General features: G+C 61.9%; 42 protein-coding genes and 1 tRNA gene. 23 read left to right on the top strand and 20 right to left on the bottom strand.

The window, feature by feature from the left end; all coding sequences use genetic code 11:
* The 3 genes from VFV96_11785 to lspA all read right to left on the bottom strand — a co-directional run.
* Positions 1 to 211 (bottom strand): GTPase (locus tag VFV96_11785; GenBank protein HEU5071075.1); only part of this gene is annotated, 211 nt, incomplete at its 3' end.
* Between the two features lie 50 nt (positions 212 to 261).
* The gene (locus VFV96_11780; protein ID HEU5071074.1) at positions 262 to 1,206 is read right to left on the bottom strand and encodes an RluA family pseudouridine synthase; all 945 of its coding nucleotides are present in this window, start codon (positions 1,204 to 1,206) and stop codon (positions 262 to 264) included.
* 92 nt (positions 1,207 to 1,298) lie between these two features.
* Complete coding sequence (lspA, locus tag VFV96_11775) at positions 1,299 to 1,838, bottom strand: signal peptidase II (protein HEU5071073.1); 540 nt, start codon at positions 1,836 to 1,838, stop codon at positions 1,299 to 1,301.
* A gap of 111 nt (positions 1,839 to 1,949) precedes the next feature.
* On the opposite strand from lspA, the gene rplM reads away from it, so the two are divergent.
* The 7 genes from rplM (at position 1,950) to VFV96_11740 (ending at position 7,409) form a co-directional block, all read left to right on the top strand.
* Entirely contained in the window at positions 1,950 to 2,384 is a 435-nt protein-coding gene (rplM, locus tag VFV96_11770) for a 50S ribosomal protein L13 (protein HEU5071072.1), read from the top strand.
* Positions 2,385 to 2,404: 20 nt separating this feature from the next.
* Positions 2,405 to 2,800 carry a 30S ribosomal protein S9 gene (gene rpsI, locus VFV96_11765; protein HEU5071071.1) on the top strand — a complete coding sequence of 132 codons (396 nt, stop codon included), beginning with the start codon at positions 2,405 to 2,407 and terminating at the stop codon, positions 2,798 to 2,800.
* A gap of 120 nt (positions 2,801 to 2,920) precedes the next feature.
* Entirely contained in the window at positions 2,921 to 3,982 is a 1,062-nt protein-coding gene (gene argC, locus VFV96_11760; GenBank protein ID HEU5071070.1) for an N-acetyl-gamma-glutamyl-phosphate reductase, read from the top strand.
* Positions 3,983 to 3,985: 3 nt separating this feature from the next.
* Positions 3,986 to 4,543 carry a hypothetical protein gene (locus tag VFV96_11755; protein ID HEU5071069.1) on the top strand — a complete coding sequence of 186 codons (558 nt, stop codon included), beginning with the start codon at positions 3,986 to 3,988 and terminating at the stop codon, positions 4,541 to 4,543.
* Between the two features lies 1 nt (position 4,544).
* Entirely contained in the window at positions 4,545 to 5,147 is a 603-nt protein-coding gene (locus VFV96_11750) for a TIGR00730 family Rossman fold protein (GenBank protein ID HEU5071068.1), read from the top strand.
* A 20-nt stretch (positions 5,148 to 5,167) separates the two neighbouring features.
* Positions 5,168 to 6,499: a bifunctional glutamate N-acetyltransferase/amino-acid acetyltransferase ArgJ gene (argJ, locus tag VFV96_11745; GenBank protein ID HEU5071067.1), complete on the top strand. Its 1,332-nt coding sequence runs from the start codon at positions 5,168 to 5,170 to the stop codon at positions 6,497 to 6,499.
* 1 nt (position 6,500) lies between these two features.
* Positions 6,501 to 7,409: an SMP-30/gluconolactonase/LRE family protein gene (locus tag VFV96_11740; protein ID HEU5071066.1), complete on the top strand. Its 909-nt coding sequence runs from the start codon at positions 6,501 to 6,503 to the stop codon at positions 7,407 to 7,409.
* Between the two features lie 45 nt (positions 7,410 to 7,454).
* Here the strand turns inward: VFV96_11740 and VFV96_11735 are convergent, their stop codons facing one another.
* The 3 genes from VFV96_11735 to VFV96_11725 are packed head-to-tail and all read right to left on the bottom strand — an operon-like array spanning position 7,455 to position 10,670.
* Complete coding sequence (locus VFV96_11735; protein ID HEU5071065.1) at positions 7,455 to 7,763, bottom strand: hypothetical protein; 309 nt, start codon at positions 7,761 to 7,763, stop codon at positions 7,455 to 7,457.
* Positions 7,764 to 7,795: 32 nt separating this feature from the next.
* Entirely contained in the window at positions 7,796 to 9,217 is a 1,422-nt protein-coding gene (locus tag VFV96_11730; protein ID HEU5071064.1) for a Gfo/Idh/MocA family oxidoreductase, read from the bottom strand.
* Between the two features lie 28 nt (positions 9,218 to 9,245).
* The gene (locus VFV96_11725; GenBank protein ID HEU5071063.1) at positions 9,246 to 10,670 is read right to left on the bottom strand and encodes a DUF1080 domain-containing protein; all 1,425 of its coding nucleotides are present in this window, start codon (positions 10,668 to 10,670) and stop codon (positions 9,246 to 9,248) included.
* A 145-nt stretch (positions 10,671 to 10,815) separates the two neighbouring features.
* Here VFV96_11725 and VFV96_11720 point away from each other — a divergent pair, with 145 nt between their 5' ends.
* Complete coding sequence (locus tag VFV96_11720; protein HEU5071062.1) at positions 10,816 to 12,525, top strand: beta-xylosidase; 1,710 nt, start codon at positions 10,816 to 10,818, stop codon at positions 12,523 to 12,525.
* Positions 12,526 to 12,576: 51 nt separating this feature from the next.
* Here VFV96_11720 and VFV96_11715 read toward each other — a convergent pair whose 3' ends face one another.
* Entirely contained in the window at positions 12,577 to 14,301 is a 1,725-nt protein-coding gene (locus VFV96_11715; GenBank protein ID HEU5071061.1) for a hypothetical protein, read from the bottom strand.
* A 226-nt stretch (positions 14,302 to 14,527) separates the two neighbouring features.
* Between VFV96_11715 and argB the strand changes: the two genes are divergently transcribed.
* The 3 genes from argB (at position 14,528) to VFV96_11700 (ending at position 17,633) form a co-directional block, all read left to right on the top strand.
* A complete protein-coding gene (argB, locus tag VFV96_11710; GenBank protein HEU5071060.1) occupies positions 14,528 to 15,409 on the top strand; it encodes an acetylglutamate kinase in 882 nt (293 codons plus the stop codon).
* 62 nt (positions 15,410 to 15,471) lie between these two features.
* Positions 15,472 to 16,002 carry a DUF192 domain-containing protein gene (locus VFV96_11705; GenBank protein ID HEU5071059.1) on the top strand — a complete coding sequence of 177 codons (531 nt, stop codon included), beginning with the start codon at positions 15,472 to 15,474 and terminating at the stop codon, positions 16,000 to 16,002.
* The gene (locus tag VFV96_11700; protein ID HEU5071058.1) at positions 15,999 to 17,633 is read left to right on the top strand and encodes an NAD+ synthase; all 1,635 of its coding nucleotides are present in this window, start codon (positions 15,999 to 16,001) and stop codon (positions 17,631 to 17,633) included. The genes VFV96_11705 and VFV96_11700 overlap by 4 nt, the downstream gene beginning before the upstream one ends.
* A gap of 12 nt (positions 17,634 to 17,645) precedes the next feature.
* Here VFV96_11700 and VFV96_11695 read toward each other — a convergent pair whose 3' ends face one another.
* Entirely contained in the window at positions 17,646 to 18,185 is a 540-nt protein-coding gene (locus VFV96_11695) for a YkgJ family cysteine cluster protein (protein HEU5071057.1), read from the bottom strand.
* Positions 18,186 to 18,317: 132 nt separating this feature from the next.
* Between VFV96_11695 and VFV96_11690 the strand changes: the two genes are divergently transcribed.
* Positions 18,318 to 18,689, top strand: a complete 372-nt coding sequence (locus tag VFV96_11690; protein ID HEU5071056.1) for a DUF5684 domain-containing protein — start codon at positions 18,318 to 18,320, stop codon at positions 18,687 to 18,689.
* A gap of 31 nt (positions 18,690 to 18,720) precedes the next feature.
* Here VFV96_11690 and tsaD read toward each other — a convergent pair whose 3' ends face one another.
* The 7 genes from tsaD to yajC form a co-directional block, all read right to left on the bottom strand.
* Positions 18,721 to 19,746 (bottom strand): tRNA (adenosine(37)-N6)-threonylcarbamoyltransferase complex transferase subunit TsaD, encoded by a 1,026-nt coding sequence (gene tsaD / locus VFV96_11685; protein HEU5071055.1) that lies wholly within the window; start codon positions 19,744 to 19,746, stop codon positions 18,721 to 18,723.
* Between the two features lie 41 nt (positions 19,747 to 19,787).
* On the bottom strand, positions 19,788 to 21,146 hold the full coding sequence (locus tag VFV96_11680; protein ID HEU5071054.1) for a S41 family peptidase: 1,359 nt from the start codon (positions 21,144 to 21,146) through the stop codon (positions 19,788 to 19,790).
* Positions 21,147 to 21,256: 110 nt separating this feature from the next.
* Positions 21,257 to 21,940: a 2-C-methyl-D-erythritol 4-phosphate cytidylyltransferase gene (gene ispD / locus VFV96_11675; protein ID HEU5071053.1), complete on the bottom strand. Its 684-nt coding sequence runs from the start codon at positions 21,938 to 21,940 to the stop codon at positions 21,257 to 21,259.
* A 57-nt stretch (positions 21,941 to 21,997) separates the two neighbouring features.
* Positions 21,998 to 23,719 carry a single-stranded-DNA-specific exonuclease RecJ gene (recJ, locus tag VFV96_11670; GenBank protein HEU5071052.1) on the bottom strand — a complete coding sequence of 574 codons (1,722 nt, stop codon included), beginning with the start codon at positions 23,717 to 23,719 and terminating at the stop codon, positions 21,998 to 22,000.
* Positions 23,716 to 24,702: a TerC family protein gene (locus VFV96_11665; GenBank protein ID HEU5071051.1), complete on the bottom strand. Its 987-nt coding sequence runs from the start codon at positions 24,700 to 24,702 to the stop codon at positions 23,716 to 23,718. The genes recJ and VFV96_11665 overlap by 4 nt, the downstream gene beginning before the upstream one ends.
* Before the next feature lie 9 nt (positions 24,703 to 24,711).
* Positions 24,712 to 27,303, bottom strand: coding sequence for a protein translocase subunit SecD (gene secD / locus VFV96_11660; GenBank protein ID HEU5071050.1), 2,592 nt, complete (start codon positions 27,301 to 27,303; stop codon positions 24,712 to 24,714).
* A 23-nt stretch (positions 27,304 to 27,326) separates the two neighbouring features.
* Positions 27,327 to 27,668, bottom strand: coding sequence for a preprotein translocase subunit YajC (yajC, locus tag VFV96_11655; protein ID HEU5071049.1), 342 nt, complete (start codon positions 27,666 to 27,668; stop codon positions 27,327 to 27,329).
* A gap of 130 nt (positions 27,669 to 27,798) precedes the next feature.
* Here yajC and VFV96_11650 point away from each other — a divergent pair, with 130 nt between their 5' ends.
* From VFV96_11650 to VFV96_11635, 4 genes are all read left to right on the top strand, one after another.
* The gene (locus tag VFV96_11650) at positions 27,799 to 28,428 is read left to right on the top strand and encodes a pit accessory protein (protein ID HEU5071048.1); all 630 of its coding nucleotides are present in this window, start codon (positions 27,799 to 27,801) and stop codon (positions 28,426 to 28,428) included.
* An 11-nt stretch (positions 28,429 to 28,439) separates the two neighbouring features.
* Positions 28,440 to 29,537 carry an inorganic phosphate transporter gene (locus VFV96_11645; protein ID HEU5071047.1) on the top strand — a complete coding sequence of 366 codons (1,098 nt, stop codon included), beginning with the start codon at positions 28,440 to 28,442 and terminating at the stop codon, positions 29,535 to 29,537.
* A 34-nt stretch (positions 29,538 to 29,571) separates the two neighbouring features.
* Positions 29,572 to 30,171, top strand: a complete 600-nt coding sequence (locus VFV96_11640; GenBank protein HEU5071046.1) for an NAD(P)H-dependent oxidoreductase — start codon at positions 29,572 to 29,574, stop codon at positions 30,169 to 30,171.
* A 67-nt stretch (positions 30,172 to 30,238) separates the two neighbouring features.
* Positions 30,239 to 32,224: an OPT family oligopeptide transporter gene (locus VFV96_11635; GenBank protein HEU5071045.1), complete on the top strand. Its 1,986-nt coding sequence runs from the start codon at positions 30,239 to 30,241 to the stop codon at positions 32,222 to 32,224.
* 14 nt (positions 32,225 to 32,238) lie between these two features.
* On the opposite strand, the gene pgm is transcribed toward VFV96_11635, so the two are convergent.
* The 3 genes from pgm to VFV96_11620 all read right to left on the bottom strand — a co-directional run bounded on the left by pgm (position 32,239) and on the right by VFV96_11620 (position 36,845).
* On the bottom strand, positions 32,239 to 33,879 hold the full coding sequence (gene pgm / locus VFV96_11630) for a phosphoglucomutase (alpha-D-glucose-1,6-bisphosphate-dependent) (GenBank protein ID HEU5071044.1): 1,641 nt from the start codon (positions 33,877 to 33,879) through the stop codon (positions 32,239 to 32,241).
* 123 nt (positions 33,880 to 34,002) lie between these two features.
* Complete coding sequence (locus VFV96_11625) at positions 34,003 to 34,455, bottom strand: response regulator (GenBank protein HEU5071043.1); 453 nt, start codon at positions 34,453 to 34,455, stop codon at positions 34,003 to 34,005.
* Positions 34,452 to 36,845, bottom strand: a complete 2,394-nt coding sequence (locus VFV96_11620; protein ID HEU5071042.1) for a PAS domain S-box protein — start codon at positions 36,843 to 36,845, stop codon at positions 34,452 to 34,454. Before VFV96_11620 ends, VFV96_11625 begins: the two co-directional genes overlap by 4 nt.
* Positions 36,846 to 37,365: 520 nt before the next feature.
* Between VFV96_11620 and VFV96_11615 the strand changes: the two genes are divergently transcribed.
* The 4 genes from VFV96_11615 to VFV96_11600 all read left to right on the top strand — a co-directional run bounded on the left by VFV96_11615 (position 37,366) and on the right by VFV96_11600 (position 42,607).
* Positions 37,366 to 38,073 carry a PrsW family glutamic-type intramembrane protease gene (locus VFV96_11615; protein HEU5071041.1) on the top strand — a complete coding sequence of 236 codons (708 nt, stop codon included), beginning with the start codon at positions 37,366 to 37,368 and terminating at the stop codon, positions 38,071 to 38,073.
* A 145-nt stretch (positions 38,074 to 38,218) separates the two neighbouring features.
* Entirely contained in the window at positions 38,219 to 41,386 is a 3,168-nt protein-coding gene (alaS, locus tag VFV96_11610) for an alanine--tRNA ligase (protein HEU5071040.1), read from the top strand.
* A gap of 8 nt (positions 41,387 to 41,394) precedes the next feature.
* Complete coding sequence (locus tag VFV96_11605) at positions 41,395 to 42,213, top strand: hypothetical protein (protein ID HEU5071039.1); 819 nt, start codon at positions 41,395 to 41,397, stop codon at positions 42,211 to 42,213.
* 10 nt (positions 42,214 to 42,223) lie between these two features.
* Entirely contained in the window at positions 42,224 to 42,607 is a 384-nt protein-coding gene (locus VFV96_11600; GenBank protein HEU5071038.1) for a group III truncated hemoglobin, read from the top strand.
* Positions 42,608 to 42,619: 12 nt separating this feature from the next.
* Here the strand turns inward: VFV96_11600 and VFV96_11595 are convergent, their stop codons facing one another.
* The gene (locus VFV96_11595) at positions 42,620 to 43,717 is read right to left on the bottom strand and encodes a hypothetical protein (GenBank protein ID HEU5071037.1); all 1,098 of its coding nucleotides are present in this window, start codon (positions 43,715 to 43,717) and stop codon (positions 42,620 to 42,622) included.
* A gap of 116 nt (positions 43,718 to 43,833) precedes the next feature.
* Between VFV96_11595 and VFV96_11590 the strand changes: the two genes are divergently transcribed.
* Both VFV96_11590 and VFV96_11585 read left to right on the top strand, forming a co-directional pair.
* Entirely contained in the window at positions 43,834 to 44,700 is an 867-nt protein-coding gene (locus VFV96_11590) for a histone deacetylase (GenBank protein HEU5071036.1), read from the top strand.
* A gap of 845 nt (positions 44,701 to 45,545) precedes the next feature.
* Positions 45,546 to 45,620, top strand: a tRNA-Asn gene (locus tag VFV96_11585).
* A 195-nt stretch (positions 45,621 to 45,815) separates the two neighbouring features.
* Here VFV96_11585 and VFV96_11580 read toward each other — a convergent pair.
* Positions 45,816 to 45,977 carry a hypothetical protein gene (locus VFV96_11580; GenBank protein HEU5071035.1) on the bottom strand — a complete coding sequence of 54 codons (162 nt, stop codon included), beginning with the start codon at positions 45,975 to 45,977 and terminating at the stop codon, positions 45,816 to 45,818.
* A 232-nt stretch (positions 45,978 to 46,209) separates the two neighbouring features.
* Between VFV96_11580 and VFV96_11575 the strand changes: the two genes are divergently transcribed.
* Positions 46,210 to 46,509, top strand: a complete 300-nt coding sequence (locus tag VFV96_11575; protein ID HEU5071034.1) for a hypothetical protein — start codon at positions 46,210 to 46,212, stop codon at positions 46,507 to 46,509.
* The last annotated feature ends 78 nt before the right edge of the window (positions 46,510 to 46,587 follow it).

Below are 46,587 nucleotides of genomic sequence, written 5' to 3'. Positions count from 1 at the left end.
TGGCCTCACGTGTGGTTTGCGGGCGCGGTGTCACGATCGAGACTTTCGTCCCAACGAGCGCGTTCAGCAGGGTGGATTTGCCGGCATTTGTGCGACCCACCAGCACGGCCAGACCGCAACGAAAGGGTTGTTCCTGGCCGGCGGCTCCGGCTGAGGCGGGTCGGGGATTTGTTCCTGGCGGGTTCAATTGAGTTTGGTTGGCTGGCTGCATCAAGCAAAACCAGTATCGAAAATCAAACGCCCGCCGGCAATGCCATCTTCTTACGCAGCGGCCCCGCGCAAGGCGCTCAGCGCATCCTCGAAATCCTCCGGCAGCGGCGCCCGGAACATTTGGCGCGTGCCGGTGCGCGGATGCGTGAAGCCGAGTTCCGCCGCGTGCAGCATCTGGCGCGGCGCCGCGTAGCGGGTCAGTTCCGTCAAACGCCGGTTCTGCCGTTGTCCATAGGTGTCATCCCCCACCAGCGGATGGCCGAGATGCTGGAAGTGCACGCGAATCTGATGTGTGCGGCCCGTGTGCAAAATCGCCTCAACGAGCGTGGCTGAATTCAGCCGTTCCAAAACCCGATAACTGGTGTGTGCCTCGCGCCCGCGGTCGTCATCCACCGCCATGCGTTTGCGATGGGACGCATGGCGCGCAATGGCGGCGCGAATGTCGCCTTTTTCCCGGGCCACTTCGCCGCAAACAATCGCGAGATAGACTTTGTGGACGTGGCGCCCGGCGAACTGCGCCGAGAGCGCGAGGTGGGTTGCGTCATTCTTCGCCACGACGAGGCAGCCGCTCGTATCCTTGTCGAGCCGGTGGACGATGCCCGGGCGCGCCACGCCGCCGACGCCGCTGAGTCCGCCGGCACAATGATGCAGCAGCGCGTTGACGAGCGTGTGCTCTGCGTTGCCGGCGGCCGGGTGCACCACCAGCCCGGGTGGTTTGTTCAAGACCAGCAACGCCTCGTCCTCGTAAAGGATGTCGAGCGGGATGTCCTCGGGCTGCGCCGCCGCGGGCTTGGCATCGGGCCATTCCACGCGCACCACGTCTCCCGCCCGCGGCGTGTGCGTGGGCTTGGTCTGCGCGCCGTTGACGGTGATGTGGCCTTCCTCGATGAGCCGTTGAATTGCCCCCCGCGACATGGCGGGGAATTGTCGCCGCAGCCACGCATCGAGGCGCTCGCTGGGAAAGGAGCGGTCAAGAGTGACGGTTTCGCTGCGCATGGAGACGGAAGAGGGAGTTTAATCAGTGCAAGAGCCAACCAGTCATGAAACCACGGACAGGCCACCGTTTCCCAATTACCCATTTAACTCTTTTAACCATTCAACGTTTCACCCGCTTTTGCAGGCTTTGACTTCTCGCTCCGCCAAGTCACCCAAAAGACCAGGGTGACGCCAATGCAGATGCCGCTGTCTGCAACGTTGAACGCCGGAAACCCGAGTTCACGTCCGTCCGCGCGCTGAATGAAGAAGTAAAGAAAGTCGATCACCTCGTGCCGGCCCGGCAGCAGCCGGTCGGTCAGATTGCCGAGAATGCCGCCGAAGATCAGCCCAAACGCAATCTGGCCCGTGAGCGTTTTGGATTCAAAATGGTGCCGTGTGAAATACAACACGACCAGCGCCAGCAAAGCGATCGCCGCAAGCGTGGCGTTGTTGCCCCGAAACATGCTCCACGCCGCGCCCGTGTTGCCCCAGTGCACGAATTTGAAGAAGCCCTCGATGACCACGCGCTCCTGGCCCCGTGGCAGCGACGCGAGCACGAGCGCCTTGGTAAGCTGGTCCAGCCCAAAAACCACCAGACCAATGGCCGCGATGCGGCGATTGGGCGTGCGGAGCAGGTTTTTGAGAAAATCCATGAGCCGACCGGGCGCCTGTTTAATCAGCCCGAAACCAAAACACAACCCTTTTGCAACAACTGGCTTGTTGACTTGGAGGTTTCCTTTGGTAGCTTTGCCGCCCTTTGTGACATGAAAACGTATTTGCCCAAAGATAATTTGGATGCGCGCAAGTGGCATGTGATTGATGCTGACGGGGCCGTTTTGGGCCGGCTGGCGGTGCAAATCGCCGACGTCTTGCGCGGCAAGGACAAACCCACCTTCACCCCCCATCTCGACGCGGGCGACTTCGTGGTCGTCATCAACGCCGAAAAGGTGAAACTCACCGGCAACAAGGAGACGGCCAAGGAATACATGAGCTACTCCGGCTGGAAAGGCGGCGAAAAATATCGCACCGTCACCCTGGTCCGCGAGAAGCATCCCGAGCGGCTCATCGAGCACGCGGTCAAGGGCATGATCCCGAAGAACCGCCTTGGCCGCCAGTTGCTCACCAAGCTGAAGGTGTATGCCGGGCCAAACCACCCGCACGCGGCCCAGAAGCCCGACACGATCAAGGCCGGCAAATAATTTAACCCCCGCGAAGAACCATGGCTGAAAAGAATCAAATTTGGGGCACGGGCCGTCGCAAGACCTCGGTCGCCCGCGTCAAGCTCACGCCCGGCTCGGGCAAGATCATCGTCAACAAGCGCGCCTTCGACACCTACTTCCCGATGGAAGCCCAGCGGGTCACGGCCACCCAACCCCTCACCCTCACCGGCAACGCGGACAAGTTCGACATGCTCGTGCTCGTGAAGGGTGGCGGCCCGATCAGCCAGGCTGGCGCCGTCCGGCTCGGCTGCGCCCGCGCCCTGCTCAAGGTGGACGCCAACCTGCGTCCCGCCCTGAAGGCCGAAGGCTTCCTCACGCGCGACTCGCGCATGAAGGAGCGCAAGAAATACGGCCAGCCCGGCGCCCGCAAGCGCTTCCAGTTCAGCAAACGCTAAACTGCCAACCGATTTGCCAACCCCGCCGGCCACGGCGGGGTTTTTTGTTTTTTATCACGCGGTTCAATTTTCTTTTCAGTTGGCAGATTCCTGCTTTGCTGACCGCACTCGAATATGAGCATGAAAAACGTCAGAGTCGCCATCGTCGGAGCCTCGGGGTATTCCGGCGAAGAACTCGTCCGGCTGCTGCTGGGCCATCCGCACGTCGAACTCACCGCCGTCACCTCGCGCTCCAACGCCGGCCAGACGCTGGCCCAGGTTTTCCCCAAATTTGCCGGTCGTCCGCTCGCCAAGACGCTGCGTTTCACCGAGCCCAACGCGGCGCTGCTGGCCAAGCAGGCCGAGGTCGTATTTCTCGCCCTGCCCCACGGCGTGGCCGCGGAATATGCGGTGCCGCTGTTGAACTTCGGTTGCCGCGTGATTGACTTGAGCGCCGACTTCCGGCTGCGCAGCGCGGAGATTTACCGGGAGTTCTACGCCCACGAACATCCCGCACCCGAGTTGCTCGCCAGGGCCGTTTACGGCTTGCCGGAGGTTTATCGGACGCAGATCAGAGACGCCCAGCTCATCGCCTCGCCGGGCTGTTACCCGACGAGCGTTCTGCTGCCGACCCTTCCGCTGCTGCGGGCGAGGCTGATCAAACGGCAGGGCATCATTGCCGATTCCCTGAGCGGCGTGAGCGGCGCCGGGCGCAAGGCGGAACTCGATTACCTCTTCTGCGAATGCAACGAGAGCATGCGCCCTTACGGCGTGCCGAAGCACCGGCACCTGTCGGAAATCGAGGAGCAGCTCGGGTTCGCGGCCGGGACCGGGGTGACGATTCAATTCACGCCGCACCTCATTCCCGTCAACCGCGGCATTCTGACCACGCTGTATCTCGCGCCCGCAAACCATTTCGCCACCGCCGAGGAAGCCGCCGCGCTCGGCCGGCAAATCGCGGAATGCTATCAAGCAGCCTACGCCAGTGAACCCTTCGTCCGGCTGCTGGAAGGCAAGGCGCTGCCGGACACCAAGAACATTGTGGGCACGAACGTCATCGAAATCGCGTGGCGGCTGGATCCGCGCACCGGCCGGCTCATCGTCATGAGCGCCGAGGACAATGTGACCAAGGGCGCGAGCGGACAGGCGGTGCAGAGCATGAACATCGCCTGCGGCTTTCCCGAGACGGCGGGGCTGATCTGACCAATGCAAGAACCCACCGGCAGCGGCATCAAAGCGTGGGCGCCCGATTACCACGAGCCGCCGTTCTGCTTTCTCCAGCAATTTGAAACGCTGACCCGCCTCGTGGCCTGGAGCGGGGACGCCGCGCAAATCCAGCGCGCGTTCTTCGCCCTCATTGATCAATTGCCCGATCCGCTGGAAATCCTGCTCAAGGTGGCCGCCGGCCAGGCCGAGGATGGCGAACCACTGTGGACGCGTTACCAAGGCATGAAGCGGCGGGAGGCATTTATCGCAGCCGTGCGGGCGAACGAGTTTTTCGTCTTTTCCGACGGCGCCCATCAGCTCACCATCAAGGATCCCGCGCACGAACATTACCTGACGCTGGAGGAACACGGCATCTTCTTCGTGTATGCGCCAACGTCGGCGAACCTGGCGGCGTTCCGGGAAAATGGTTTTGCCGAACGCGAGGCGCCCCTGCTCTACACCGTGCCCCATTTTCAACGCGTGTCATCCGATCCCGCCTTGCAACGTCAGTTCGTTCAGGCGTTGGGCCTGCTGCGAACCACAAACTCCCCGGCCTGACATGAACGCTTCGCCGGCTCCTTTTCGTCGCCTCTGTGTGTTTTGCGGCTCGAGCAAAGGTGCGCGCGATACCTACGTGCAAGCCGCCCAGGCGCTCGGGCGCGAACTCGGCCGGTGCGGCATCGAACTCGTCTATGGCGGCGGCAACGTCGGCCTGATGGGCGTCGTCGCCGACGCCGTGCTCGCGGCGGACGGACGCGTCATCGGCGTCATTCCCGAGGCGCTGATGGCACGGGAACTCGGCCACCGGACCATTCAGGATTTGCGCGTGGTCAAAACCATGCACGAGCGCAAGGCGATGATGGCCGACCTGGCCGATGGATTCATCGCCCTGCCCGGCGGCATCGGCACCTACGAGGAATTTTTCGAAGTGCTCACCTGGACGCAATTGGGCCTGCACACCAAGCCCTGCGCGTTGTTGAACGTGGACGGCTTCTACGATCCCGTGCTGCGCCTGCTGGATCACGCCGTCGAGGAACGGTTCGTGCGCGCCGCCCACCGGGAATTGATCGTGGTGGAGACCGATCCGGCCGCCCTCTTGCAACGCATGGCCGGCCATCGCGCCCCGCGACTGCACAAGTGGATTGACAAAGACGCACTTTGACCGTTCCTAACACATCGCACATGAGCAAGAATCTGAAAACGGTTGCTGGTTCCATCGTCGCCCCGAAGGGCTTTCTCGCCAGCGGCGTCTTTTGCGACATCAAACGCCTGGGGACGGGCAAAGGCTCGAACAAGGGCAAAAAACGCGACCTTGCCCTCATCGTCTCCGAAGTGCCGGCCACCGTCGCCGGCATGTTCACGACGAACCAGATTTGCGCGGCGCCCGTTAAGGTCTGTGTGGAGCGCGTGAAGCGTGGCAAGGCACAGGCCATCGTCGTCAACTCGGGCAATGCCAACGCCTGCACCGGCCGCCAAGGCCTGGCCGACGCCAAGGCGATGACCGCATTCGCCGCCCAATTGCTGCACGTGGAACCGGCACAAGTCCTCATCGGCTCGACCGGCCGCATCGGCGTCACGATGCCGATGGACAACGTCCGGTCCGGCATCAAAGCCGCCGCACAGTTGCTCGGCAACGACGTGCAATGTGCCGGCGAAGCGGCCGAGGCCATCATGACCAGCGACACACAGCCGAAGCAGGTCGCTGTGGAATTCAAGCTCGGCGGCAAAACCGTCCGCATCGGCGGCATCTGCAAGGGCGCTGGCATGATTCAACCCGGCATGAGCGCCACCGGCGCGCGCCCGGCCGCGGTGCCGCAAGGGCTCCACGCCACCATGCTCTGCTTCATCACCACGGACGCCGCCATCGAGGCCAGGGCGCTCCAGGCCGGTTTGCAGGAGGCCGTGGCCCATAGCTTCAACCGCATCACCGTGGACGGCGACATGAGCACGAACGACACCGTGCTCGTGCTGGCCAATGGACTCGCGGAAAATGCGAAACTCGGAGCGCGGAGCACAGAATTGAAGAAGTTCCAAGCCGCCCTGAATTACGTCTGCCTCGAACTCGCGAAAATGATTGTCCGCGATGGCGAAGGGGTGACACGTTTCGTGACAGTCCGCGTTGAAGGTGCCAGGAGTTTTGCCGATGCCGATGCCGCCGCGCGCGCCGTGGCGAACAGCGCGCTGGTGAAGACGAGCTGGTTCGGCGGCGACCCGAACTGGGGCCGCATCATTGACGCCATCGGTTACAGCGCCGCGACGGTGGTCGAGGACAAGGTGGACATCGGTTACAGTAAGCCCGGCAGCCGGAAGATTCTCTGGAGCCTCAAGCGCGGCCAGCCGACGAAGGCGACTTTCAAGCAACTCTGCGCCGCCGCGGCCGCGAAGGAATTTGATCTGCACATCCGCCTGAATCTCGGCCAGGCCGGCGCCCTCATGTATGCGAGCGACTTGACCGAGGAATATGTGGATTTCAACAAGGGCGACGTCAGTGATCCGACGTCGCTGGGAGGTTAATATGAAGCTCATCCAAATCGCATCAGTTCTATTGGCCCTGTCGGTCGGCGCACCGGCTGCGGAAACCAACGCCCCCTCCCCCGTCCTCGCGCCCGGCGCAACGCTCCGGACGCTCGCGCACGAGTTCAGCTTCACCGAGGGGCCGACGTGCGACCAGGCCGGCAACGTCTTTTTCACCGACCAGCCCAACAACCGCATCATGAAGTGGAGCGTGGACGGCCAGCTCTCCACGTTTCTGCAACCCGCGGGCCGGGCCAACGGAATGTTTTTCGATGCCGCAGGCAACCTGATCGCCTGCGCAGATGAAAAGAACGAGCTTTGGTCCATCGCCACCAACGGCACGCACACCGTGCTGGCGCAGAAGTTTGACGGCCAACTGTTGAACGGGCCGAACGATGTGTGGGTGCATCCGTCCGGCGCAATGTATTTCACCGATCCGTATTATCAGCGCCCGTGGTGGGAGCACCAACAACCGCCGCAGCCGAGCCAGCAGGTTTACCGGCTGGCGCCCGACCACCAGACGCTTGCCAAACTGACCGACGACCTCACCCAGCCCAACGGCATCATCGGCACGCCCGACGGCAAACGGCTCTTCGTCGCGGACATTGGCGCCAGAAAGACCTACGTCTATGACATCGCGGCGGACGGCTCATTGACCGGCAAAAAGCTCTTTTGCAGCATGGGTTCGGACGGCATCACGCTCGACGCCGGGGGAAATCTCTTCCTCACCGGCAAAGGCGTGTTCGTGTTCGACAAAAACGGCCGGCAAGTCGAGCACATTGACGTGCCGGAGGCCTGGACCGCCAACGTCAGCTTCGGCGGGAAGGACCATCGCACGCTGTTCATCACGGCCAGCAAGGGGCTTTACGCCATGCGGATGAAATATCCCGGCGCCAACGCGGCGAAGTAGCGGGCGTCGGCGGCAGCCAGTCCGGTGGCGCGTTTCCCACACCACTCAATTCAACAGCACATTCCTCAGCCGTTGGTGCAAGCCCGGAGGAATGGTTCGGAAAAAACGCACCTCGCCCGCTGTGGAAAGCGTAATGAACCCCCTGCGGATGCCGCTCGACGCAAGCACTTCCGCAACATCTTCACGCGTAGTGGCTCGCAATTGTCCAAGAACCACCACGACTTTGCCCTCGCGAATGCGGACGACCGTCGCCCATCGCGGCGACGGCCACCACCCCCAGCTCACCCCGAGCCAGAGAACCAGCAGCGCCACACCGGCGACCAGCAGCACCACGGTGACGGCAAGGATCTCCACAAGTGTGAAGCAGTCCGCAGCCTGGTGGCGCGTTAGAGCTTGTAGAACTCCTCCCAGCCCTTGCGCGGCGGCGGACCGACCAGGAATGCGTTCGCGGTCTTGTTGTTCGTAATCTGCTTCGTCGCGCGGTCGAACTTGAGGTTCGTATTCATCCGCTGCGCCAGCACACCGAGCACGAGCACCTGGCTCAACGGGCCGGCCACGGCGAACGACGACCGGCATTTTTCCTCACCTTTGCAGGCGAGCAGGAAGTTCTTGAAGTGGTTCGACGGGCTCTTCGGCACGGGCGGCAACTTGGACGCCATTTCCTTCGCCTTGGACTCCGGAATAATCTGCAGCGTGGAACCGTGCGTGCCGCCCTTGAAGGTCAGGCCTTCGCCGTAAATCACCTTGCCCGGCGGCAGGGACTTCAGCCCGACGTTCCCGCCCGTGGGCGGCGGAATATTCGGATCGACCACGGCGCCGCCGAAGTCGGCCGGCAGCGGCGGCAGATTCTTGACGCCGTCATACCAGGTCAGTTCCAGCGGCGGCATCGAACTGCGCGCCGGGAACTTGAACGCCAGCGTGGAGGCCTGCGGGAAAATAAGCGGGCTGTAGCCGTCGAGTTTCACGGCGTCGATTTCCTCCGGCAATCCGAGATCCAGGAACTGGTGCGCCGTGTCGAAGATGTGCGCGCCCCAGTCGCCGAGCGCACCGTTGCCGAATTCATACCACGAACGCCAGTCGCCGTTGACGTAGCCCTTGTTGTAGGGATGAAACGGCGCGTGGTTCAGCCAGACGTCCCAGTCCAGCGAAGCTGGCACGGGCTGGACGGGAAGATAGCCGTCCACATGCATGCCGTGCCAGCGGCGCGCGCCGTTCATGAACGCCGTGATCTTCGTGACGTTCTTGATGATGCCCGCCTCGGTCCACGCCTTGAACTGGAAGTAATTCGCCTCCGAATGGCCCTGGTTGCCCATCTGCGCGGCCACCTTGTATTTCTTCTCGGCCTGCATCATCAGTTCCACCTCCTGGAACGTGTGCGCCATCGGCTTCTCGCAATACACGTGCTTGCCGAGCGACATCGCGAGCATCGCGATCGGGAAGTGCGCGAAGTCCGGCACGGCGACACTGACCGCCTCGATGTCCTTGCCCAGCTTGTCGAACATCTGCCGGAAATCCTGGAAGCGCGGCACATTCGGGAACATCTTGAGCACCCCGAGCGTGTGCGGCGCGCCCATGTCCGTGTCGCACAGCGCCACCACTTCGGCGAGCCCCGTGGCGTGCAGCGCCTTGACGACGTCGGCCCCGCGGTTGCCGATGCCGCAGCAGGCGAGTTTCACCTTTTCACCCGGGGCGGCCAGCAAGGCGCGGGGCGCCACCACCGAGAGCGCGCCGGTGGCCAGCACGCCTTTGAGAAAGGAACGACGCCGCATGGGCGTGGTGATGACCGAAGGAGACTGGGATGCTTTCATGAATGAATCGTGAGTGTCTGGGTGTCAATTAGCGGGTCAGCACGTGAATCTTGACGTTGCGGAATGAAACCTGGTTGCCGTGCTCCTGCAACAGGATGTGGCCGTCCGCCCATTCACCGAAGTCGGGAATATTCTTGAACTTGCTCAGGGCCACGGCGTCGCGGAACTCCGGGGAGCCGCGATCGTAGGCCAGCACCAATTGTCCGTTGAGCCAGTGCTGCACGTGGTTGCCGCGCACGACGATGCGGGCGGTGTTCCATTCGCCAATCGGGTTGGGCCGCTTGGTCGTGGCGGCCGGCATCAAATCGTAGAGCGATGCCAGCGTGCGGTCGCCGTTGCGGCCGAGTTTCGCATCCGGATGGCGGAGGTCGTCCAGCACCTGATACTCCAGGCCGATGGCGGAACCAACGCCCGTGGGCCGGCCGGTCTTCTTGTCGATCGGTGACAGGTTTGGCTGCACGAAATACTTGATGCCGCTGTTGGCGCCGGGCGTGAGCTGGAAGTCCACCTGCAATTCGAACTGCGAGTAACGCTGCCGCGTGATGATGTCGCCGCCGTCCGCCGATTCCTCGCCGCCGTTTTCATGGACTGTGAGCACGCCGTTCTTGATGGTCCAGCCCTTGGCGGGAAAGGCGTCGGTCTTGGGACTGCGCCAGCCGTCGCCCGTTTTGCCGTCCCAGAGCAATTGCCAGCCGGCGGCCTTTTCCGCATCGGTCAGGGTGTTCGCCGGGATATGATCGGCCGAGGTCAGTTCGGTGATCTTCAGATTCCGCCAGCGCACGTGCGTGCCCTCCTTGTCCTGGTCCTTGCCGATGGCGTGCACCTGCAGGGCGATGATGCCGCGCGGCGTCATCGAGTCGCGCAAATAGGCACAGGGCTCGCCATTCAACCAGGTGCGGATGGTGTCGCCAAACGCGACCACGCGCACGTGATTCCAGTCATTCGGCTTGAAGATGCGCAGGCCCTGCTCGCTGAAGGCTTTGCCTTGCGTGCCCTTTTCGCCGTCGCTCGGATACAGCCAGCCGCGGCGGGCTTCGTCGTAGATGCCGGCGCTCCACAGGCGCTTGCGTGGCACATCCGGGTCGATCTCGATCTGATAACCATGCACGCGGTCCGCGGGGATTTTGATGGTTTTGCCCTGCCACTGCACCTCGGTCGGCTGGGCAAAGCATTCGCTGCGAATCTGCACGCCGGAATTCAGCTTCGGATCCACCTTGAAATCGTATTCGAGGATGAAGTCGCCGTAGGTTTTTTCCGTGCAGAGGAAGCTGTTGGGCGTGTTCAACACGGACGTGCCGACAATTTCGCCATTTTCAACAGTGTATTTCGCCTTGCCGCCGTGCTGCATCCAGCCGGAGAGATCCCGGCCGTTGAACAGGTCCACCGTGGTTTGAGCCATGCCCACTCCGGTCAGCGCCACCGCTGCCAGAGCCAGACCAAACAGACATTTCATGCGCATAGAGAAGATTCAGACGTTTTGTTGGGAAACGAATTCCCCGTCATCATGCAAACAAACCGGCCAAGCCCAAGATATTTTTTAGTTTAGAACGCCACACTTCCCGCTTGCCCAAGGCAGGGCGAATTCCTGAACTTCCCACATGAATCCGGCAACCTGTCTGGCGCTCGCCCTCGCATTGAGCCCGAGCCTGGTCCCCGCGCAGTCGGCCCCGGCGGCCATCACCAACCCAGCGCCCGCGTCCTTTCCGGTGACCATCCAAGTGGACGCCACCCGGGCCCTGGGCGATTTGAAGCCCATCTGGCACATGTTCGGCGCCGATGAACCCAACTACGCCACGATGAAGAACGGCCGGAAACTTCTGGGCGACCTGGGCGCACTCCGGCCGGGCGACGTGTTCTTCCGCGCGCACAACCTGCTGTGCACCGGCGACGGCACGGCGGCCCTTAAATGGGGTTCCACGGACGTGTATCACGAGGACGCGGACGGCAAGCCGGTTTACGACTGGACGATTCTCGACCAGCTCTTTGACACCTACCTCACCAACGGGGTGCGGCCTTACGTCGAGATTGGGTTCATGCCCAGGGACCTCTCGGTCAAGCCGGAGCCGTATCAACATCACTGGACACCGGAGGCGAAGTATTCGGAGATTTTCACCGGCTGGGCGTATCCGCCCAAGGATTACCGCAAATGGGCCGGGCTGGTGTATCAATGGGTCACCCACTGCATCGAACGCTACGGCCGCGCGGAAGTGGAACACTGGTATTGGGAGGTCTGGAATGAACCGAACATCGGCTACTGGCATGGCACGCCGGAGGAATTTTACCGGCTTCATGATTATGCCATCGACGCCGTGCGGCGGGCCTTGCCCACGGCCCGCGTCGGCGGGGCGGATTCCGCGGGCACCGGCGGCAAGTGGACACGCGCCTTCCTGGAACATTGTTTGCGCGGGACGAATTACGCCACCGGCCAGATTGGCTCCCCGCTGGATTTTGTCTCATTCCACGCCAAAGGCGCGCCCACCTATGTCAACGGCCACGTCCGCATGGGCATCGCGGAAGAACTCCGCACCGCCGACGAAGGTTTCGCGCTCATCGCATCCTATCCCGAATTGAAGGGCAAACCGATTGTCATCGGCGAGTGCGACCCGGAAGGCTGCGCCGCATGCCAGGGCGAACAACTCGGCTACCGCAACGGCACGATGTATTCCAGCTACACGGCCGCCAGCTTCGGGCGTTTGCAGGAAATTGCCGAGCGCCGCGGCGTGAACCTCGATGCCGCACTGACGTGGGCGTTCACGTTTGAAGGCTATCCGCCGTTCGCCGGCTTCCGGCAACTGGCGAGCTGCGGCATCAATCATCCGGTGCTGAACGTTTTCAAGCTGTTCAGCCGCATGCACGGCCGGCGGCTCGCGGTGAAAAGCGATTCCGCCGTGCCGCTCGACGACATCATCCGGCACGGCGTCCGCCAGTCGCCTGACGTCAGCGCGCTGGCTGCTTTGGGCACAAACGAGCTCAGCGTGCTCGTCTGGCATTATCACGACGATGACGTGGCCGGGCCTGTGGCGGACATCGCCTTGGCCCTTGCCGGCCTGCCGGCGGACGTAAAGTCCGCCACGGTCACGCACTACCGCATCGATGCCGACCACAGCAATGCCTTCGCGGCATGGCAGCGCATGGGCTCACCGCTGCAGCCGACGGCCGAACAATTCGCGCAACTGGAAAATGCCGCGCAGCTCGCAACGCTCGGTGCATCTGAGCACCAGTCCGTCACTGACGGCAAAGCGTCGCTGCATTTTGCGCTTCCGCGACAGGCGGTGTCGCTGATGGTGTTTTCATGGCGAAAGCCGTGACGACACACCGCAAAGTTCAGCGCCTTCTTAAATTAGGCGGGCAGGAACCGATCAAGGCGAAGTCACCCGGAAGAATCGCAGCGGACGATTTGTGACCGATGCGTCGGAATAAAGGAACTGTCCGGGCAAAGGCTGACTTGGACGGGCAATCCAAGTCCAATCAACCAGATTCGTCGAGGCCCACACGCGGTAAGTCGCGTTTGATAGCCCCGCAAAACTCAAGGAGACGGCTCTATTTGAACTCGAATCTGAAATCGTGGCGAAGATCGTTGGCGACGGGACAATGTTCACCGTCACCAAGCTGGGCGCAGAATCAAACTCTCCATCACTGGCGATCACACTGAAATTCGAATAAGGCGCACCGGACTCATCCACGCCGGGAGAAAAAACGACGCGCGCCAATGCATCACTAACCAGCGCGTTGGATTCGGTGATCGCGGCCCCGCGAGCGCCGGAATCGAACTGATACAGCATGCCGGAGGCAGGCGGGGCTGCAATCCGGTAGTTCGTGAGCACATCTCCATTGGGATCCCTGAATGCCGGGGGGAGTGACAGTATCAAGTCCTGATTAAGTGGACCAGTCATCGTCTGAGCCACCGGCTGAGGCTGCGTGTTTGAAGCCAGTGCCAGGCAATACTCATCGCCGCAACAGACTCCTACAACGTCGGTCAGTCCCGTTGGTGGTTGCAGGAAGCCGCCGTAGGGATAAGTGTTGGCGACGACAATCCCCCACGGCACCACTGTGCCGTCCGAGCGCAACGCCAAGCTATGATAATCTCCTGCCGCGATGGCTACCACATTGCTGAGCCCCGGCGGCACATTGATTCCAGCACCCAACCCCCACGCCACAACTGTTCCGTCCGACTTTAGCGCAAGGATATGCCCATAACCAGCCGCGATGGCCACCACATTGCTCAGGCCAACTGGAATGCTTGTTTTGCTACTGGAGGCATTGCCCCATACCGCCACTGAGCCGGTGTTTTTTAGGGCGACACAAAAAGTGTCGCCACTCGAAATCGCTACCACATTGCTCAATCCAAAGGGAATTAGGGCCGTGGGAATGTCCCCCCAACTTGCAAGTGTTCCATTGTTCCGCAGTGCCAAGCTGTGTGCATCACCAGCCGATATGGCCACGACGTTACTGAGAGTTGCTGGCACATTTGTCTGACCACTGTAATTAAGGCCCCAAGCGACCACTTTCCCGGCCCTGTTGATGGCCAGGCTGTGACTTCGTCCCCCTGCGATGGCGACAAGATTGCTGAGACCATTTGGCGACGTGGCCGGAAGGACTGTCAGCGGGCCGTTGACACTGAGGTAATCTCCCCAAATGGCAAGCGTCCCGTCCGCCCTCAAGGCCATTCCGTGGTAGTCACCTGCCGCAATATTAACAACATTCCCAAGATCAGACGGAGGCAGAACGGATCCGGGCAACGAGTATAATGCATCGCCCCACGAAGCGACACGTCGGCCGGTTGTAAACCTGCGTTCCCACCCATAGGTGATGCCCGCACTGTTGCTGGCAACCAGACGGCACCGATAGTTCGCATTCGGAAGTAATCCCTCAATCGGCGCAGACACAAATACGACGTTCGAGCTGCTCCCCACCAAGACCGGGCTCGTCGTTTGGCTGTAGCTGCGGTCTGGCCCCCACTCAAACCAGCCAACCGTTTCAAGTCCGCGCGGCGTGACCATGCCGTTCAGGGTCGCATTGGTCGTGGCGATGGGTTGCGTGGCAAGGGTCGCGGAATAGGGCTGGCCAAAGGTGGTAAAGGTCAAAAGGAGCGTGACTATCGCCACATGCGTCAACGTGTGACCTTCAGAGAAAATGCGAAGATGCACTGGCCTTCTCGAAGTTGGGTGTTTGAAAAACTCGCTTATGTGACCCGGCAATTTATGCGCCGCTCCGCAGATTAGGGCAAGGACAATCAAGGGCATGCACCAGATAAGAAATCGATTTCAGAGCGAGCTTTCCGTTCACGTTGTGCTTTGATAGCAATTCCACGTGCAAGACCTCATTGCCAAAACCGCAACGCTCCTCGAAGCGCTGCCTTACATCCAAAAATTCAGCGGGGCCACCTTTGTCGTGAAATACGGCGGCTCCTTCATGGATTCGCCCGATCCCGCCGTGCGAAACGGCGTGGCGCGCGACATCGTTTTTCTCGAAGCCGTCGAAATCAATCCCGTGGTCGTTCACGGCGGCGGCAAGGCCATCACCCGCGCCATGGAAAAGGCCGGCCTGAAGGCAAACTTCATCCAGGGCCAGCGCGTCACGGACGAGGCCACCGTGCAGATCGTGGACGACGTGCTGTCGCGCGAGATCAATCCCGAGGTTGTGGCCACCATCAATTCCCTCGGCGGCATGGCGAAGGGCTTTGCCGGGCCGGACATCTTCCGCTGCCGCAAGCTGCTGCTCGACGACAAGGAACATCCCGGCCGCAAGATCGACGTCGGCTACGTCGGCGAGGTCACCGGGGTCAACACGGCGCCGTTGCTGGAATGCATCGCGCAGGGCATCACGCCCGTCATCAGCCCGACCGCCCGCGGTGAAGACGGCCGGATTTACAATTGCAACGCAGACGTCGCCGCCGCCCAGGCCGCCATCGCACTCGGGGCCAAACGCCTCGTCTTCATGAGCGATGTGCCCGGGCTGATGCGCGACCCCAAGGATCCCGCCACGCTCATCGCCCACCTGCAAACGGCCGAAGTGCCCGGCCTCAAGGCCGCGGGCATTGTGGACAAGGGCATGATCCCCAAGGTGGACAGCGCCGTGGCCGCCATCAAATCCGGCGTGGAAAAGGTTTCCTTCGTGGACGGCCGGGTCCCGCACGCGGTCATGCTGGAAATCTTCACCGACCAGGGCGTCGGCACGGAAGTGGTCTTGTAAAGGACCACCGGCCGGCGGCAAACGGAGTTGAAAACTGCCGCCGCTTCACCCAGCCTGAACACGTGAAGTTGATCCGCCTTTTCTTCGCGTTGAGCGCGGTGGCGCTGCTCGGCGGCGGCTGCCAAAAGCAAACGCCCGCGCCGCTCCCCGGCATCACGCCCGTTCATTGGGAGCCCACGCAGGCCCAGCCACGGCTGCCCACCATCAATCTCTGGGTCGGCCCCGCACAGATTACCGCCGAAGTCGCGTCCAAGCCGGTCGAAATCATGACCGGCATGATGTTCCGCACGAACATCGTCGAGAACGAAGGCATGTTGTTCCTGCTGGGCGAACCGCAGCGCGCCGCGTTCTGGATGAAGAACTGCCCCCAACCGCTTTCCTGCGCCTACATTGACCCGCAGGGGCTCATTCTCGAAATCCGCGAGATGGAGCCGAACGACACCAACTCCATCGTCGCGAATTCGGACAACGTCCTGTTCGTGCTGGAAACCGCCCGCGGCTGGTTCGAGCGCCACGGCGTGCGCACAAACATGCTGATCCAGACCGATCACGGACCGCTGTTCCAAAGTTTTTACGGCCGGCCCAAGCCATGAAGATCGCCCTCGCGCAACTCAACACCACCGTCGGCGACATCACGGGCAACGAGGCAAAAATCCTCGCGGCGTATCAACGCGGCGTGGCGGCGGGAGCGGAGCTGGTGCTGACGCCGGAACTGGCGTTGACCGGTTATCCACCGCGCGATCTGGTTTTGCGACGCAGTCTGGTTGAACAAAATCTCGCCGCGCTGAACCGGCTTGCGGCAGCGACGGGGGCGACCGGCTTGCTCGTGGGCTTTGTCGGCGACAACCTGAATCGCCCCGGACGCGATGTCACGAATGCGGCGGCGTTGCTGCAAAACGGCAAAATCACCGCGCTACGCACCAAGACGTTGCTGCCGACTTACGACGTCTTCGATGAAGACCGCTATTTTGAGCCCGCGGAGGCAAACGCACCCGTGGAATTCAATGGCCGCAAGATCGGCATTACCATCTGCGAAGACATCTGGAACGACGAAGATTTCTGGCCGGTGCGCCGATACGAGCACAATCCGCCGGTTGAACTGGCCGAGGCCGGCGCGGAAATCATCTTCAATATTTCCGCCTCCCCGTGGCAGCTTGGCAAAAACACCACGCGACACGCCATGCTGCAAAGCCTCGCCAAAAAGTCCGGCAAACCCGTCGTGTTCTGCAATCAAGTAGGCGGAAACGACGAGCTTGTCTTCGATGGCGGCAGCCTGGCTTTCAACGGCAAGGGGCAGCAGATCGCGCAGGGAAAGTTGTTCGATGAAGATTGGTTGATGCTCGATTTGAACCGCGCCGCAATCGCTCCGGAGCAAATTTCCGACGAGGAAATTTTGTTCAAAGCCCTCACGCTCGGGCTGCGCGATTACCTGCACAAGTGCGGCTTCAAGTCGGCGGTGCTGGGCCTGAGCGGCGGCATTGATTCGGCCCTGGTGGCCGCGCTGGCCGTCGCCGCGCTGGGCCGGGAAAACGTGCGCGGCATCTCCCTGCCCTCGCAGTTCAGTTCGCCGGGCAGCCTGGACGACGCGCGCGAGCTCGCGGCGAACCTCGGCATTCAATACGACGTCATTCCCATCCAGCCGCCGTTCCTTGCCGTCAAGGAACAGTTGCAAAGCGTCTTTGCCGGACGTCCCGAGGACACCACCGAGGAGAACATCCAGGCCCGCCTGCGGGGCGTCGTGCTCATGGCGATGTCGAACAAGTTCGGCTCGCTGCTCCTGACCACGGGCAACAAAAGCGAACTGGCGGTGGGCTACTGCACGCTTTACGGCGACATGTGCGGCGGGCTCGCCGTCATCAGCGACGTGCCGAAGATGATGGTTTATCGCCTCGCCCGCTGGATCAACCGCGAACGCGAAATCATTCCCCGCGCCTCGATCACGAAGGCACCCTCGGCCGAACTGCGCCCAAACCAGACGGATCAGGATTCGCTGCCGCCCTACGAGGTGCTGGACGCCATTCTTGATGCCTACGTGGTCAACGGCCAGTCGCCCGCGGACATCGTGAAGGCCGGTTTTGCCGAGGCCGACGTGTGCCGCGTGGTGAAGCTGATCGACGGCGCGGAATACAAACGTCGCCAGGCCGCGCCCGGCCTGAAAGTCACCAGCAAGGCCTTTGGCGTGGGCCGCCGGATTCCCATCGCGCAACGGTTTCGGGAAAGCTGAAGAAAAGTGAACTTACGCTGCTGAAAGGTCCGTTGATCGCGTTGGCTCAGGGCTCAGAAAATCCCGCTCCAGCAGGTCCACCAGCCGGCCAACGGCCACCATTAATTCGCCGCGTCGCTCCAGTTGGGATTCGTCGCCCGCGAAGTCGAGCGGTTGGGCCATAAGGTCGGCGTAACGCCGGTTCAATGGCATCTGCTCGTTCGTGTTGCCCAACGAACGAACCAGCCGCAGCACTTCATCCACTTCGCGGCGCGCCCGGCGGATGTTCGCCTGCGCCGCCTCGGCGGTGAGCCGGCCGGCTTGCACCAGTTGCAGTTGGCGACAGGCAAACGTCTGGCAACGGCGCGGTCGCGTTTGATAAATCCGGCACAAGCCGCCCGTCAGACAAGCGCACGGCTGGGCGAACGCGCGTTTGCGCCCTTTCACGAACAACGCCAGCCCCTCCGCCGCCAGCGCCGCTGCATCGTCGCCGCGCTGCAATTCCACGTCGCCAAACAGAACGCCGTTGCAGCACAGGCCGCACGACGGACAGAGTTTCAGTGGCAGATCCATGGTTACCGGTTCAACGTTGCGGCCGGGTGCCGGCCCGGCGCAAAAATCCCATTGCCAAACCGGGTCGTCCAACCTCAAATGTGACTGTCCCACGCAGAAACACGTTCAACATCAATCAGAAAGGAAACGTTCATGCAACACACGTCCTCGAATGCCGGTGATTTTGCGCTCGGCGCCGGCGCCATTTTGTTCGTCCTCGCCATTTCGCTCTGTTTTTACCTGTTCTACTGTTACTGCCTCAAACGGATTTGTGAAAAGACGGGACGCCAGCCGGGCATCTTAATCTGGCTTCCCATCGTGCAAATCATCCCGCTGCTGCAGGTTGCTGGCATGGCCTTGTGGATGATTGTTCTGTTCCTCATCCCCTTCGTGAACCTGGTGGTGATCATCATGATGTGGGCGAAGATTTGCGAGGCGCGCGGCAAAAGCCCCTGGCTGGTGATTCTGATGTTCGTGCCGATCGTCAATATCATCTTCATTCCCTACCTCGCCTTTTCGGAGTAAGGCCGTTCCGGCCCGCGCGGCGGAATCGGGTTCAGGCAAGCGACCAGTTCGGCCGAATTTCCTCGTCGAACGAAGTTGCCAGCACGCCGGCGCGCAGCTTGCGTTCGGCCAGAATGCCGACCATGGCGGCGTTGTCCGTGCAAAGCGAGGCATCGGCCAAGCGCAACGTCAGGCCCGCCCGCCGGCAGGCGGCCTCCAACTGCGCCCGCAACGCCCGATTGCACGTCACGCCGCCCGACGCCGTCACGCAGTTCACCCCGGCCTTGCGGGCAGCCCGGATGGTTTTGGTGACCAGCACGTCCACGATGGCCGCCTGCACGCTGGCGCAGAGATCGCGCAGTTGCCGGGGATCATCGGCCAATCCAGGATGGTCGCGCAAAAAATAGCGCACCGAAGTCTTCAGGCCGCTGAAGCTGAAGTCGTGATGGTCGTCATTCCGCAGGGGGCGCGGAAACTGAAATGCCTCAGGATTCCCCTGCTCTGCCAGGCGATCGATGATTGGCCCGGCGGGATACGCGAGGCCGAGCAGTTTGCCGGTCTTGTCGAAGCACTCGCCCGCCGCGTCGTCCATCGTGGCGCCCAGCACGTGGTGCTGCAACTCGGACGCGACGTGCACCAGCATCGTATGGCCGCCGCTCACAATCAGCGAAACGTTCGGCTGGAAGTTTTCAAAATCCGCCCGCGGCGGCCGGCCCACAATCCACGGCGAATACAAGTGCGCCTCGTGATGATGCACGCCCACAAAAGGCTTGCGGGCCGCAAAAGCAAACGCTTGCGCCGCCTTCAGCCCCACCATCAAGGCCATGGGCAGCCCCGGTCCCTGCGTTGCTGCCACGGCAGTGACGTCGGCGGCGGTGATGCGGGCTTCGGCCAGCGCGGTTTGGACGACGGGCTGCAGATTACGCAGGTGCTCGCGCGCGGCCAGTTCCGGCACCACGCCGCCGTATTCGGCGTGCAGACGGATTTGGGACGAGACGACGCTGGACAGCACGCCCCCGTCGCGAATCACCGCAGCGCTCGTTTCGTCGCAGGAAGTCTCAAACGCCAGCAGTGTCATGCCAGGGAAATGGGCCGGGGCCGGCGCAGACCGTGCGGCCTTCAATTTTCCGCGCCCGCGGCGGCCGGCGCAGCCAGCGCTGCCATCCGCCCGTCCGCGTCATTGGATTGCCCGGCCGGCCGCCGGTCGGTGAAGAGCAGAATCCCCTTGAGCACGTCCATGGCGCGATCCATTTGCGGATCGCGAATGGACTCGACGCGTTCGCGTTCCCGCTGGTCCAGCGTTTCCACGCCGCCGGGTGAACGGCGCATCAGCAACGCCGCCTCCTGCTCGTCGGAGTCGAGCACTTCGATGTTGGGTGAAATGCCCTTCTCGTGAATGACCTTGTGGCTGGGCGTGTAGTATTTGGCGGTGGTCAGGCGCAGGGCGGAGCCGTCGGACAATTCGATGATGCTCTGCACCGAGCCCTTGCCGAAGGAACGCTCCCCGAGGATGATGGCGCGCTTCAGGTCTTGAAGGCAGCCGGAGACAATCTCCGAGGCGCTGGCGCTGCCGGCATTGATCAGCACGACGATGGGCACGCCGGGGATTTCATCACCGCGCCCGGCGGCCTTGCGAACAGAGCTTTGCGCCGGCGAACGGCCTTCGGTCGTCACCACCAATTGACCGCGCGGCAGGAATTTTTCACAGACGCCGACGGCTTGATCGAGCAGGCCGCCCGGATTCCACCGCAGATCAATGATCAGCCCGCGCATGCCCTGCGCCTTGAGCTTGTTGAGGGCGGCTTCGAGTTCATCCGCCGTTTTCTCGCCAAATTGTGTGATGCGCACGTAGCCAATCTTGTTTTCACCGAGAGGGAACTCGCGCGCGCCGTTGATGTCCTTGACCATGTCCACTTTGATCTCGGCGCGTTTGATGGTGTAATCCTTCATCTTGCCGGTGGACGGACGGAAAATAGTAATGGTGACTTCGCTGCCGGGGTCGCCGCGCAGAATTTTTACCGCATCCTGCACGCTCATGTGTTCGGTGCTCTTGCCCTCGATGCGGTCGATGACGTCGCCGGTGCGAATCCCCGCCTTGAAGCCGGGCGTGTCCTCCATCGGCGCCACGACGGTCAGGCGCTCGTCCTTCACCGAGATGACCACGCCAATGCCGCCAAACTTGCCCTCAGTGTCATTCTGCAAATCCTGAAACTTTTCCGGATCCATGTATTCGCTGTGCGGATCCAGTTCGTTCAGCATGCCCTTGAGCGCATTGCGGACGAGCTGCTGATACGTCAGGTTGGCGCCATCCACGTATTCACGACGCACCTTTTCCATGACGAGGGAAAAGATTTCCAGGCTCGGGTAGGCGGAATCCTTCTGGCCGGATTCCGCAGCGTAAAGGTAAACGGCCGCCCCGATGAAGAGATTGACGGTCAGGGCGATCGTCAGCAGCCCGTAGAGAAAACGTCGCTTCATAACATGCACTTGCTGGGGGACAATACGGGGCGAAGCGGAGGTTGGCAAGGAAGGCGGACGACGGGGCGAAGCCCCGCCGGCGCGTGGCCGCCAGAACGGGCCGGCCGTCTTCAGGTGCCGGAACGCAGCAACAGTTCCACGTAGGGCAAATCCGCCGGCACCGTGACCTTGGGGTTGGGGGCCGTGCCGCTGACCAGCCGCACGGGCTGACCGATCAATTCACAGGCCGCCGTGTCGTCGGTCACCATCACCCCGCGTTGACGCACCTCGGCCAGCGCACGGCGGATGACGCCAACCTGGAAGGTTTGCGGCGTCTGCACCGACCAGAGGCGCGAGCGGTCCACTGTGCGTTCGGCAAACCGGCCATCGGAGGATTCCTTCATCGTGTCGGTGACCGGACGGGCGGCGACGGCGGCTCCGGTTTCCCGCGCCGCCGCGATGGTTTCCTCAATCACCGCCACGCTGGTGCAGGGCCGTGCCCCGTCCTGAATGGCCACAATTTCAGCTCCGTCCGGCAACGCCGCGAGGCCGTTCCACACCGAATCCTGCCGTTCGCTGCCGCCCGCAACGAGCCGGTGCGGTTTCCGGAGCTGGAATTGTTGGGCGAGTTCGCGGAACGCCGGCTGCATGCCGTCGCGCACGACGAGAATGATTTCGCCGATGCAGGCCGCATCGTTGAAACGCTGCCAGGTGTGTGCCACGACCGGCCGGCCCGCGACTTCGAGGAAAAGCTTGTCAATGTTGGGCCCCATACGGGTGCCCTTGCCGGCCGCAACGATGACAGCAACATTCATGCGACCCGAAGGTTGCCGCCCCGGCTGGACGGGTTCAAGCGCAGGTTCAAACCGCGTTCACCCGGGGCGCCAGTCGAGCACCTTGAGCTGGACGCTGGTCCGGCCGTTGAATTCGTTCAGGTGCGGCGAAAAGGCCAGATCGAACGTCCCCACGGGCAGCGAACCCTCTCCTGCATTCCACCAGACCGCTTCGTGCGTCGTCCGCCCATCGGTCACCCAGAGTTTGACGTGCTTGCGATCCTTGCCCATGCGCTGCAACGGCCGGGCATGCCGCAGGCCGCGCGCATAGAACTGCACCGGCGGATTCTCCTGCCCTAGGGGCCGCAAACGGTTCAACTCGGCCAGCCCGGCCTGGGAAATTTCCGCCAGACCAACCTCCGCATCGAGCCGCAGCGGCGGTTGCAAATCTTCACGCTTGAGGGAACGGCGCGCGATGTCGTTCAGCCGCACGCGCAAGGCGTCCACCTTCGCCGGCTCGATCGTCAGTCCCGCCGCCATGGCATGACCGCCATGCCGCACGAGCAGATCGTCACACTCGCGCAAGGCCGCCGCGAGGTCGAAGCCCGCAATGCTGCGGCCGGAACCGCGCCAGTGTTCACCGTCGCCCCCCACGATGAACGTGGGCCGGTAGAATTGCTGCAACACGCGCGATGCCACGATGCCCACGACACCGATGTGCCAGAGCAGCTGGCCTTCCACGATGACGAAGTCAGTCTCCGGATTGAACCGGGCCTTGACCGCGCCGATGACTTCTTCGGCAATGCTCCGCTCGATGTTCTGCCGTTCCCGGTTTCGGGCATCCAGACGCTGCGCGATGGGCATGGCCTCGTCCAAATCCGGCGCCAGCAGGAGAAAGAGCGCCTCTTCGGCCGTTTCGAGGCGGCCGGCGGCGTTCAACCGCGGTCCCAGCTGAAAACCAACGTCGAAGGTCGTCAGGCGCGCGGGCGACTGCGCCACCTCCTTGAGCGCTACAAGGCCAGGGCGGGTGGTCGTATTCAGACGCTCGATGCCCGCGGAAACGAGGATGCGATTTTCGCCGACGAGCGGAACGATGTCCGCAATCGTGCCGAGCGCAACCAGGTCCAGCAATGGACGCAGGTCCAGGTCCGTCGCGCCCGGGAGACCGACGTCGCGCCCGCGCTTCACCAGGGCGTGCGCCAGCTTGAACGCCAGCCCCACGGAACAAAGCTCGGTGAAAGCGGATTCTCCATCGTTTGTTGCGGCCAGTTGCGGATTCACCAGCGCCACGGCCGCCGGCGCGGGAGTGGAGACCTGGTGATGATCGAGCACAATGACGTCCACGCCCCGTTCGCGCAGCCAGGCAATCGTTTTCACGGCCGTCGAACCACAGTCCACCGCAAGCAACAGGCGCGCGGGAAATTTGCGCAGGCAGTTTTCCACGCCGTCCTGACTGAGGCCGTAGCCCTCCTCCAACCGGTGCGGCAAATAATGCTCCACAATCCAGCCCAGCCGGCCAAGCACCTCGCGCAACAGGGACGTGGACGTCACACCGTCCACGTCATAATCGCCAAAGATCACGACGGATTCAGCCCGTTCCCGGGCGAGCAGCAACCGGTCCACGGCGGTGGCCATGTTGGGCAGCCGGAACGGATCGGCCAGTTGCTTGAGCCGCGGTTCCAGAAACCGGTTGATGGCCGCCGGCTCGCTCAGGCCGCGGTTTAGGAGACATTGCGCCAGGAGTGGAGCGACCCGCAATTCCGCGGCCAGCCGGTTCACGAGCAAGGGCTGCGCCGGGGCGATGTTCCAGCGGTATTTCATGACCCGCGGTGCGTGCCCGGGTTCAGGGTCTGACGTTCGCGGCGGGCCGCGACCAGGGAAAGCAGCATGGAGAGCAGAATGATCGACGCCACCACCATGAGGGATGCCCCGATGGGAATCCGCACCTGCCACCACGGCGCGGGCTCATGGTGCGGCGTCAACAGCATCTTGGCGCCGATGAACACCAGCACGATGGAGAGTCCGTATTTCAGATAGCGGAAGTATTGAATCGCGCCGGCGAGCACGAAATACAGCGAGCGCAGGCCGAGGATGGCGAACACGTTGGAGGTGAAAACAATGAACGGCTTGGTGGTGACGGCAAAAATCGCCGGGATCGAATCCAGCGCAAAGACGAGGTCGGTGGTCTCCACCAGAATCAGCACCAGCGCCAGCGGCGTCAGCGCGCTGCGCCCGTTCAACTTCACCGTGAAGTGCTGCCCGTTGAAATCGTTGGCCACCGGAAAGAGTCTCCGCGCAAGCCGCACCACCGGATTTTTCTCCGGGTGCACGCCGTCGTCCTTGGTGAGCAGCATCTTGATGCCGGTGAAGACGAGGAAGACGCCGAAGACGTAAAGCGTCCATTGAAAGCGATGGATCAACGCCGCGCCGGCCGCAATCATCAACCCGCGCATGACGAGCGCGCCCAGGATGCCCCAGAACAACACCCGGTGCTGATACGCCGCCGGCACGCGGAAATAGCCGAAGATCAACGCAATCACGAACACGTTGTCCATCGACAACGACAGTTCGATCAGGTAGCCGGTGACGAATTCGAGCGCCTCATCCTTGCCCCGCCCCACCCGCAGGCCGCAGGCGAAAAGCATTGCGAGGCTGAACCAGACGGTCGTCCAGACAAGCGCCTCCCGGAATTTGACCACGTGGGCGTGCCGGTGGAACACGCCCAGGTCGAGGGCGAGGAAGAACAAGACGCACAGGATGAAAGCCGCCCAATGCCAGGGTGTGAATTCAACCAGCGCAAGCATGCCGCCAGTTTACCGTGCCGGCGCCTTCGCCGCCATCGGATTGTCCACCGTCATCTGCGTGGTGCCGATTTTCGGCCGCTGCCCCTTGTGCCACTTCAAGACAATGAACGCGGCAATGTAAATTGACGAGTAGGTGCCCGTCAGGATGCCGACCAGGAAGCAGAAGGCGAAGTCGTTGATCATGCCACCACCAAAGATGTAAAGCGACACCGTGGCCAAAAACACCGTGCCGGACGTGATGATCGTGCGGCTCAGGGTCTGGTTCAACGCCGCGTTCATGACCTCACGGAACGAACCGCGCACCCCCAGCTTCAGGTCTTCGCGGATGCGGTCAAAGATCACAATCGTGTCGTTGATCGAGAAGCCGATGATCGTCAGCAGCGCCGCCACCGTGGTGGCGTTCAATTCGCGATGGTCGAGGAAATACCAGCCCGTCGTCATTAAAATGTCGTGGATGATGGCCACCACCGCGCCGACGGCAAAGGAGAATTCATACCGGAACGCCACGTAAACCAGGATGCCGAACAAGGCAATCAGCGAGGCGATGACCGCCACGCGCTGGATTTCCTGACCCACCGTGGGACCGATCTTCTCGATGCTGGGATGGGTGAAATGCGCCGTCGGGAATTTCGTCTGCAGGGTCGACACGACCTGGCTGGCGTAATTTTCCCCGGCCTTCTCCTCGCCCACGTCCCGGATGCTGACGCGGAGGGACTCCTTGCCGGTGGACATGTCGCGCTGGAACGTCGGTTCCGAGGCGCCCTTGCCGAGGGCATCCACAGCCGCACGCAGTTTGTCGATGCCCAATTCGGGCTTGGCGGCCTGGTCGAAATCCAGGCTGATGCTGTAACCCCCGATGAACTGGACGCTGAACACGTCCCGGCCACGGCTGATGCCGTAGCCGTTGCCGATCAGGATGAGGCACCACGAGGCGATGAATGCCGGGAAGGCGAATTTCATGAAGTCAATGCGCATGCTGGTCGGGACCAGATGCAGCATCTTGAGGGACTTCAGCCAGTTTCGCTTCACGAGGAAGTCGAAAACCAGACGCGTCACGATCAGCGCCGTGAACATGCTGACAATGATACCGATGGTCAGCGTGACACCGAAACCCTTCACCGGCCCGGTGCCCAGGAAGATAAGAATCACCGAAGAAATCAACGTGGTCAGATTGGAGTCGAGAATCGTGCCCCACGCCTTGTCATAACCGGCCTCCAAGGCGCCGCGAATGGATTTGCCTGCGTTCAACTCCTCCCGAATACGCTCATAAATAAGCACGTTGGCGTCCACCGCCATGCCGATGGTGAGCACAATGCCCGCGATGCCCGGCAATGTCAGCGTGGTGCCAATGTAACTCATCACGCCCAGCAGGATGATGATGTTGAGCATCAACGCGACGTTCGCCACGAGACCGGCGATGAGATAATAGACGAGCATGAAGGCCGCCACGAGGATGACGCCGATCAAGGCCGCCTTGATGCCGCTGTTGACCGAGTCGCGGCCGAGCGTGGGATCCACCTCATGGGATTCAATGATGTGCAGCGGCGCGCGCAACGGATTTTGGAGCACGTTGGCCAGTTCAAAGGCCTGCTTGGAATCGAAATGCCCCGTGATCTGGCCACGGCCACCAGGGATTTCACCCTGGATCACCGGCGCCGAGTAGAGTTCGCCGTCCAGCACGATGGCCAGCCGGTGGTGAATGTTTTCGCGCGTCACTTGCGCAAAAATCTCGGCGCCTTTGCTGTCCAGTTCAAAGTCAATTTCGGGTTCGCCCAGATTGCCGCGGGTGACCATGGCCCGCGTCACAAAGCTGCCGTTCAGGCCGCGCTCGGCGCGTTTCTTCACGAGCAGCGCCTCGACCGATTCCGTGCCGTCGGGATTGCGCTCCTTCCGCTTCTTCACCTCGTAGCCCGCCGGCACCATGCCTTGCAACAGGGCGCCCGTGCGGGGATCGACGTATTGCTCGCTCTCGGGATGAACCAGGCGGAATTCGAGGAATGCCGCCTTTTGAATCTGTTCCTTGACGCTCTCCGTCTCCGCTTCGGAGATGCCCGGCAGTTCGATGCGGATGCGGTCCTCGCCCTCCGGCTGGATGAGCGGTTCCGCCACGCCGAAGCGGTCCACGCGCTTGCGGAGCACCTCCACCGCCTGCGCCAGCGCCTGACTCAAATCCTGCGGCGCGCTGGGCGCGTTCGTGTCGCTTTGGGCCGTCTCCAGGCGGTTGGTGTCCATTTCGACGACGTAGGACGTGCCGCCCTGCAAATCGAGACCGAGCTTGATGGAGCCGCGCGCCTCGCGCTGGAGCTTGTTCAGGATGAACTGCGTCGGCTGCAGCTCGTTCTTGACGTCGAAAAAGGGAAAATAGCGGGCGATGTCATTCGTCCCAATGGCCTCGCGCAGGTTGCCGTAGGTGCGCGTGGAGTTGGTAACCTCCAGCGAGCGCGCCTCGGCGACGATGTTGCTGAGGGTGGCGTCCGGCCGGACTGCCCGTTCGCTGAAGTAATCGATCAGGTTGCGGTCCTTGAGCGGGTAAATCTCAATGAGCGACCAGACAACGGCGAAAATGACGAACGCAAGCCGCCACGTGTTATTTCTGTTCATGGGGAAAAGAGCGTAAGCGCGGGTCAGGACTCGGTGGCATCGGAGCCCTGCAGGATTTCACTGATGGACCCCTTGGTGAATTCGAGTTTGGTGTCGCCGGCCGTCCGGACCACGATGGCCTTGTCCTTGACGTTCACCACGGTGCCGATGATGCCCGAACTGGTGACCACCCGGTCGCCGGTCTTGATTTTGGTGAGCATCTGGGCGTGTTCCTTGGCCTTTTTCTGTTGCGGCCGGATGAGGACGAACCAGAAGACGACCATCAACAGGACCAGCGGCACAAAGCTGGTCCACGCCGGGGCCGCTTTGCCGTCCTGCGGGGCCGGGGCCATCGCCAGGAACAAGTTCAGGGTTTGCAGTGACATATTGCGTCGAATTTGAGCCGCCCACTCTAAGGAAGCAGCCCCTTTTGGCAAGCGTTATGACTCGGCCAAAACCGATGCGCGCCCATTTTGGCATCGACTTTTGGACGTTTTCTGGCGAATTGGCGCCGCCATGTTCTCACTTCAGCAACTCTTCGGCAAAGGCGACATGTTCCAGGGCCTGCTGGAAGAAGCCGCCAAGGAAGCCCACGAAAGCGCCCGCCTGGTCATTGACCTCATCAAATCCCCGGCCAACACGCGCAACCTCGACGACCTCGTCCTGGCCCGGCGCAAGGAGAAGAAAATCGCCGAGCAAATCACCGGGCAGCTCGTCAAGACGTTCGTCACGGGCCTCGAACGCGAGGACATCGAGGCGCTGGCCCTGGCCCTGCGCAAGATTCCGAAGACGGCCGAAAAATTCGCCGAACGCTGGATGCTGGCCGCCCCACACGTGGACGGCGTGGATTTTTCCAAACAGGGCGAAATGATGGAAAAGGCGACCGAGGTGGTGTTGAGCATGGTGAAACAGTTGCGCGACATCAACCACCTCGAAAAGGCGAAGGAGATGAACGACAAACTCCAGTATCTCGAAGGCGAGGCGGACAAGCTGATGCTCGAACTGCTGCGCGAGCTTTACAGCGGCAAATACGACGCGCTCCGCGCCATCGTCATCCGCGACCTCTACGAGCTCATGGAAAAGATGATTGACCGGTGCCGCGACGCCGGCAACGTCGTCATGCACATCGTGCTGAAAAACTCCTGATCCCCGCCGCAATGCTGCTCATCTTCACGGTCATTCTGGCGGCGCTGGTGTTCACCTACATCAACGGCTTTCACGACACGGCCAACTCGATCGCCACGGTCGTCGCCACCAAGGTGCTGACGCCGCGCCAGGCCGTCCTGCTGGCCGCCGTCACGAACCTGTTCGGCGCGTTTCTCGGCACCGCGGTGGCTTCCACCATCGCCTCCGGGCTGGTCGATCCGCAGGTCGCCACGTCCGAAGTGCTCATCTGCGCCCTGATCGCGGCCATCCTCTGGAATCTCCTGACCTGGTGGTTCGGCATGCCGGCCAGTTCGTCCCACGCGCTCGTCGGCGGCTTGTGTGGCGCGTGCCTCGCCGCCGCGCACGGCAACTGGAAGGTGTTGATCTGGTCCGTGCCCAGCGCCGAACACTGGTGGAAGAGCAAGGGGATCCTCTGGAAGGTCATCGTGCCGATGGTGACATCGCCGGTGGCCGGCCTGGTCATTGGTTTCCTGATTATGGGCCTGTTGTATTTCCTCTTGCGCAACTGGCGCCCGGCCAGCGTGAACAAGACGTTCAATGTGCTGCAACTCTTCAGCTCCGGCTACATGGGCATCAGCCACGGCATGAACGACGCCCAAAAAACCATGGGCATCATCGCCCTGGCGTTGTTGACGGGAACCACCTCCGGCGCGTTCGCGCATCTGCCGCCGTGGTTGCGGGATTTTCTGCACACCGACGCGCCGGCGGCGGGCCAGCCGCTGGCCATTGCCCGCTGGATCGTGGTCTTGTGTGCCCTGACGATGTGTGCAGGCACGGCCGTGGGCGGCTGGCGCATCATCAAGACGCTCGGCCATAAAATGGTCCGGCTGTATCCGGTGCATGGCTTCGCGGCAGAAACCACCAGCGCCACGGTGCTGCTGGTCGCCGCGCACTTTGGCATGCCGGTGTCAACCACTCACGCCGTCACCACGTCCATCATGGGCGTGGGCTGCGCCAAGGGCTTCAACGCGCTCAAATTCGACGTCGTCGAACGCATCCTGTGGGCCTGGATTCTGACCCTGCCCGCCAGCGGCGTGGCCGCCTACGCCCTGGTGCGCGGCGCGCAGGCCGCCGGCTGGATTCCCTGAGCCGAATTCAACTTCACCTCTTTTTGTTTGCGCCATGTCTCATCCCCAACCTTTGAACGTCCTGCTCGTGATCGGCAGTCCGCGGGAGAAATCGGTGACACGCGCGGCGATGCATCACCTCGCCACCCTGCTGCGCGACGCCGGCTGCGCCGTGGATGTCCTGGACCTCCGCGAAAAGGCGCTGCCGCCCTATAATCCGGACACGTCCTACGCCCATCCGGAATTCGGCGCGTTCAAGGCCCGGCTGGTCCGCGCCGAGACCATTGTGCTCGGCTCGCCGGATTATCACGGCTGCGTCAGCAGCACGTTGAAAAACTTCCTCGACCACTTCTGGCAGGAATTCACCGGCAAGCTCATCGGCCACGTGGTCGCCTCACACGAGAAAGGGCTCACGGTAATCGATCAGCTGCGCACAATGGCGCGGCAGTGTTACGCGTGGACGATGCCCTACGCGGTCGCCGTGCAGGAAAAGGTGGACGTGACGGACGGCGCGGTGACGAGTGACAGCGCGCGGCAGCGGCTGGAAATGTTTGCGCGTGATCTGCGCGTTTACGGGGCGTTGCTGGCCCGCCAGCGCGCCGCCGACCTCGCCGGCACCGAGCCGGGCTTTCTGGCCCGGGCGCGCAAAAAATAAATCGTCCCACCCACAAAGCGGGAGAAAAGGCTGGCGGTCAGCGGCGGAATTCTGACACTGGCTGACCATGAGCGACACCAACGAGGCAGCTCACGGAACGCCGGCTCCCGCGGAATCCTTTCACCTTCCCATCGAAGGTTTCCAGGGCACGCCGGAGGAAATCGAGCAGCAGTGGTTTGAAAAGGTTTACCGGGGCCGCGGCGATTCCATGGCGCAACTCACCTGGCGCGCCGTTCTGATGGGTTCACTGCTCGGCGGCGTGCTTTCCTTGACCAATCTTTACATCGGCCTGAAGGCGGGCTGGGGTTTTGGCGTCGCCATCACCGCCTGCATTCTCTCCTACGCGATCTGGACAACCCTCGTAAAGATCGGCATCGCCCGCACCCCGATGACGGTCCTTGAAAACAACTGCATGCAGTCCACCGCCAGTTCGGCGGGCTACTCCACCGGCGGCACGCTGATTTCCGCCTTTGCTGCCTACATTCTCTTGAACGGTCATCCCCTGCCCCTGGGCATCACGTTCGCCTGGGTGTTCTTCCTGGCTGTTCTCGGCGTCACCATGGCGGTGCCCATGAAACGCCAGATGATCAACGTGGAGCAATTGCGCTTTCCCAGCGGCATTGCAGCGGCCGAAACCTTGCAGGCGCTCCATGCGCACGGCAACAAGGGACTGCGGGCGGCACGGGCGCTGGGGATCGCCGGCATCGTGGCCGCCCTCGACAAATTTTGGGCCGAAGGTCTGCCGCTGATCGACAAGCTGATGACAAAGTGGTTTCACCTCTCCACCCAGCTCGAAAACCTTTCCAGCGCGCATCTAATTGAAAAAGTGCAGACCCTGCTTTTGGGCAAGGAAACCTTCGCCCTGTGGCGCGACCGGACCGTCTGGTTTTCCTGGGATGCCATCTTTGTCGCCGCCGGGGCCATCACCGGCATGCGTGTCTGCACCACCATGCTCATCAGCGGCACGCTGTGCTGGGCGGTGTTCGTGCCCATCATGCAGCACGAGGGCGTCATCACCGGCAGCGGATTCCGCAACCTGGTGCAATGGACGCTGTGGGGCGGAACCGCCTGCATGGTATCCGGCGGCATCTTGAGTTTCATTCTGCAATGGAAGAGCGTGCTTCGTGCGTTCAAGAGCCTGGGCCGGATCTTCGGCCGGAACCAGGCCGCCGCCTCATCCGTGGACGACATCGAAACGCCCATGTCGTGGTTTGTCATGGCGCAACTCATTTCGCTCATTGCCCTGACCTGGCTCGCACACGTTTCATTCGGCATGCCGTGGTGGCAGAGCGTGCTGGCCGTCGTGCTTTCGTTCTTTCTGGCCCTCGTGGCCTGCCGCATCACCGGCGAAACGGATACCACCCCCATCGGGGCGATGGGCAAGGTCACGCAACTCACCTTCGGCGCCATCAACCCCGGCAATGTGAACGTGAACCTCATGGCCGCCAACATCACGGCGGCCGCAGCGGCCTCGTCGGCGGACTTGCTAACTGATTTGAAGAGCGGCTATCTGCTCGGCGCGCATCCACGCAAACAATTCCTCGCTCAATTCGCCGGCATTTTCATCGGCACAGTCGTAACGGTGTTTGCCTTCTCGGTGCTGGTGCCAAATGCCGGCGTGCTCGGCACGGAACAGTTCCCCGCGCCTGCCGCCCAAACGTGGGCCGCCGTGGCCAAAGCCCTCAGCAAAGGTTTGGAAGCACTGGAACCCGTCAAAGTTTGGTCCATCGTCATCGGTGGCGCGGTCGGGGTGATTTTTTCCGTGTTGCCGCTGATGTTCCCCAAACAGGCCAAATACCTGCCGTCGGCGGCGGCGTTCGGTTTGTCCTGGGTCTTCGACTGGTATTACAGCCTGCTCTTCTTCATCGGCGCCGTCCTGGGCTGGTGGTTGGAAAGGAAACGGCCCGCCATCGCCAAGGAATTCACCTTTCCCGTGGCCTCCGGCATCATTGCCGGCGGTTCGTTGATGGGCGTGGCCTTGATTTTCTGGCAGAACGGCCCGGCCATGTGGAATGTCTTCTGGCCGCAAATCCGCGCACACCTGCCCTTCTGACCGACGGGCAAACCTTACTTCAATGCCGCCGTCACAATTTCCTGCGCCTCGGCAATGATGCGGTCGAGGTGCGCCGTGCCCTTGAAGCTCTCGGCATAGACCTTGTAGATGTTCTCCGTGCCGGACGGACGCGCCGCAAACCAGCCGTTCGCCGTGCAGACCTTCAGCCCGCCGATGTCCGCGTTGTTGCCCGGTGCGCGTGTCAGTTTTGCGGTGATGGCGTCGCCCGCGAGCGTGCCGGCCCGGACCGCGTCCGGCGTCAGTTTCTTGAACGCCTGCTTCTGCTCCGGCGTCGCGGGCGCATCGATGCGCTGGTAGCTCGGCGCACCAAACTGCGCGGTGATCTCGGCGTAATGCTGCCCGGGATCCTTGCCCGTCGTCGCGCAGATTTCCGCGGCCAGCAGGCCGAGAATCAGCCCGTCCTTGTCGGTGCTCCAGACGCGGCCATCGCGCCGCAGGAAGCTCGCGCCCGCGCTCTCTTCGCCGCCGAAACAGACCGAGCCGTCAAACAACCCGGGCGTGAACCATTTGAAGCCCACCGGCACTTCCGTGAGGTTGCGGCCCAGGTCCGCCACGACGCGGTCAATGATGCTGCTGCTCACGAGCGTTTTGCCGACGGCTGAACTCGTCTTCCAGTTTGGCCGGTGCGTGAGCAAATAACGAATGGCCACCGCAAGGTAGTGATTCGGATTCAACAGCCCGGCCGACGGCGTGACGATGCCATGCCGGTCCGCGTCCGGATCGTTGCCAAACGCGACGGTGAATTTGTCCTTCAACCCGACGAGCCCCGCCATGGCGTAGGGGCTCGAACAGTCCATGCGGATTTTGCCGTCGTGATCCACGGTCATGAAGCCGAAGCGCGGGTCCACCTGCGCATTCACCACGGTCAGGTCGAGGCCGTAGCGCTGCCGGATCGGCTCCCAATAAGGCAGGGACGCGCCGCCCAGCGGATCCACGCCGAGCCGCACGCCCGCGGATTTGATCGCCGCCAGGTCGATGACTTCGCCCAGTGTTTCAACATAGGGTGTGATGAAATCGTGCGGGTGCGTGTTGCTTGCCTTGAGCGCGGCCTCGTAGGTGAGGCGTTTCACCGCCTTGTTGCCGCCGCCCAGGATTTCATTGGCGCGATTTTGCACCCAGCCCGTGATGTCGGTGTCGGCCGGACCGCCATTGGGGGGGTTATATTTGAAGCCACCATCCTCGGGCGGATTGTGCGAGGGCGTGATGACGATGCCGTCGGCGAGACCGTCCTTGCGTCCGCGGTTGCAGCTTAGAATCGCATGGGAGATGGACGGCGTGGGCGTGAAGCCGCCGGCGCGTTGAATGAACGTTTCCACGCCGTTGGCGGCGAGCACTTCGAGCGCGGTGCGCTGGGCCGCGGCGGAAATGGCGTGCGAATCCATGCCCATGAACAGCGGCCCGCGAATGCCCTGACCGGCGCGGTATTCGCAGATGGCCTGCGTGGTGGCGAGAATGTGCGCCTCGGTGAACGTGCCGTTCCGCGGCGTGCCGCGATGCCCGCTCGTGCCGAAACTGACGCGCTGGTTCGCGTCGGCCACGTCGGGCTGTTGCGTGTAGTAATCGCGTTCGAGCTTCGCGACATCAATGAGCAGCGAAGCGGGAGCGGGGTTGCCAGCGAGAGGACTCAGCGCCATGCGCGAAGCGAAGCAATTCGCGGCGTGGCTGTAAAGTTGAAGTTGGACGCGCCCGCAGCACGGCGGCGCGGTTCCCCTGAAACCGCCCCCTTGAACCGGCCTTCGGAACGAACCCTCCCGGCATCAGCCGTGGGTGCGGGGCGGCTGGTTGAGGATCAGCCAATACATGCCCAGATCCTTCACCGCGTTGGCGAAGCCCTCGAAGTTCACCGGCTTCACGATGTAGCTGTTCACGCCCAGATGGTAGCTCTCCACGATGTCGCGCTGCTCCTTGGACGAGGTCAGGATGACCACCGGGATGGTCTTGGTGCGGGGATCGGACTTCACTCGCTTGAGCACCTCCAGGCCGTCCACTTTCGGCAGTTTCAGGTCGAGCAGAATCACTTTCGGCCGCTGCTCGATTTTTCGACCGGCGTGGCTGCCCTCACAGAAGATGAACTCCAGCGCCTCGGCGCCGTCCCGCGCCACCTGGATGGAATTGGCGAGGTTGACACGGCGCAACGCGCGCAAGGTCATCTCCAGATCGTCGGGGTTGTCCTCCACCAGCAGGATTTCGATTTCGCTCAGTTCACTCATGAATGGTCCTCTCCCTTGAGGGTCAAATAAAAGGTGGCTCCGCGTCCGATCGCAGCCTCGGCCCACACCCGGCCGCCGTGGCGGTGGACGATCCGCTGCACGATGGCCAGACCCACGCCCGTGCCTTCAAATTCATCATCGCGATGCAGCCGCTGAAACACCCCGAACAGCTTGCCCGCATACTGCATGTCAAAGCCCGTCCCGTTGTCACGGATAAAATAAACGGTTTCGTCGTTTTCCCGGGCGCTGCCGATCTCGACCACCGCGGGGGTTTTGCCGCGCGTGTATTTGACGGCGTTGGACACGAGGTTGACCCAGACCTGCTTCAGCAGGGCGGGATCGCCGTGGCACGCGGGAAGCTCGCCCACGTTCAAGTCGAGGTCCCGGCCTTCGCGCTGGGCGCGCGTCTCATCGAGCGCCGCCTGCACGACCCGGCGCGTGTCCACGAGCTGCCGGTTGAGGGGCTGCCGGCTCAACCGGGAGAACGCCAGCAAGTCATCGATGAGTTCGCCCATGCGTTGCCCGCCGCTGCGGATGCGTTCGAGATAACGCTGCCCCTCGGCCGGCAACTGCCCTCCAAAATCCTCAATTACGATGCCCGCAAAGCCGCTCACGGCCCGCAACGGCGCGCGCAGATCGTGCGAGACCGAGTAACTGAACGCCTCCAGTTCCTTGTTGGCCGTCTCCAGTTCCGCCGTTCGCTCGGCAACCCGTCGTTCGAGATCGGCGTTGAGCCGCTGAATCTGCTCCCGGGCGCGCTTCCGTTCAGTAATGTCCCGCGCAATCTTCGACGCGCCAATGATCCGGCCACGCCCGTCGAGAATCGGCGAAATGGTCAGCGAAACATCCACCCGGCTGCCATCCTTCCGCACCCGGACGGTTTCAAACTGCGCCAACCGCTCGCCGCGCCCGATGCGGGCAAGAATGTCCGTCTCCTCCGTCTGGCGCTCCGGCGGGATCAGCTTCAGGACAGTCTGGCCCAGCATTTCCACGGCGGTGTAGCCAAAGATGTTTTCCGCACCGGAATTCCAGCTCGTGATGATCCCGTCCAACGTCTTGCCGATGATGGCGTCGTCTGAAGAATTCACGATGGCCACGAGCTGCAATTGCGCCATCTCGGCGGCCTTGCGTTCGGTGATGTCGGCGCGGATCGCCACGTATTGCCGCGGTTTGCCCGCCGCGTCGAGGAACGGCACGATGGTCGTGTCCACCCAGTAAAGTGAACCGTCTTTCGCGCGGTTTTTGATTTCCCCCTTCCACACCCGGCCGCGGGCAATGGTCGTCCACAGATCGCGGATGAATGCCTTGGAATGATGGCCCGAGTTGATGAGCCGGTGGTCCTGCCCCAGCAGTTCCGCGCGGGAATATTTGGAGATCGCGCAGAACTTGTCGTTCACGTAGGTGATTTTGCCCTGGGAATCCGTGATGGCTACAATGGCGTGCTCGTCGAGGGCGGCCTTCAGGTCGGAGATTTCCTTGAGCGACGCGCTCAACTGCCCTTCAGAGCGCTGGCGCTCCACGTCGGCGCGATGCAGCAGGGCCGCGTTGCTCCAGAGCAACACTCCGAAGATGAGCACGTTGGCCGAAACAAACAACGTCAGCCCCGCTTCGGTGCCATACCAGCCGGCCTGTTGCCCCTTCAACCGCAGCCAGCCCACCAACACTGGCAGCACCAGCGCCGGCAGCAACTGTCGCCGGACCACTTCCCCCCCGGCCCCCGCGCTGACCAGCAACGCCATCAGCCCATCCTCCGTCCGCGCACAGAGCAGGCCCACGCTCAGCAACACGAAACACACGGCCCCAATCGCCGACATCTGGGCATCGGGCAGCAACGGCGCGCCGCCGTAGAGAAATCGCGCGAGGCCCAGCCAGCCGATGAACCCCGTCAGCAACACCATCGCCTGAAACCAGTCCCCCGCCCGCTGGTAGCGCGCCAGGACCAGGGCCGCGCTCCAGAGCAGAAAGGTCAACGCCGTCACCGGCGCCATGCGCACCGGCAGTTCGCCCGCCGCCAGATGCTCGTGAAAAAGGAGCAGGTCCATTTGCAGCGGCCAGCCCCCCAAAATGGCGCTCAGTTTCGCCAGGCTCGTCAGCCCCACCAGCAGGGCGCAAAGCCCGACCGTTCGCCGCGCCACCAGCGCCGGCCGTTCCCCACGCCGCGCGTAAAGCAACGCCGCCAGACCCGCGGCCGCGAGGAAGAAATTCAGCGCCGAAAGCGGCGAGGTCTTTGGCCAGCCCGGCACCAGCCGTTGCATGACGGGCACGTCGAACCCCCAGGCCGCCAGCACCAGCAGGCTGATGACCAGCACACTCCCGCAGGCAAGGCGGGCGACCTGTTGTGGCCGTGATGCGATTGGCGACTGCGGCAGCGTTGTCATTTTCCTTTCCATGGCAGACCCGGACGATTTCCCGAAGCCCGTCCGCGCGGCGCAATCCGGCAAACCGCACCCCGGTACAATGCCGGCACAACTTGAGGTTGCTTTCGCCGGGCTTCGCGCCCACAGATTCGACGGAAACCCGCCTTTCGGCCAGCCTGTTTGTCGTTCGGACCGTGGCACTTCAGCATGCGTTCTACTACAAACCCCACGCGCGCCCATTTGGCCACAGACTATCAGTGACAATGACCACCCGAACGGCCCCTCAACGACGACCGCCCCGCGCCAAATGCAAACAGAGCCGCTCGCGCCGGGCAGCCTTTGCACCAAAACTTCCAACTCGCTTTTACGGCGGGCTTTTGCCCAAGCTTCCCGCCTGTTTTCGGTAGGAGCGGCGCGCGGCGCCGTCCGGTCGCCGCCGTTTGGCGACCCTGCCTCAGATTGATTTTGCGCACATTAAGACATCATCACAGCTCTGCCAGCAATCTGAACAAAGCGTTGGCGAAGGCCAGGGAGTTGCTGGCGTGATAAGGGTATGAGTTCCCAGACCATCATCATGTTATTGGTCGCGCTCGGTGGGCCGGTTGTCGTGGCTGGAGGCGTCTGGTATTGGTGTCGACGGCCCTTTGGGCCGGGGGCGTTTACGCTTGCGTTTTTCCTCGGCGCACTCGTTGTGCTGCCCGCAATCCGGCTCGGCAATGGGGTCGAGCCAAGTATTGCCGGCCTGATCGAGCATTACTATCTGAACGAACTGATCGGCCAGTTTCTCACAACGGCACTTCCCGAAGAGTTGGGCAAGGGGCTGGTGGCGTTGCTGATGATCTGGATTCTGCGAAAGACGCCTGCACCCCTCACCTGGTTGGCTGCGGGGGCGGTGAGTTATTGCGGCTTCGCTTGTTTGGAGGGGATGCTGGGTGCGCTGGGCAACGAAGGTCTCCTTAAAACACTCCTGGGGCGTTCAATCGGAGCCTGCTTCCATTGCTCGTGGGGCATCATCATGACGTGGTTCGCGTGGAAGGGGTGGCAGCAGGGCCAAAGTCGCTTTTGGACCTGGCCGTTCGCCCTGCTGGTCCCCACCGCGCTCCACACAATCGGGAACGCCTCACTGATGGAAATTCCCCCGGGTGCCAACGAGCACCTGCCAGTGCTGTCAGGAATGGCCGCCGGGTTGATAACCTTGACGCTTGCCGGCAGGAGCTTATATGCGGCTCGAAGAGTCCCAACTCTTGATGGAGCGAGATAGTGGCCAAAGGACTCCACCGGATAACTTCCAACTCGCTTTAAGGACCAGCTTTGGCCTACTCTCCGTGCCTGATTTTACAGGGCCATGACGGCCTGTCGGTGACCGCCGCCACGATGCAACGGTTTAACGTTCCAACGATTTAACGATGACCTCGACCCAGATCCGCCAGTCGTTCCTCGACTTCTTCAAGTCGAAGCAGCACACCATCGTCCCGTCGTCCTCGCTGATGCCGGATTCGCCGAACCTGCTGTTCACCAACGCCGGCATGAACCAGTTCGTGCCCATCTTCCTTGGCCAGACCCAATGCCCTTACACGCCCGGGCGAGCGGCGGACACGCAGAAGTGCATCCGCGCCGGCGGCAAGCACAACGACCTCGACGACGTCGGGCTCGACACCTATCACCACACGTTCTTCGAGATGCTTGGCAACTGGTCCTTCGGCGATTATTTCAAGCAGGAAGCCATCGAATGGGCGTGGGAACTTGTGGTGAACATCTGGAAATTTCCGCCGCAGCGCCTTTACGCCACCGTTTACAATCCGGACAAATCCAAGAACGACCCGAGCGAATTCGACCAGGAAGCGTGGAATTTCTGGGCCGAAAAATTCCGCAGCGTTGGGCTCGATCCCGCCGTGCACATCGTCAATGGCAACAAGAAAGACAACTTCTGGATGATGGGCGAAACCGGTCCGTGCGGCCCGTGCTCCGAATTGCACGTGGACCTCACGCCCGCCGGCGATACCAAAGGCTCGCTTGTCAACAAAGGCACGGCCGAGTGCATTGAAATCTGGAACCTCGTCTTCATCCAATTCAACGCGAATCCCGACGGGACGTTCTCGCCGCTACCCGCCCGGCATGTGGACACCGGCATGGGCTTCGAGCGTGTCACCAGCATCATTCAAGGCACGAAGAATTTCACTGACTTCGCCAATGCCCGGATTTCCAATTACGAAACCGACATCTTCCGCCCGATCTTCGACGCCATCGAAAAACTGAGCGGCAAACGCTACGGCTCCACGCTCCCGAAAGCCGGCAGCACCGGTGACACCGAGCAGGAGAAGATTGACGTCGCGTTCCGCGTCATCGCCGACCACATCCGCACGCTGAGCTTTGCGATTGCCGATGGCATCCAGCCCGGCAACACGGACCGCAACTACGTTCTCCGCCGCATCCTGCGCCGCGCCGTGCGTTATGGCCGCACGCTCGGATTCAAGGAACCGTTCTTCTACAAACTCGTGGACGTCGTGGCCGACAATTTCGGCGACATCTTCCCCGAAATCCGCACGAAGAAAAAACACGTCCAAGACGTCATCCGCCTCGAGGAAGAGGCGTTTAATAAGACGTTGGATAAAGGAATTGAAATCTTCGACGCTTCGGTTCGTGAACTGGAAACGGTTAACAAATTCTTGTTAAATATTCCGCAATCTCTCGACCGAGTATCAAATGGCCTTCGGTCAATTCCTGATACCTTTCCTGTTTCAATAAAGGAACTGGAAGCTGACTGGGCAACGTTTAGCATTCATGTAGAAGGAAAATTGCGCGACATGTTTGTTGATTCTTTGACAGATTCACTTTTGAAGGGCGCAACGAAGCCTGTTGGCATCATTAGAGTCTGGGGAGATCGGTTCAAGGCGCTCTGCAAACCTGCAACTGACCTGTTTTCTGCGTTTCAAGAAATGCAAAATGAACCGGGTGTTTTTGAAGTTTGTCGTAATAAAATCCTAAGTGAACTCGGAAAACTTAAGCCGGCTGTTGCTGCAATAGCTCCAGAATCGAAAGTTTTTCCTGGTGATGTTGCGTTCAAATTATATGACGAACAGGGCTTCCCGATCGATCTCACCGAGTTAATGGCGCGCGAACGCGGCCTGACCGTGGACAAGGAAGGCTTCGAGAAGTTGATGGAAGAACAACGCGCCCGAGCCCGCGCCGCGCAGAAGAAGGAAGTCATTTCGCTCTCGCAAATCGAGACCACCACGCCCACGAAGTTCGTCGGCTACGACCACTTGGCGGTGGAGGCAAAAGTGATTGAGGTCGTCTCCTTGAAAGACAAGACCGCCATCGTCCTCGACACCAGCACGTGCTACGCCGAGATGGGCGGCCAGGTCGGCGACACCGGCGAGTTGACCGGCAGCGGCCAGCTCTGGCGCGTTACCAATACGCAGAAGTCCGGCAACACCTTCCTGCATTTCTTGGAGCAACCCACCCCCAGCCCCTCCGCAGGAGGGGAGCAACGTCAGGGAGCGGCCAGCAATCCGCCGCGCAGTTCCCCTCCTCTGGAGGGGTCAGGGGTGGGTTCCGACGCGCCCACAGTGGACTCCATGGTCACGTTGAGCGTGGATAAACCTCGTCGCGACGCCATCCAACGTCACCACACCGTCACTCATTTGCTCCACTGGGCGTTGCACGAAGTCGTCAGCAAGGACGCGTCGCAGAAAGGCTCGTTTGTCGGCCCGGACAAGTTGACCTTCGATTTCAACAGCGCGCCGCTCACGCCCGCGCAGGTCGCCGACATCGAGAAGCTCGTCAACGAGCGCATCCTCGAAAACGCCGGCGTCTCGTGGAGCGAAGTGCCTTACGCCGACGTGAAGTCGCGCAAGGACGTGATGCAGTTCTTCGGCGACAAATACGGCGACACCGTCCGCGTCGTCCAGATCGGCGGCGCCGCGCACAAGCTGGACGGCTATTCCATGGAACTGTGCGGCGGCACACACACCCGCGCGACCGGCGAGATCGGTTTGTTCCGCATCGTCGGCGAAAGCGCGATTGCCGCCGGCGTCCGGCGCATTGAGGCGGTTGCTGGTCTCGAAGCCTACGCCGTGGCGAACGCGCAGGCGCAACTCATCAAGAGCATTGCGGCCAAGGTCACGTCGCCCGTGCATGAGCTGGAGAAAAAGATCGAAGCTTTGCTCGCACACCAGAAGGAACTAGAGAAGCAGGCCAAGGCCGCGCAACAACGCGAAGCGTCAAACGCCGCAAGTCAGTTGCTTGAACGAGTTCAGAATCTGAATGGAACGCCCGCTATTATTCATAACGTTGGTGGAGTAAGTGGTGATTTCTTGCAGGGAGTTTTAGACTCTCTCAAAGGTAGGTTCGACGGAGTGGTAGTTCTTGGTGGCGCGCTCGAAGGCGCTGTTTCGCTTGTGACTGGTGTGTCGCCGGGATTCACCGCGAAATACCAAGCCGGCAAAATCATCCAAGCCATCGCCCCCATCGTCGGTGGCAAAGGCGGCGGCAAGCCCGACAACGCCCGCGGCGGCGGCAAGGACGCAAGCAAGCTGGACGAAGCGCTGGCGAAGGCGAAGAGTTTATTGTAGGAGTAGCCATGCATTTTCCCAAGTTCTGGAAGCTTGCCAAATCGGGTGAGGTCTCTGCTTGGGGTTGGTCTGACGTTTCGGTGACGGATGCGCTGGCGGTGGGTGCTAAACGTGTTGATCGAGTCATCGCGTGGTTAAAGGGAGAGAGGGATTGCCCGGAGGCCGCCTACGACTACCCGGGACGACCGATGCGGGAGGAAGTGCTGCGCGAATTTCGCGCTGCGAACGGTGAACTCATCGCCGCCGTCACGCGCAATACCCAAGGTTGCGAAGTGTTGAACGTGGCCAATTTGCTCTTCGTGGATATTGACGAACCCCAGAGCCGTGGCGGTTTCTTCAAGAGTTTGTTTGGCAAGAAACCGCCGGGGTTTGAGGGATCCACTCTGGCGAAAGTTGGAAGCTGGGTGGCGGCGCATCCTGACTGGGGAATTCGCGCCTATCGCACGCGGGCCGGCATCCGTCTCGTCGCCACGCACAAGCCATACAATCCTGAAGACCCGGTTTGCGCTGAGGTGTTCGCTGCTTTTGAAGCCGACCCGCTCTACCGAAAATTGTGCGCCAGTCAGAAGTGCTTTCGCGCCCGGCTCACGCCCAAGGCATGGCGCTGTGGCCTGACCAGTCCCGGCGTTCGCTGGCCGTGGCGCGATGCGCAGGCGGAATCAGAGTTCAAGGCGTGGAACGCGAAATACCAGACGGAGTCAAAAAACTTTGCCGTGTGCCGGCAACTTGGCCACTTCGGGCAAAGTGAAATCCATACGATGATTAGCGAGTTGGTGGCATTTCATGACACAGCCGCCCGCGTTGGTGCAAATCTTCCACTGGCGTAGTCAATCTGCGATGGGAACAGAGCCTTCACTTTATTTCCGCCTCGGCGGCCACGACGGCATCCTCAAACTCATCAAGCCGTTCTACATTGACGTTCGCCAGCACGCCGTCATTGGTCCGGTGTTCAACGCGCAGATCACCGACTGGCCGGCGCATCTCGACAAGATTACGGAATTCTGGGCGCTGCAAACGGGCGGGCCGTCGCGCTATCGCGGCGGATTTGCGGGCGCGCACCTTGCGCTCAGCTTGCAGCCGGAGCATTTCCAGCACTGGCTGAGCTTGTGGGAGTTCAACGCCAATCGCCAGCTGCCCGCGCGGGAGGCCGCCGAAATGACGGCCCTGGCGCACGAGTTCGGACGGCGGTTGTTCGCGGTGACGCAGGGACGGCGTGGTTGAGCGCGACTTCGGCTATTTGCTTTTGCCCGCGGCGGGCTGCTGCCGTTCGAGGAGTTGTTCCTTCAGGTATTTGTCCGGTGGCGCTTCCTGCCAGGCGGTGAACCAGAGGTCACCGAGCATTTGCCCGCCGGCAACCAGCCGCCTCGCCAGGAACTCCTTGCCGCGCAAGCCCGCCTCCCCTTCCCCGGACAGGCCGCCGTCCTTCTCCAACTGATAGAGCGGCTCAACTTCGTGCGACGTCGCCACGAGGAACTCAACGACGGATTGGAAGGTTTGATCCGCGTGCACATCGCGACCCGCAAGCTGAACCAGATGCGCCGGCCGCAAACTGGATTTCACCCCGGCCACCGTCGGGATGCCGACCTTTTCGAAGTAACCCCCGTCGATCCATTGATGGAAGGACCGCGCGGTTGTGTAACCGTGCGGATTTGCGCCCACCCAGCCGTTGTGATGAATCGTGGTGTGCAACGGCTGCGCGCCATCACCCACGTAATGGCCCATCACGCCCATGATGTAGATGATGTTGGCCCTGGCGTTGGCGATTTCCGCCGGCGTGCCGCCGAATTCCTCAAAGGTCTTGAGGCAGGAAAACCCGGACTTCAGCTTGCCGAAGTTCTCGGTGATGGACCAGGGCAGCGCCCCGAGCAGTTGCCGGGTGTGGTCGGAATTCTGGGCGGGATTGACGGGCGGAAATTTATCCGGATGCGCGGCGCGTTCCGTGGCCAGCAGCGCGATGAAGTCGTAGCGAAAGACGGGGAGGTCCGCCGGCTTCAAGCCGTAGTCCGCCAGGGGCTCCATGTCGAGGTAGTGATCCGGCCCGTTGCTGTGCTTGAGCGTCAAATCGGGTGTGTTGCGCCAGCGATCCGGTTCGCCGGCCAGAAAGGCAATCCGCTCGGCGGCTTCCGGCGCGAGCACGAACGCGGGGAAATTCGTCGGCAACGTCGCCAGCGCAATCTGGTTCACCACCCGGTGCCCGGCGTAATCCCAGGCAGACGCGCGGCCCGGCGCGAGCAGAAGAACGGCCGCCGCCAAGCCCGCCAGGTTTTGCAGGGCAAAAAATCGGGTCCGGTTGCGGGCGGTCCGGTGGGAACGCAGTGTCTCGTCATTCATGCGGGCGAATCTAAGCTGGCCAAACCAAAACACCAAAAGCAAAATCGTCGCGTGCAATCCCCGCCTTCGCCCGACCCGTCGAAGCCAGCGGACGCCGACGGGCCTTGCCAACAGGCATGACGATCATCACGGACACGAAGTGCACTGATTACGCCACGCCGGGCCACCCTGAACGGCCGGCGCGCATCAGCCGCACGGTGGAATTGTTGCAACACCAGACCGAACTGCCCATCACCTGGAGTTCGCCCGTCGAGGTCCCGGAACACGCGATTCACCGGGCGCATGTGACGCGGCACCTCAACCGCCTGCTGCACCCCGAGGATTTCGACGCCGACACGCCGTTTCACGCGGGCATTGGCGAACGCGCGCGCAACGCGGTGGGCGGCGCATTGGCGGCACTGGCCTGCGCACTGCGCGGCGAGCCGAACTTCAGTTTGATGCGGCCGCCCGGACATCACGCCACTTCCACCCAGGCGATGGGCTTTTGCTATTTGAACAACATGGCCATCGCCGCCCTGGAGGCGCATGCGCAAAGCCGAAAACGCGTGGCCGTGCTGGACTTCGATGTGCATCACGGCAATGGCACGGAAGAAATCCTGATAAACCGTCCCGGCGTCGCCTATTTTTCCGTTCACCAATCCCCCTGCTATCCGGGCACCGGCGCGCAACATGTCGGCCACAATTGCTTCAACTATCCGGTTGCCCCCATGACGCCGCGGGCAGAATACCGCCAGGTGCTCCAGCAGGCCCTCGATGATCTTGCCGCGTTCAAGCCCGATCTGATCGGGGTTTCCGCCGGGTTCGATGCCTATGCGCACGACCCCATCGCGCAAGAGACGCTGACAGTCGAAGATTTCCATTGGCTGGGCACGCAACTCGCCAGTTTGGGGCGACCCCTGTTCAATGTGTTGGAAGGCGGTTACAGCGACGAACTACCGCAACTCATTCTCGCCTACTTGAAGGGGCTCTCGAACATTCCCTGAGCCGTTCCGCCTGGCTTTATCGCTGACCCAGCTTCAGGGCCGGAAGTGCGCCACTCACGTAAAGGCGCGAAAACAAAATGGCCGGAGGGAAATTCCCTCCGGCTTGAGTTGAAGTCCACGGAGCCGTTCAATGACGGCGGTCATCCCGATCTCCGTGGCCGCGACGATCGCCATCGTAACGACCCCAGCCACCGCGGCCATGATTCCGCCCGCGATCATCCCAGTCCCGATGGTAATACCCCCACGCATGTCCGGCGGGCACATAAACCACCGGCGGCGGGCAGACCGGCCGTGGCGGGTAACAGACCACCGGCGGCGGGCAAGGCGGCGGCGCGATGATAACCGGTGCCGGCGCGTAAACCGGCCCTCCGATGGTGACGCCCACCGCCCATCCCGCGTGCGCGGAGGAGGCGAATACAGTTCCAATGGCAATGGCCGAGAGAGTTAACCAGGTATTTGTTTTCATACGCCAGATCAGACGGCACGCCGCCTCGCCCTCTTCGGAATTCGGCCATCGATTAAATCAAACTTCATTGGCCCGGAGTCGATGGCTGCCGGCGGAGCCCGACCTCCCTCCGCCGCGGGCCTGCAAATCCTGCGACCCCAGAGGGCTGGCGCGCGGCCCAGTTCTGCCGCTGCGCTTCCCTGAAGCGGCAGCCTCCAACTGGAGGAGCATACATTGATCGTCTGGCATGCGTTGCGGGTGTGGCAAAGCCTCTCTGCCCAACACATTAACATGGCAGGCGACGTCCCAATCTGGCCGGCCGCATCGCAAATTGTCGCGGCTGGCAAAACCAGATTGACGCTCACGTGAGCGGTGATTAAAGTGCGCGTCCGCTTTGGGTTCCAGAGTAGCTCAATGGTAGAGCACGCGGCTGTTAACCGTGTGGTTGTAGGTTCGAGTCCTACCTCTGGAGCCAATTCCAAGTTGTTGAAGTTCAACAACAGCTCCCACGACGTTGGGTCGAAAAACCGCCATTTGCCAGAACAACTGCCAGAAGAATTGCGAGTTCTCAGCTATTCGCAACAACTTCGGCACAATTCGGCAATAGGCGGTGACAACACCCTAACGGTGTCTCTCGCCCCGTTGGCGAGAAGCCGAAACCGGCCAATTGTCAGACTTGGCCGCGCTTGCGACCAACAGGCTTCATCGCCAGACCGATTTCGTCGCACAGATTGTCAAACCACTCGGGATCGGAAGAAATGGAAACCTTGGCCTTATTGATCAACCACGCTTGCGGGTCACGTCGGGACTTCGGCGGGGCAGCACTCTGCATGGCAGAGATCTTCCGCCAATGAACCAGTAGATTGATGTATAACTGAATTCGCCCCCCAGACAGAGTGCCTGTGACGATAACCTCTTGTGTCTTTTGAATTGCCTGGGGGCACCTGACGCCGAAGATCGGAACGGTTCTGCGACCGGCAAGAAAGAGCCATGAAAGCGCAAGTAATGTGTAGGTAGGTGGTGTGCCTAGAGTGGTAGTTTGGGATGGAATCCAAGCTACTACGATGAAGCATTTCCTTTTACTTGCCGTGATTACGGCTGTCTTGGCGCTGCCCGCACTGGCTCAACCGCAATCTACCTTCAACACCTCGCTCACCCTCGCGCCAGCCGACGCTCAATCCTCCGGCAGCGGAGCAGGCGGTGACGAACAGGCGAAAGCGGCCGAACTCGCCAGGAAACTTCAGAATCCTGTCGCCGCTCTCATCAGCGTGCCCATCCAGAATAACTGGGACTTCGGCATCGTGGGCCTCACCCGGTTTGATGGACACCTTGGAGGGGCGGTGCGCATAGGTGTTTTAGTTTAGTTGCAGTTCAAAGTCCACCGGGCTCTGGTAACCGAGGGCGCTGTGGCGCCGTTCCCGGTTGTAATACCGTTCCGCGAA

It is taken from the genome of Verrucomicrobiia bacterium (assembly GCA_035765895.1).
Classification (GTDB): domain Bacteria; phylum Verrucomicrobiota; class Verrucomicrobiia; order Limisphaerales; family DSYF01; genus DSYF01.
The sequence above is the reverse complement of the archived record's forward strand: the minus strand, read 5'-3'. Positions and strand labels throughout refer to the sequence as shown.

What these genes read in the sequence shown, in the direction of transcription:
- argC (HEU5071070.1), top strand. Translation starts at nt 2,921, where the DNA reads ATGAAAAACGTCAGAGTCGCCATCGTCGGAGCCTCGGGGTATTCCGGC.
- VFV96_11580 (HEU5071035.1), bottom strand. Translation starts at nt 45,977, where the DNA reads ATGCAGAGTGCTGCCCCGCCGAAGTCCCGACGTGACCCGCAAGCGTGG.
- VFV96_11595 (HEU5071037.1), bottom strand. Translation starts at nt 43,717, where the DNA reads ATGAATGACGAGACACTGCGTTCCCACCGGACCGCCCGCAACCGGACC.
- rplM (HEU5071072.1), top strand. Translation starts at nt 1,950, where the DNA reads ATGAAAACGTATTTGCCCAAAGATAATTTGGATGCGCGCAAGTGGCAT.
- VFV96_11575 (HEU5071034.1), top strand. Translation starts at nt 46,210, where the DNA reads ATGAAGCATTTCCTTTTACTTGCCGTGATTACGGCTGTCTTGGCGCTG.
- alaS (HEU5071040.1), top strand. Translation starts at nt 38,219, where the DNA reads ATGACCTCGACCCAGATCCGCCAGTCGTTCCTCGACTTCTTCAAGTCG.
- secD (HEU5071050.1), bottom strand. Translation starts at nt 27,303, where the DNA reads ATGAACAGAAATAACACGTGGCGGCTTGCGTTCGTCATTTTCGCCGTT.
- rpsI (HEU5071071.1), top strand. Translation starts at nt 2,405, where the DNA reads ATGGCTGAAAAGAATCAAATTTGGGGCACGGGCCGTCGCAAGACCTCG.
- VFV96_11720 (HEU5071062.1), top strand. Translation starts at nt 10,816, where the DNA reads ATGAATCCGGCAACCTGTCTGGCGCTCGCCCTCGCATTGAGCCCGAGC.
- VFV96_11615 (HEU5071041.1), top strand. Translation starts at nt 37,366, where the DNA reads ATGAGTTCCCAGACCATCATCATGTTATTGGTCGCGCTCGGTGGGCCG.
- VFV96_11590 (HEU5071036.1), top strand. Translation starts at nt 43,834, where the DNA reads ATGACGATCATCACGGACACGAAGTGCACTGATTACGCCACGCCGGGC.
- VFV96_11755 (HEU5071069.1), top strand. Translation starts at nt 3,986, where the DNA reads ATGCAAGAACCCACCGGCAGCGGCATCAAAGCGTGGGCGCCCGATTAC.
- VFV96_11665 (HEU5071051.1), bottom strand. Translation starts at nt 24,702, where the DNA reads ATGCTTGCGCTGGTTGAATTCACACCCTGGCATTGGGCGGCTTTCATC.
- VFV96_11600 (HEU5071038.1), top strand. Translation starts at nt 42,224, where the DNA reads ATGGGAACAGAGCCTTCACTTTATTTCCGCCTCGGCGGCCACGACGGC.
- VFV96_11650 (HEU5071048.1), top strand. Translation starts at nt 27,799, where the DNA reads ATGTTCTCACTTCAGCAACTCTTCGGCAAAGGCGACATGTTCCAGGGC.
- pgm (HEU5071044.1), bottom strand. Translation starts at nt 33,879, where the DNA reads ATGGCGCTGAGTCCTCTCGCTGGCAACCCCGCTCCCGCTTCGCTGCTC.
- VFV96_11620 (HEU5071042.1), bottom strand. Translation starts at nt 36,845, where the DNA reads ATGGAAAGGAAAATGACAACGCTGCCGCAGTCGCCAATCGCATCACGG.
- recJ (HEU5071052.1), bottom strand. Translation starts at nt 23,719, where the DNA reads ATGAAATACCGCTGGAACATCGCCCCGGCGCAGCCCTTGCTCGTGAAC.
- VFV96_11730 (HEU5071064.1), bottom strand. Translation starts at nt 9,217, where the DNA reads ATGAAAGCATCCCAGTCTCCTTCGGTCATCACCACGCCCATGCGGCGT.
- VFV96_11635 (HEU5071045.1), top strand. Translation starts at nt 30,239, where the DNA reads ATGAGCGACACCAACGAGGCAGCTCACGGAACGCCGGCTCCCGCGGAA.
- argJ (HEU5071067.1), top strand. Translation starts at nt 5,168, where the DNA reads ATGAGCAAGAATCTGAAAACGGTTGCTGGTTCCATCGTCGCCCCGAAG.
- VFV96_11725 (HEU5071063.1), bottom strand. Translation starts at nt 10,670, where the DNA reads ATGAAATGTCTGTTTGGTCTGGCTCTGGCAGCGGTGGCGCTGACCGGA.
- VFV96_11690 (HEU5071056.1), top strand. Translation starts at nt 18,318, where the DNA reads ATGCAACACACGTCCTCGAATGCCGGTGATTTTGCGCTCGGCGCCGGC.
- VFV96_11645 (HEU5071047.1), top strand. Translation starts at nt 28,440, where the DNA reads ATGCTGCTCATCTTCACGGTCATTCTGGCGGCGCTGGTGTTCACCTAC.
- VFV96_11740 (HEU5071066.1), top strand. Translation starts at nt 6,501, where the DNA reads ATGAAGCTCATCCAAATCGCATCAGTTCTATTGGCCCTGTCGGTCGGC.
- ispD (HEU5071053.1), bottom strand. Translation starts at nt 21,940, where the DNA reads ATGAATGTTGCTGTCATCGTTGCGGCCGGCAAGGGCACCCGTATGGGG.
- VFV96_11750 (HEU5071068.1), top strand. Translation starts at nt 4,545, where the DNA reads ATGAACGCTTCGCCGGCTCCTTTTCGTCGCCTCTGTGTGTTTTGCGGC.
- VFV96_11680 (HEU5071054.1), bottom strand. Translation starts at nt 21,146, where the DNA reads ATGAAGCGACGTTTTCTCTACGGGCTGCTGACGATCGCCCTGACCGTC.
- VFV96_11605 (HEU5071039.1), top strand. Translation starts at nt 41,395, where the DNA reads ATGCATTTTCCCAAGTTCTGGAAGCTTGCCAAATCGGGTGAGGTCTCT.
- VFV96_11640 (HEU5071046.1), top strand. Translation starts at nt 29,572, where the DNA reads ATGTCTCATCCCCAACCTTTGAACGTCCTGCTCGTGATCGGCAGTCCG.
- VFV96_11780 (HEU5071074.1), bottom strand. Translation starts at nt 1,206, where the DNA reads ATGCGCAGCGAAACCGTCACTCTTGACCGCTCCTTTCCCAGCGAGCGC.
- tsaD (HEU5071055.1), bottom strand. Translation starts at nt 19,746, where the DNA reads ATGACACTGCTGGCGTTTGAGACTTCCTGCGACGAAACGAGCGCTGCG.
- VFV96_11625 (HEU5071043.1), bottom strand. Translation starts at nt 34,455, where the DNA reads ATGAGTGAACTGAGCGAAATCGAAATCCTGCTGGTGGAGGACAACCCC.
- yajC (HEU5071049.1), bottom strand. Translation starts at nt 27,668, where the DNA reads ATGTCACTGCAAACCCTGAACTTGTTCCTGGCGATGGCCCCGGCCCCG.
- lspA (HEU5071073.1), bottom strand. Translation starts at nt 1,838, where the DNA reads ATGGATTTTCTCAAAAACCTGCTCCGCACGCCCAATCGCCGCATCGCG.
- VFV96_11695 (HEU5071057.1), bottom strand. Translation starts at nt 18,185, where the DNA reads ATGGATCTGCCACTGAAACTCTGTCCGTCGTGCGGCCTGTGCTGCAAC.
- VFV96_11700 (HEU5071058.1), top strand. Translation starts at nt 15,999, where the DNA reads ATGAAGATCGCCCTCGCGCAACTCAACACCACCGTCGGCGACATCACG.